General features: G+C 68.1%; 49 protein-coding genes and 1 pseudogene (2 of these 50 cut by a window edge). 26 read left to right on the forward strand and 24 right to left on the reverse strand.

Going from position 1 to position 57,268, the window contains the following annotated elements; genetic code table 11:
- From M673_RS18260 to M673_RS18270, 3 genes are all read right to left on the reverse strand, one after another.
- Positions 1-43, reverse strand: the 5' end (the start) of a protein-coding gene (locus tag M673_RS18260; RefSeq protein WP_061978136.1) for an amino acid ABC transporter permease. Its footprint begins 620 nt before the window's first position; 43 of the gene's 663 nt are visible here — the first part of the coding sequence; its start codon is at positions 41-43; its stop codon lies beyond the left edge, outside the window.
- Positions 40-681: an amino acid ABC transporter permease gene (locus M673_RS18265; protein ID WP_061978137.1), complete on the reverse strand. Its 642-nt coding sequence runs from the start codon at positions 679-681 to the stop codon at positions 40-42. Before M673_RS18265 ends, M673_RS18260 begins: the two co-directional genes overlap by 4 nt.
- Positions 682-751: 70 nt before the next feature.
- Positions 752-1,582 (reverse strand): transporter substrate-binding domain-containing protein, encoded by an 831-nt coding sequence (locus M673_RS18270; protein WP_061978138.1) that lies wholly within the window; start codon positions 1,580-1,582, stop codon positions 752-754.
- Positions 1,583-2,044: 462 nt separating this feature from the next.
- Between M673_RS18270 and hutH the strand changes: the two genes are divergently transcribed.
- The 5 genes from hutH to M673_RS18290 all read left to right on the forward strand — a co-directional run bounded on the left by hutH (position 2,045) and on the right by M673_RS18290 (position 7,306).
- Positions 2,045-3,577, forward strand: coding sequence for a histidine ammonia-lyase (gene hutH, locus M673_RS18275; protein ID WP_061978139.1), 1,533 nt, complete (start codon positions 2,045-2,047; stop codon positions 3,575-3,577).
- A 111-nt stretch (positions 3,578-3,688) separates the two neighbouring features.
- Positions 3,689-4,906, forward strand: a complete 1,218-nt coding sequence (locus M673_RS18280; RefSeq protein WP_061978297.1) for an aminotransferase — start codon at positions 3,689-3,691, stop codon at positions 4,904-4,906.
- Positions 4,903-5,955: an agmatinase gene (speB, locus tag M673_RS18285; protein ID WP_061978140.1), complete on the forward strand. Its 1,053-nt coding sequence runs from the start codon at positions 4,903-4,905 to the stop codon at positions 5,953-5,955. Before M673_RS18280 ends, speB begins: the two co-directional genes overlap by 4 nt.
- 184 nt (positions 5,956-6,139) lie before the next feature.
- Positions 6,140-6,283, forward strand: coding sequence for a DUF1127 domain-containing protein (locus M673_RS23750; RefSeq protein WP_082639818.1), 144 nt, complete (start codon positions 6,140-6,142; stop codon positions 6,281-6,283).
- Positions 6,284-6,559: 276 nt separating this feature from the next.
- Complete coding sequence (locus tag M673_RS18290; RefSeq protein WP_061978298.1) at positions 6,560-7,306, forward strand: Crp/Fnr family transcriptional regulator; 747 nt, start codon at positions 6,560-6,562, stop codon at positions 7,304-7,306.
- Here M673_RS18290 and cydC read toward each other — a convergent pair.
- Positions 7,294-8,955 (reverse strand): thiol reductant ABC exporter subunit CydC, encoded by a 1,662-nt coding sequence (gene cydC, locus M673_RS18295; RefSeq protein ID WP_061978141.1) that lies wholly within the window; start codon positions 8,953-8,955, stop codon positions 7,294-7,296. The two genes, M673_RS18290 and cydC, sit on opposite strands and share 13 nt — an antisense overlap.
- Positions 8,952-10,652: a thiol reductant ABC exporter subunit CydD gene (gene cydD, locus M673_RS18300; RefSeq protein ID WP_244510308.1), complete on the reverse strand. Its 1,701-nt coding sequence runs from the start codon at positions 10,650-10,652 to the stop codon at positions 8,952-8,954. Before cydD ends, cydC begins: the two co-directional genes overlap by 4 nt.
- A gap of 188 nt (positions 10,653-10,840) precedes the next feature.
- On the opposite strand from cydD, the gene M673_RS18305 reads away from it, so the two are divergent.
- The 4 genes from M673_RS18305 to hemN are packed head-to-tail and all read left to right on the forward strand — an operon-like array spanning position 10,841 to position 15,093.
- Positions 10,841-12,427 carry a cytochrome ubiquinol oxidase subunit I gene (locus M673_RS18305; protein WP_061978143.1) on the forward strand — a complete coding sequence of 529 codons (1,587 nt, stop codon included), beginning with the start codon at positions 10,841-10,843 and terminating at the stop codon, positions 12,425-12,427.
- 17 nt (positions 12,428-12,444) lie between these two features.
- Positions 12,445-13,593: a cytochrome d ubiquinol oxidase subunit II gene (gene cydB / locus M673_RS18310; protein WP_148640182.1), complete on the forward strand. Its 1,149-nt coding sequence runs from the start codon at positions 12,445-12,447 to the stop codon at positions 13,591-13,593.
- 25 nt (positions 13,594-13,618) lie between these two features.
- Positions 13,619-13,771 carry a cytochrome bd-I oxidase subunit CydX gene (gene cydX / locus M673_RS18315; protein ID WP_061978144.1) on the forward strand — a complete coding sequence of 51 codons (153 nt, stop codon included), beginning with the start codon at positions 13,619-13,621 and terminating at the stop codon, positions 13,769-13,771.
- On the forward strand, positions 13,768-15,093 hold the full coding sequence (hemN, locus tag M673_RS18320) for an oxygen-independent coproporphyrinogen III oxidase (protein ID WP_061978145.1): 1,326 nt from the start codon (positions 13,768-13,770) through the stop codon (positions 15,091-15,093). The genes cydX and hemN overlap by 4 nt, the downstream gene beginning before the upstream one ends.
- A gap of 27 nt (positions 15,094-15,120) precedes the next feature.
- Here hemN and M673_RS18325 read toward each other — a convergent pair whose 3' ends face one another.
- A complete protein-coding gene (locus M673_RS18325) occupies positions 15,121-16,164 on the reverse strand; it encodes a class I SAM-dependent methyltransferase (protein WP_061978146.1) in 1,044 nt (347 codons plus the stop codon).
- Positions 16,165-16,820: 656 nt separating this feature from the next.
- Here M673_RS18325 and M673_RS18330 point away from each other — a divergent pair.
- Entirely contained in the window at positions 16,821-17,816 is a 996-nt protein-coding gene (locus M673_RS18330; RefSeq protein ID WP_061978147.1) for an MBL fold metallo-hydrolase, read from the forward strand.
- Positions 17,817-17,826: 10 nt separating this feature from the next.
- On the opposite strand, the gene M673_RS18335 is transcribed toward M673_RS18330, so the two are convergent.
- The 10 genes from M673_RS18335 to M673_RS18380 all read right to left on the reverse strand — a co-directional run bounded on the left by M673_RS18335 (position 17,827) and on the right by M673_RS18380 (position 29,705).
- Positions 17,827-18,930, reverse strand: coding sequence for a L,D-transpeptidase family protein (locus tag M673_RS18335; RefSeq protein ID WP_082639819.1), 1,104 nt, complete (start codon positions 18,928-18,930; stop codon positions 17,827-17,829).
- A 118-nt stretch (positions 18,931-19,048) separates the two neighbouring features.
- Positions 19,049-19,963 (reverse strand): sugar phosphate isomerase/epimerase family protein, encoded by a 915-nt coding sequence (locus tag M673_RS18340; protein WP_061978148.1) that lies wholly within the window; start codon positions 19,961-19,963, stop codon positions 19,049-19,051.
- Between the two features lie 23 nt (positions 19,964-19,986).
- Positions 19,987-21,843: a 3D-(3,5/4)-trihydroxycyclohexane-1,2-dione acylhydrolase (decyclizing) gene (iolD, locus tag M673_RS18345; protein WP_061978149.1), complete on the reverse strand. Its 1,857-nt coding sequence runs from the start codon at positions 21,841-21,843 to the stop codon at positions 19,987-19,989.
- Positions 21,844-21,886: 43 nt separating this feature from the next.
- On the reverse strand, positions 21,887-22,897 hold the full coding sequence (locus tag M673_RS18350) for a Gfo/Idh/MocA family protein (RefSeq protein ID WP_061978150.1): 1,011 nt from the start codon (positions 22,895-22,897) through the stop codon (positions 21,887-21,889).
- A gap of 46 nt (positions 22,898-22,943) precedes the next feature.
- A complete protein-coding gene (locus tag M673_RS18355; protein ID WP_061978151.1) occupies positions 22,944-24,068 on the reverse strand; it encodes a Gfo/Idh/MocA family protein in 1,125 nt (374 codons plus the stop codon).
- Positions 24,065-25,108 (reverse strand): ABC transporter permease, encoded by a 1,044-nt coding sequence (locus M673_RS18360; RefSeq protein ID WP_061978152.1) that lies wholly within the window; start codon positions 25,106-25,108, stop codon positions 24,065-24,067. The genes M673_RS18355 and M673_RS18360 overlap by 4 nt, the downstream gene beginning before the upstream one ends.
- Before the next feature lie 89 nt (positions 25,109-25,197).
- Positions 25,198-26,748: a sugar ABC transporter ATP-binding protein gene (locus tag M673_RS18365; protein WP_148640183.1), complete on the reverse strand. Its 1,551-nt coding sequence runs from the start codon at positions 26,746-26,748 to the stop codon at positions 25,198-25,200.
- A gap of 62 nt (positions 26,749-26,810) precedes the next feature.
- Complete coding sequence (locus tag M673_RS18370) at positions 26,811-27,752, reverse strand: substrate-binding domain-containing protein (RefSeq protein WP_061978153.1); 942 nt, start codon at positions 27,750-27,752, stop codon at positions 26,811-26,813.
- Positions 27,753-27,860: 108 nt separating this feature from the next.
- Positions 27,861-28,784, reverse strand: coding sequence for a sugar ABC transporter substrate-binding protein (locus M673_RS18375; RefSeq protein ID WP_061978154.1), 924 nt, complete (start codon positions 28,782-28,784; stop codon positions 27,861-27,863).
- Positions 28,785-28,883: 99 nt separating this feature from the next.
- On the reverse strand, positions 28,884-29,705 hold the full coding sequence (locus M673_RS18380; protein ID WP_306302814.1) for a TIM barrel protein: 822 nt from the start codon (positions 29,703-29,705) through the stop codon (positions 28,884-28,886).
- 176 nt (positions 29,706-29,881) lie between these two features.
- On the opposite strand from M673_RS18380, the gene M673_RS18385 reads away from it, so the two are divergent.
- The 7 genes from M673_RS18385 to M673_RS18415 all read left to right on the forward strand — a co-directional run bounded on the left by M673_RS18385 (position 29,882) and on the right by M673_RS18415 (position 40,316).
- Positions 29,882-30,766, forward strand: coding sequence for a MurR/RpiR family transcriptional regulator (locus M673_RS18385; protein ID WP_061978155.1), 885 nt, complete (start codon positions 29,882-29,884; stop codon positions 30,764-30,766).
- A gap of 158 nt (positions 30,767-30,924) precedes the next feature.
- Complete coding sequence (locus tag M673_RS18390; protein ID WP_148640184.1) at positions 30,925-32,835, forward strand: bifunctional 5-dehydro-2-deoxygluconokinase/5-dehydro-2-deoxyphosphogluconate aldolase; 1,911 nt, start codon at positions 30,925-30,927, stop codon at positions 32,833-32,835.
- A gap of 89 nt (positions 32,836-32,924) precedes the next feature.
- Entirely contained in the window at positions 32,925-33,809 is an 885-nt protein-coding gene (gene iolE, locus M673_RS18395; RefSeq protein WP_061978156.1) for a myo-inosose-2 dehydratase, read from the forward strand.
- An 11-nt stretch (positions 33,810-33,820) separates the two neighbouring features.
- Positions 33,821-34,633 carry a 5-deoxy-glucuronate isomerase gene (iolB, locus tag M673_RS18400; RefSeq protein WP_061978157.1) on the forward strand — a complete coding sequence of 271 codons (813 nt, stop codon included), beginning with the start codon at positions 33,821-33,823 and terminating at the stop codon, positions 34,631-34,633.
- 484 nt (positions 34,634-35,117) lie between these two features.
- Positions 35,118-39,179 carry a Pls/PosA family non-ribosomal peptide synthetase gene (locus M673_RS18405; RefSeq protein ID WP_082639820.1) on the forward strand — a complete coding sequence of 1,354 codons (4,062 nt, stop codon included), beginning with the start codon at positions 35,118-35,120 and terminating at the stop codon, positions 39,177-39,179.
- The gene (locus M673_RS18410; RefSeq protein ID WP_244493114.1) at positions 39,176-39,661 is read left to right on the forward strand and encodes a GNAT family N-acetyltransferase; all 486 of its coding nucleotides are present in this window, start codon (positions 39,176-39,178) and stop codon (positions 39,659-39,661) included. Before M673_RS18405 ends, M673_RS18410 begins: the two co-directional genes overlap by 4 nt.
- A 1-nt stretch (position 39,662) precedes the next feature.
- Entirely contained in the window at positions 39,663-40,316 is a 654-nt protein-coding gene (locus M673_RS18415; RefSeq protein ID WP_061978158.1) for a 4'-phosphopantetheinyl transferase family protein, read from the forward strand.
- Between the two features lie 15 nt (positions 40,317-40,331).
- Here M673_RS18415 and M673_RS18420 read toward each other — a convergent pair whose 3' ends face one another.
- Entirely contained in the window at positions 40,332-41,816 is a 1,485-nt protein-coding gene (locus M673_RS18420) for a M81 family metallopeptidase (RefSeq protein WP_061978159.1), read from the reverse strand.
- 431 nt (positions 41,817-42,247) lie between these two features.
- Here M673_RS18420 and M673_RS18425 point away from each other — a divergent pair, with 431 nt between their 5' ends.
- The 9 genes from M673_RS18425 to M673_RS18465 all read left to right on the forward strand — a co-directional run bounded on the left by M673_RS18425 (position 42,248) and on the right by M673_RS18465 (position 50,894).
- Entirely contained in the window at positions 42,248-42,862 is a 615-nt protein-coding gene (locus M673_RS18425; protein ID WP_061978160.1) for a cupin domain-containing protein, read from the forward strand.
- Positions 42,863-43,066: 204 nt separating this feature from the next.
- On the forward strand, positions 43,067-44,008 hold the full coding sequence (locus tag M673_RS18430; RefSeq protein ID WP_061978161.1) for an ABC transporter substrate-binding protein: 942 nt from the start codon (positions 43,067-43,069) through the stop codon (positions 44,006-44,008).
- Positions 44,009-44,109: 101 nt separating this feature from the next.
- Positions 44,110-44,916 (forward strand): ATP-binding cassette domain-containing protein, encoded by an 807-nt coding sequence (locus M673_RS18435; RefSeq protein WP_061978162.1) that lies wholly within the window; start codon positions 44,110-44,112, stop codon positions 44,914-44,916.
- Positions 44,913-45,941 (forward strand): ABC transporter permease, encoded by a 1,029-nt coding sequence (locus M673_RS18440; protein WP_082639822.1) that lies wholly within the window; start codon positions 44,913-44,915, stop codon positions 45,939-45,941. Before M673_RS18435 ends, M673_RS18440 begins: the two co-directional genes overlap by 4 nt.
- Positions 45,942-45,945: 4 nt before the next feature.
- The gene (locus tag M673_RS18445) at positions 45,946-47,037 is read left to right on the forward strand and encodes a phosphotriesterase family protein (RefSeq protein ID WP_061978163.1); all 1,092 of its coding nucleotides are present in this window, start codon (positions 45,946-45,948) and stop codon (positions 47,035-47,037) included.
- Between the two features lie 27 nt (positions 47,038-47,064).
- The gene (locus M673_RS18450) at positions 47,065-47,832 is read left to right on the forward strand and encodes a glutamine amidotransferase (RefSeq protein ID WP_061978164.1); all 768 of its coding nucleotides are present in this window, start codon (positions 47,065-47,067) and stop codon (positions 47,830-47,832) included.
- Positions 47,833-47,845: 13 nt separating this feature from the next.
- Complete coding sequence (locus M673_RS18455) at positions 47,846-48,751, forward strand: PfkB family carbohydrate kinase (RefSeq protein ID WP_061978165.1); 906 nt, start codon at positions 47,846-47,848, stop codon at positions 48,749-48,751.
- Positions 48,748-49,602 (forward strand): BtpA/SgcQ family protein, encoded by an 855-nt coding sequence (locus M673_RS18460; RefSeq protein ID WP_061978166.1) that lies wholly within the window; start codon positions 48,748-48,750, stop codon positions 49,600-49,602. Before M673_RS18455 ends, M673_RS18460 begins: the two co-directional genes overlap by 4 nt.
- Positions 49,599-50,894 carry a Zn-dependent hydrolase gene (locus tag M673_RS18465; protein WP_061978167.1) on the forward strand — a complete coding sequence of 432 codons (1,296 nt, stop codon included), beginning with the start codon at positions 49,599-49,601 and terminating at the stop codon, positions 50,892-50,894. Before M673_RS18460 ends, M673_RS18465 begins: the two co-directional genes overlap by 4 nt.
- A 68-nt stretch (positions 50,895-50,962) precedes the next feature.
- Here the strand turns inward: M673_RS18465 and M673_RS18470 are convergent, their stop codons facing one another.
- The 7 genes and pseudogenes from M673_RS18470 to M673_RS18500 all read right to left on the reverse strand — a co-directional run.
- Positions 50,963-51,370, reverse strand: a complete 408-nt coding sequence (locus M673_RS18470) for a hypothetical protein (RefSeq protein ID WP_061978168.1) — start codon at positions 51,368-51,370, stop codon at positions 50,963-50,965.
- A 29-nt stretch (positions 51,371-51,399) separates the two neighbouring features.
- Positions 51,400-51,879: pseudogene (locus M673_RS24320) on the reverse strand (glycosyl hydrolase family 8).
- The gene (locus M673_RS18480; protein ID WP_061978170.1) at positions 51,876-52,133 is read right to left on the reverse strand and encodes a hypothetical protein; all 258 of its coding nucleotides are present in this window, start codon (positions 52,131-52,133) and stop codon (positions 51,876-51,878) included. Before M673_RS18480 ends, M673_RS24320 begins: the two are co-directional and overlap by 4 nt.
- 256 nt (positions 52,134-52,389) lie before the next feature.
- A complete protein-coding gene (gene poxB, locus M673_RS18485; protein WP_443111190.1) occupies positions 52,390-54,105 on the reverse strand; it encodes a ubiquinone-dependent pyruvate dehydrogenase in 1,716 nt (571 codons plus the stop codon).
- A gap of 206 nt (positions 54,106-54,311) precedes the next feature.
- Complete coding sequence (locus M673_RS18490; protein ID WP_061978172.1) at positions 54,312-55,694, reverse strand: aspartate aminotransferase family protein; 1,383 nt, start codon at positions 55,692-55,694, stop codon at positions 54,312-54,314.
- A 211-nt stretch (positions 55,695-55,905) separates the two neighbouring features.
- On the reverse strand, positions 55,906-56,685 hold the full coding sequence (locus M673_RS18495) for an ABC transporter permease (protein ID WP_061978173.1): 780 nt from the start codon (positions 56,683-56,685) through the stop codon (positions 55,906-55,908).
- A 3-nt stretch (positions 56,686-56,688) separates the two neighbouring features.
- Positions 56,689-57,268, reverse strand: the 3' portion of a protein-coding gene (locus M673_RS18500; RefSeq protein WP_061978174.1) for an ABC transporter permease. It continues 599 nt past the right edge of the window; only the last 580 of its 1,179 coding nucleotides appear in the window; the start codon falls outside the window, past its right edge; it ends in the stop codon at positions 56,689-56,691.

Genomic DNA, 57,268 nt, shown 5'->3' on the forward strand with positions numbered 1-57,268 from the left:
TCGCCGGCAGCTGGGCGAGGATGAGGGCGAAATCGAAGTTCATGCCCGCCCCGTCCGCACCAGCCGCTCGGTGAGCGAGCCCGCGCCCGCCAGGGTCCAGTTCATCGCGAGATAGAGACCGCCCGCCACCGCATAGAAGAGAAGCGGCTTGTAGGTGCTGGCCGAAAGATTCTGCGCCATGCGCGTCAGCTCGATGACGCCGACGACCGAGACGAGCGAGGAAGCCTTCAGAATGAGGATCGCCTCGTTGACGAGGGCCGGAAGCGTGAGCCGAAGCGCGATCGGCGCGCGGATGCGGCGAAACTGCTGCCAGGCGTTGAGGCCCACCATGTCGGCCGCCTCCATAAGACCCCGGGGAACGGATGCGAAGCCGCCGCGCAGGTTCTCCGCCTGATAGGCGGCGGTGCAGAGCGACAGGCCGATCAGCGCCGCGACGGTGCTCGGCACCATGAGGCCGAGAACCGGCAGGAGATTGTAGATCAGAAGCAGCTGGACGAGGAGCGGAACGCCCCGGAAGAAGCTGATGAAGGCGACCGCCGGCCAGCGCAGAGCTGCGCTCGGCGACAGGCGCGCGGCGCAGATCACAAGCCCGATGGCGAGCCCGATCGCGATCGACACGATGCTGAGGAACAGCGTGTTGCCCGCCGCCCAGAGCATGAGCTCGAAAAGCCTCATCGACATGGGATGTCCTCGAAGGCGAAGCGGGCCGCGCCGGGAGCCGAAAAGGCCAAAGGCGCGGCCCGGTCCGAGATCAGAAGGCGGGCTCGGGCGCGACGTCGGGCGTCTCGAAGGTCACGCCGAACCACTTCTTCTGGAGTTCGCCGAGGCGACCGTCGCCCTTCATCTTGACGAGAGCGGCCTGCATGGCGTCGAGCAGCGGCTGGTCGTCCGCCTTCTTGGTGCCGATGAAGCCGAAATAGCTCTTCTGGCCGAAGGCGGGCGTGACCACGGCGAAGATGTCCGGCTGCTTTTCCGCGACATAGGCGATGTTGGGCAGCGAGTTGGCGACGGCCGCGATGCGCCCGGCCGCGAGATCGGCATAGGCTTCGTTGAAGCCGACATATTCGCGCGTCTCGACGGGCTTGGGCAGCGTCTTGCCATAGGCCTGGACCTGCGCCAGCTGCGAGGTCGCCTTGCCGGCGCCCACCAGCTTGCCGGCGATGTCCTCGGGCTTCTGGATGCTGTCGTCGCCCTTGGCCTTCAGGAGCGCCACCGTCGCCTCGGCGATCGGCGACAGGAAGCGATAGCGCTCGAGCCGGGCCTTGGTGATGGTGGCGGGACCGGCGACGACGTCGAACTGGCCGGCTTCGAGGCCGGGAAGCACGCCGTCCCACGGCAGCTCGACCCATTGAACCTTGACGCCCAGCTCCTTGCCGATTTCCTCGAACGCGTCGACATTGAGCCCGGCGTGCTCGCCCGCCTCGTCGATGAAGTCGAAGGGCGCGAAGGCGGTCTCGGTGCCGACCTTCAGGACGCCCGCCGCTTTGACGCGGGCCAGCGCGTCCTCGGCATGCGCCGCGAAGGGCAGAGAGAGCGAGAAGCCGAGCGCGAAGGCGGCCTTCAGAAGCGAGCGTTTGTTCATGCCGGTCTCCCGCGGGAATGGGAAGGAAGGGACGGGCGACGCGAAGAGCCGCCGCCAATAAGCCTAGACATAACAGCGGCTGCGATAGGGTGTGTCAATTGCTGTGCAGAATTTTTTTCGCCCAATGAGTGGGCACTGCAGGGAGCTGAATTGCAGCGAATCGGAGCGGCGAACGTTCGTATCGCCGCCAGCGCGAGGGTGCAGAGGCGTTTCGAACGAGAACTATTCTAGACCGGATCGAGAGCGCTGTCGTCCCCGGCAGATGCGACCTCCGTCAGGGTCCGCTTTCGGCAAGATGGCGGAAAATATGTCTATACATGTCGAGAATCCTGACATAGCTTTTTGCTTCCATCCGAGCGGCCGCCGATCACGCGGGAGGACGGGGTGCCCTGGCGCGGCCCGCACCCCACGCCAAGCGATCCGGCCGCCTTGTCCGCCCGTCCCGCTTCGTCGGAGAGATCCATGACCACGCTTCTCCTCACCCCCGGCCGCGCGACGCTGGCCGACTGGCGCGCCATCCATCGCGGCGCCGTGCCCCGGCTCGACCCCGCCTGCTTGCCGGCGGTCGAGGCCTCGGCGCAGGCGGTCTTGCGCATCCTGGCGCGGGGCGAGCCGGTCTATGGCATCAACACGGGCTTCGGAAAGCTCGCCAGCGTGCGGATCGGCGGCGAGGATCTGGCGACGCTCCAGCGCAACATCGTGCTCAGCCACGCGGCCGGCGTCGGCGAGCCCATGCCGCTCGCGGTCTGCCGCCTCATGATGGCGCTGAAGCTCGCCAGCCTCGGCCAGGGCGCGTCGGGCGTTTCGCGCGCCACGATCGATCTTCTCGGCGCGCTTCTGGAAAAGGACCTCGTGCCCGTCGTTCCAAGCCAAGGCTCGGTCGGCGCCTCGGGCGATTTGGCGCCGCTCGCGCACATGACCGCAGCCATGATCGGCGTTGGCCATTTCTTCGTGGAGGGCCGGCGCGTTCCGGCCGAAGCGGCGCTGGCCGGCGCGGGCCTTGCCCCCATCACGCTCTCGGCCAAGGAAGGGCTGGCGCTGCTCAACGGCACGCAGTTCTCCACCGCCAACGCGCTGGCCGGCCTGTTCGAGGCCGAACGCCTGTTTCATTCCGCCCTCGTCACCGGCGCGCTTTCGACCGACGCGGCGCGCGGCTCCGACACGCCCTTCGACCCGCGCATCCACGCCCTGCGCCGCCATCGCGGGCAGATCGAGACGGCCGCCGCCCTGCGCGCGCTGATGGCGGGCTCGGCCATTCGCGAGTCGCACCGGGTTGACGATCCGCGCGTGCAGGACCCCTATTGCCTGCGCTGCCAGCCGCAGGTCATGGGCGCGGCGCTCGACATCCTGCGCCAGGCCGCCGCGACCCTGGAAACCGAGGCGAACGGCGTGTCGGACAATCCGCTGATCTTCGCCGACACCGACGAGGCGCTGTCGGGCGGCAATTTCCACGCCGAGCCCGTAGCCTTCGCCGCCGATATGATCGCCATGGCGGTCTGCGAGATCGGCTCCATCGCCGAGCGGCGCGTCGCCATGCTGGTGGACCCCGCGCTGTCGGGCCTGCCGGCCTTCCTGACGCCGCGCCCTGGGCTCAATTCCGGCTTCATGATCCCGCAGGTGACGGCGGCCGCGCTGGTGTCGGAGAACAAGCAGCGCGCCATGCCGGCGAGCGTCGATTCGATTCCGACCTCCGCCAACCAGGAAGATCATGTCTCCATGGCCGCGCACGGCGCGCGCCGGCTCCTGCCCATGGTGGAGAACGCCTTCGGCGTCATCGCGATCGAGCTTCTGGCCGCGGCGCAAGGCTGCGATCTCGGCCCGGCGCTTGCCTCCAGCCCGGCGCTGGAAGCGGTGCGCCGCTTGCTGCGCTCGCATGTGCCGACCCTGACCGACGACCGGCATTTCCATCCCGATCTGGAGGCCGCGATCGAACTCGTGCGCTCCGGCGCCGTGGTGGAGGCGGCCTCCGCCATTGCCCTTCCCGCGTTGGGCTGAGACCCGCTCCGAGCGGTTTCGCGGGGCCGGTGGTTGATTCCGGCCCCGGCCCTCGCGCAGGATGCGCGTCTCCGGTTCGGTCCGCCGATCCTCGCAGCGGAGCTCATGCCCATGGCCGTCCGGCCGCCCTCCTCCCCGCCTCCGAAGCCCAACCCTCTCGTCCGCTCGGTCCTGCCGCCGCCCATTCCCGTGGCGAAGGGCTGGCTTGCCGACTACGACGGGGCGCGGGGGGCGGCGGTCGATCTTAGCCAGGCCGTGCCGGGCGATCCGCCGCCCGAAGCGCTGTCGCGGCGCCTCGCCGGCGAGGGCGCGGGGGCGGAGGCCGCGCGCTACGGGCCGATCCTCGGCGACGACGCCCTTCGCGCTGCCTATGCCGAGGAGAGTTCGCGCTTCTACGGCGCCTGCGTCGAGGCGGCGGATGTCGCCATCACCGCCGGCTGCAATCAGGCTTTCTTCGTCGCCGCCATGGCGGTGGCCAAGGCCGGCGACTCGATCCTCCTGCCGACGCCCTGGTACTTCAACCACCAGATGACGCTGGATCTCCTCGGCATCGAGGCGCGCCCGCTTGAAACCACCGCCGAGAACGGCTTCGTGCCGGACGCGGCGAGCGCCGAGGCGCTGATCGACGAGACGACGCGCGCGCTCGTTCTCGTCTCTCCCAACAATCCGACCGGGGCGATCTATCCACCCGAGACGATCCGCGCGCTGTTCGACCTCTGCCGCCGGCGCGGGCTCTATCTGATCCTCGACGAGACCTATCGCGACTTCGTCGGACGCGCCGCGCCGCATGGGCTGTTCGCCGAGCCGGACTGGCGCGAGCATCTGATCGGCCTTTATTCCTTCTCCAAGTCCTTCGCCATTCCGGGCTATCGGCTGGGCGCGATGACGGCGGGGCCGGCGCTTCTCTCAGCGGCTGAGACCATCCTCGACTGCATGCAGATCTGCGCCCCGCGCCCGCCGCAGGTGGCCTTGGCGCCCAGCATCGCGGAGTGCGCGGACTGGCGGGCGGAAAAGACGCGCGCGGTGCTGGACAAGGCGGACCGCTTTCGAGCGGCGATGGCCGCGCGGCCGGACTGGCGCATCCGTCAGATGGGCGCCTATTTCGCCTTTCTGGAACACCCCTTCCCCGGCCGGTCCGATGTCGAGGTGGCCAAGGCGCTGGCCGCGCGGCTGGGGCTCCTCGTCCTGCCCGGCTCCTTCTTCGGCCCCGGGCAATCGCGTTTCCTGCGCGTCGCCTTCGCCAATGTCGACGCGGCGGGGCTGGAGCGCTTCGCGGATCGGCTGAGCGAGGCCGACACGCTCTTTTCCGACGAAAGGATGATGGCATGACCGACGAGACGCTGGACGAGCTGCGCACGCGCTTTGGCGGCGACAACGAAAGCCGGATCTACGATTCGCATTTCGCCGAGGTCGCCTCGCGCCTGTTCGATGCCAAGGGAACGCGCGTCGCGCCCTATGCCGGCCTGCCGACGCTGCTTGACGCGCCCTATCGGCAGGTGGATTGGGCGGCGCCCGACCTTTCAGGACTCGACGTGGCGCTGATCGGCATGCCGATGGATCTTGGCGTCACCAATCGCAACGGCTCCCGCTTCGGCCCGCGCGCGCTGCGCGCCATCGAGCGTATCGGGCCCTACAATCATGTGCTGCGCACCATGCCGGGGCGCGAGCTCAGCGTGGCCGATTGCGGCGACGTGCCCTTCCGCAGCCGCTTCCATCTCGACCTGTCGCATCAGGACATCGAGGCCACGATCGCGGCCGTGGTCGCGGCGGGCGTGATGCCGCTCAGCGTCGGCGGCGATCATTCCATCTCGCTGCCGATCCTGCGCGCCGTCGGGCGCGATCGCCCCGTCGGAATGATCCATATCGACGCCCATTGCGATACGTCCGGCCCGTTCGACCATTGCCGCTTCCACCATGGCGGCCCGTTCCGCCATGCGGTTCTGGAAGGCGTGCTCGACCCAAAGCGCACGATCCAGATCGGCATTCGCGGCTCGTCGGACTATCTCTGGGAGTTCTCCGCCGCCTCCGGCATGACCGTGATCCATGCCGAGGAGGTCGAGGAACTGGGCCTTGCCACCGTGATCGAGCGGGCGCTCGCCGTCGTCGGCGACGGGCCGACCTATCTCTCCTTCGACATCGACAGTCTCGACCCCGCCTTCGCGCCGGGCACCGGCACGCCGGAGATCGGCGGGCTTTCGACGCGCGAGGCGCAGGCCCTGCTGCGTGGGCTGAAGGGTGTCGATTTCGTCGGCGGCGACGTGGTGGAGGTGGCCCCGCAATATGACACGACCACCAACACGGCCCAGGCCGGCGCTCAGATGCTGTTCGAGATCCTCAGCCTCCTGCCCTTCTCGCCTTCGCTCAACCGAGGTGGCTAAAACGGGTTAGCTATGCGTCTCTTGCATGTCCGTGCTGCGAGTCACCGATAGCGAACGAGCGCAGAGCTCCCCTTCGAGCTTTGCGCTCCTCATCTTCGCCGCCGGAGCCTATGGTCCGGTCATCGAAAGAAAACGACCACGCCGGCCACCACCGACGAGAGGCCGGACCCAAAAGGAGACTCCTATGAACATCGCTCGCTCCTTCAACGCCTGGCGCCAGTATCGCAACACGGCCACGGAGCTGAACCGCCTGTCGCAGCGCGAACTCTCCGACCTCGGCATCTCGCGCTCCGAGATCCCGGCTCTCGCCCGTCAGTCGGTGCGATAAGTTTCTGCTTCTGTCGCATTGTCCGACGGCAAAGCGTATCCGCTTTGCCTGGAAATGCTTTGACCCATTCCCCATCCGTCCCGGCCGGTCCTCCCCCGGTCACGACGTGAGAGCCGAACGGTTCCTCCCAACCCTCGGCTTACCCATGACGCCCTTGCCGGTCCTCCCCCGGCAGGGGCGTTTTTGTTTTGACATCGGCCCGCCGCCTGGCTTGCCCGCGATCGTTCGCGCGCCTTGCCTTCGCGGGGGGACGAAACGCATAGTGCGGCCGTGATGATGGAACGGGTCGAGATTCGAAGCGCGTCAGCCGCGCATCGCGCACCCTGCGGGGTCTGCGCCGAGTGCGAGGTGCGCACCATGGCGGTCTGCGCGGCCTTGAACGACGACGAGGTCGGGGCGCTGGAGCGTATCATGACCGCGCGCCGGCTCGAGGCCAACGAGATGCTGGTGGAGGAAGGCGCGGCGAAGACGAGCGTCTTCACGCTGACCTCCGGCATGTTGCGCCTGTCCGTCGCCCTGCCGGACGGACGACGCCAGATCACCGGCTTCCTCATGCCCGGCGACTATCTCGGCCTTGCCGACGACGACATCTATTCCGCCAGCGCCGAGGCGGTGGAGCCTTCCGCGCTGTGCGCCTTTCCCGTGCGCCAGATGGAAGCGCTGACCGAGCGCTTTCCTAAGCTTCAGGATCGGCTGCACCGTTTCACCCGCGCCGCGCTGCGCCAGGCGCGGGAGAACCAGCTCATTCTCGGGCGGCTGGCGCCGGTGGAAAAGCTCGCGAGCTTCCTCGTGCTCCTGTCCGCCCGCGCGGTGGAGCACCGCCTGCCGGCAAGCCCGATCGCCCTGCCCATGACGCGCGGCGACATCGCCGACTATCTCGGCCTGACGATCGAGACCGTGAGCCGCTCCTTCACCAAGCTGCGCAATCGCGGCCTGATCGCCATGCCCAGCCCGCAGTCGATCGAAATCCCCGACAGCAAGGCGCTTGCCGCTGTGGCCGGCCTGCCCGGCTACGGGTCCTGAACCAGCCGACCCTCCGTCAGCCGCAGCGTCCGCGAAGCCGCGCCGGCGGGAAGCTCGGCATGGGTGGAGAGGATCACCGTGCGCCCCGCGCAGGCCGCGGGAAGATCGGCGAGGAAGGCGAGTTCCGTGTCGCGGTCGAGCCCGCTGGTCGGCTCGTCGAGAACGAGGATCGCGGCGGGCGACAGAAGCGTGCGGGCAAGGCAGAGGCGTCGCGCCTCCCCGGCCGACAGCGTGCGCCCGGCCTCGCCAAGCGGCGTGTTGAGGCCGAGGGGAAGGGCGGCAAGCAGCGCCCCCAGCCGCACCCGCTCCAACACCTCCCGCAGTTCGGCGTCCGACGCATCGGCGCGCGCGAGAAGGAGATTGCCGCGTAGCGTGTCGAGAAAGACCGGTGCGTTCTGCTCCAGAAACGCGACGCGGCGGTGCAGCTCGGCGCGCGCGACATGGTGGATATCCTCGCCCGCGATCAGGACGCGGCCGCTCTGCGGATCGGCCAGCCGGAGCGTTAGCTGCAGAAGGGCGCTCTTGCCCGATCCGCTGGGGCCGCGGATCGCCACGATCTCGCCGCTCGCCATGTCGAGATCGAGAGCCCGCAGGATGGGGCGTTCGGGGTCGAAACCAAAGCTCACACCCTCGAAGCGGAGCGTCGCCCCTGCCGGCAGCGGGCGGGGCTCGGCTGCGTCGGGGAGTGCGACCGGCAGCGCGGCGAGGTCGCGCAGGCGCCGAGCCGCCCCGGCGGCATGGCCGAGTCGGGCGACGCCGCGCATGGTGAGCGCGCTCGCCTCGAAACTGCCGAGAACGGCGAGCAGCAGGCCGACGAGGAGCGGACCCGAAATCGTGCCCTCCTCCAGGGCGGCGAGGCCCGCGACGAGGACGCCAATGAGCGTCAGCGCGGCGCAGCCCTGCACGGCGGCCGAACCCAAAGTGGCGCGAAGCGCCTGCCGGCGCCGGAGGCGGCCGAGCGCCTCGGCATGGGCAAAAAAGCGCGCCTCGGCGTCTTCGCGGCGGCCGAAGGCCAGGAGATCGGCATGGCCGTCCACCCCGTCGAGGGCTGCGATCCGCAGCTCGGCCGTGCCCTGCGCGATCGCCGCCCCGCCCTGCTTGCCCGCCAGGGCGAAGAGAAGCGGCGCGAGAAGCGAGGCGGCGGCCCAACCGGCGAGATAGATCGGTGCGGCCGGTGGCAGAATGAAATGGAGGGCGAGCGTTCCGAGCGCGCCGATCGCCAATTGCGCCAGAAGCGGGCCGACCGCGAGCAGGAAGGCGGTGTCGAGCGCATCGACATCGGCCGTGAGGCGCGAGACGAGATCGCCGCGCCGCAGCGCCCGGTCAAGCACGGACACGCGCGGGATCATCTGGCGGAAGGTCCAGGCCCGGATCGTGCCCAGCACCCGCAGCGTCGCGTCATGCCCGATCAGCTTCTCGCCATAGCGCGCGCCGATGCGCATCATCGACAGGCCGCGCACCGCCGCCGACGGGCCGAAGAGGTTGAACGCGGCCCCCAGTGTCGTGAGCGAGGCGGCGCTGAGGAACCAGCCGGAGGTGCCGAGCAGCAGGACGCCCGCCAGAAGCGCCAGGAGCGACAGGCCGAGCGCCAGGGCGAAGCGCCCGGCATAGGGCGAAAAGAGCGGGCGGAAGAAAAGAAGCGCGCTCATGCGGCGTCCTCCAGCGGGGCGAGCGGATGGGGAACCGGAAGGAGGCGCCCGCCCTCCAGCCGCAGGGCTCGGCCAAGCGCGGCGGCGACCCTGGCCGAATGGGTGGCGACGAGAAGCGTGCGCCCTTCCGTGAAGCGCAGGAGCTCCTGCAAAACTTCCGCCTCCGTCACGGCGTCGAGATGGGCGGTCGGCTCGTCCAGAAGGACGATCGAGGGATCGCGGAGATAAAGCCGGGCCAGGGCGACGCGGTGCCGCTCGCCGCCGGACAGGCCGAGCCCGTTTTCGCCGATCGGCGTTTCCAGCCCGAGCGGCAGTGTCCCGGCGAAGGCCAGAACCCGCGCGCGTTCGGCGGCGCGCCGGACCTGCGCGTCCGATGCGTCCGGGTCGGCGAAGCGGATATTGTCGCGGATCGTGCCGGTGAAGAGATGCGGGCGCTGCGGCAGAAAGGCGACTCGGTGGCAAAGCTCTTCGCGTGAAACGGCCCCGATCGGCACGGGGCCGAGCCGCAGCGTGCCCTCCGTCTCTCGCAGGCCCACTAAGGCCTCTAGAAGGGTCGACTTGCCGATGCCGCTCGGCCCCAACAAGGCGGCTTGGGCGCCGGGCGCGAGCGTGAGATCGGCGCCGGCGAGGATCTTGCGGCTGCCAACGGGCGCGCGGATCCGAAGTGCGCTCGCCTCGATCCCGAGCGCGCCGCCGGGCAGGAGGCGGGTTTGCGTCGGCAGTTCCTGCGCTTCGCGAAGGTTGGGCAGGTGTTCGAACACAGCCGCGATTTCGTGGACGGCGGCCTTGGCCCCTGCCCGGTCGTGATAATGCGCGGCGAGCGTGCGCAGCGGCTGGTAGACCTCCGGCGCCATCAGGAGACAGAAGAGCCCGGCTTCCAGCGTCAGCGGCGAGGCGCGCAGGCTCACGAGGTCGAGATAGGTGAGGCCGACATAGAGCGCGACGCCCGCGACGCCGAGCGCGGCGAAGAATTCCAGCACCGCCGAGGACAGGAAGGCAAGGCGCAGGACGCGCAAGGTGCGGCGGCGAAGCTCGTCGGTGGAGCGTTCCGCCGCTTCGGCTTCCGCCTCGCCGCGCCCGAGCAGCGCGAGGGTCACGAGGCCGCGCAGCCGGTCCGCGAAGCGGCCGGACAGGCGGGCCAGCGCCTCGGCCTGGGCCGCGCTCGCGGCCTCCGCGCCCCAGCCTGCCAGCGCCATGAAAAGCGGGATCAAGGGCGCGGTCAGGAGAAACAGGAGACCGACCACCCAGTCCGCCGGTATCACCACCGCCGCGAAGGCGATCGGCAGAACCGCGGCGGCGAGCGTCGCCGGCAGGAAGCGGGCGAAGAACCCGTCCAGCGCCTCCACCTGCTCGACCAACGCGCCCGCCAGCGCGCCGGAGGCCCGGTTCGCACTCCAGTCCGGCCGCTCACTGAGGAGCCGGCGAAACAGCGCCCGCCGCAGCGCCAGCTTGATGCGCTCGCTGCCCGCCCCCGCCGCCGCCTCGCCCAGAAGGCCGAGCAGCACCCGGGCGAGAAGCAGCGCGCATAGAAGCGCGATGTCGGGCGTCAGCGCGGTGAGCGGCGCACCCTCGCCCACCGCACGGCCGAGAACGCGCGCAAGTGTCAGCGCCTGCCAGACCAGAAGCGCGCCCGACACGAGCGGCACCGCCATGCCGAGCGCGAGCGGCCAGCCGCCCGCCGGACGAAGGCTCCGCATCCAGCGCCCTTCAGCCCGTTTTTCCGTCTCCTGCGCCATCGCCGCCTGTTCCCTCTTCGTCGGGGAACGGCGTAGGGCCGGGGCGCGAAGGGCGCATTGATTCAAATCAAGGCGCTCCGCGAGGGCGGGCGCTAGAGCGATTTCGAGCACCGGCACGGGGCCGGTCGCCAACCTTCGGGTGAAGCATCATGATCGACATGACGGTCGTCGAGCTGTCGCGGCTCCAGTTCGCGGCCACGGCGATGTACCATTTCCTCTTCGTTCCGCTGACGCTCGGCCTGTCCTTCATGATGGCCATCATGGAAAGCGTCTACGTGATGACCGGCCGCGAGATCTGGCGGCGCATGACGCTGTTCTGGGGCACGCTGTTCGGCATCAACTTCGCCATGGGCGTCGCCACCGGCATCGTCATGGAATTCCAGTTCGGCATGAACTGGAGCTACTACTCGCACTATGTCGGCGACGTGTTCGGCGCGCCGCTGGCGATCGAGGGCCTGATGGCCTTCTTCCTGGAGGCGACCTTCATCGGCCTCTTCTTCTTCGGCTGGGACCGCCTGTCGCGGATCGGCCATCTCTGCGTCACCTGGCTGGTGGCGCTCGGCGCCAATTTCTCCGCGCTCTGGATCCTGATCGCCAACGGCTGGATGCAGAATCCGGTCGGCGCGACCTTCAATCCCGACACGATGCGCATGGAGATCACCGACTTTATGGCCGTGATCTTCAACCCCGTGGCGCAGGCGAAGTTCGTTCACACGGTTTCGGCCGGCTATGTCACGGGCGCCATGTTCGTCCTCTCGGTCAGCGCCTGGTTCCTCCTGCGCGGCCGGCATGTGGAGCTCGCCAAGCGCTCGATCGCGGTGGCGGCCTCCTTCGGCCTCGCCTCGGCCCTGTCGGTGGTCGTGCTCGGCGACGAGAGCGGCTATGCCGCGACCGAGCATCAAAAGATGAAGATCGCTGCGATGGAGGCCATGTGGCACACCGAGCCCGCGCCCGCCGGGTTCAACCTCTTCGCCGTGCCGGGCGACAAGGAAAACTCCTTCGAGGTTCAGGTGCCCTACGCGCTCGGCCTCATCGCCACGCGCTCGCTCTCGGGCGAAATCCCCGGCATTCTCGATCTCGTGGAAACCGCCGGGGGCCGCATCCGCAACGGCATCGTCGCCTACGAGGCGCTCCAGCGGGTGCGCGCCGACGCGAGCGACGGGCAAGCGCGCGCGACCTTCACCGCCAACTGGCGCGATCTCGGCTATGCGCTCCTCCTTAAGCGCTACCGCGACGACATCGCCAATGCGACCCCGCAGGAGATCACACAGGCCGCCTTCGACACGGTGCCGGGCGTCGCGCCGCTCTTCTGGAGCTTCCGCCTCATGGTGGTCTGCGGCTTCTATCTCATCGCCTTCTTCGCCGTAGCCTTCGTCCTCGCCTCGCGCCACCGCATCGGCGAAAGCCGCGCGCTGCTCTGGATCGCGCTCGTTTCGCTGCCGACGCCCTGGATCGCCATCGAGGCGGGTTGGTTCATCGCCGAATACGGGCGCCAGCCCTGGGCGGTGGAAGGCGTGCTGCCGACCTTTTACGCCGCCTCCGGCCTGACGATGACCGATCTCGCCATCAGCCTGGGCTTCTTCCTCACCCTCTACACCACGCTCGCCGTCGTCATGGTGGTGCTGATGCTGAAAACCATCAAGGCGGGGCCCTCGGCGGCCAATGCCCTGATCGACGGCCTTGGTGGCTCGCGGGCCATCCCGGCCGGCGCCGCCGCCGCCCCCGAACAGCGCTGATCCCAAGGAGACGACCCGTGACCAACATTCCCCTCGACTACGAGACCATGCGGCTCGTCTGGTGGGCGCTGCTCGGCATCCTCCTGATCGGCTTCGCGATCATGGACGGCCTCGACCTCGGCGTCGGCGCGCTTCTGCCCTTCGCGGCGCGCACCGACGAGGAACGGCGCATCCTCATCAACCTCGTCGGCCCGACCTGGGAAGGCAACCAGGTCTGGCTGATCCTGGGCGGGGGCGCGATCTTCGCCGCCTGGCCGGCGCTCTACGCCGCGAGCTTCTCCGGCTTCTACCTCGCGATGATCGTGATCCTGCTGGCGCTGATCCTGCGGCCCGTCGGCTTCAAGTTTCGCGGCAAGATCAAGGACAAGCGCTGGCGCGAGACCTGGGACTGGGTGCTCTTCGTCGGCGGCTTCGTTCCCGCGCTGATCTCGGGCGTGGCTGTCGGCAACGTTCTTCTCGGCGTGCCCTTCGGGCTCGACGCGACGCTGCGCCCCTCCTATGCCGGCTCCTTCTTCGGCCTTCTCACGCCCTTCGCGCTGCTCGCCGGTCTCGTCAGCGTCGGCATGTGCCTGGCACAGGGCGCGGCGGTGATCGCGGCGCGATGCGAGGGGCCGGTTGCCGAGCGCGCGCGCCTTTATGGCGGCTGGGCAGCGCTCGCCACCGCCGCGCTCTTCGCGCTCGGCGGGCTCTGGGTCGCCTTCGGGATCGAGGGCTATGTCGTGACCTCGGCGCAGGACGCGCTCGCCCCCTCCAATCCGCTCGCCAAGACGGTGTCGCGCGAGGCCGGCGCCTGGATCGCGAACTACGGCCGCCACCCCTGGATGCTGATCGCCCCGGCGCTCGGCCTTCTCGGCTCGCTCGCCGCCTTCGTTGGCTTGCGGACGCGGCTGAAGGTGGCAACGATCCTCGCCTCCAGCGCTGCGATCTTCGGCATCATCTCGACGGCGGGCCTGTCGCTCTTTCCCTTCCTCCTGCCGTCCTCGCTCGCGCCGGACAGCAGCCTCACGGTCTGGGATGCTTCGTCGAGCCATCTCACGCTCTTCGTGATGCTGATCGCGACGCTCGTCTTCCTGCCGATCATCCTCCTCTACACGACCTGGGTCTACCGGGTGATGAGCGGGCCGGTGAACGCGCAGTCGATCGGCCGCAACCCCAACGCCTACTGACTCCCGACCCCGAAGGACACTTGAGATGTGGTACTTTTCCTGGATTCTCGGCGTCGGTCTCGCCTGCGCCTTCGCCATCCTCAACGCCATGTGGTTCGAGATGCGCGAGGACCGGCGCCTGTCGGCCCTCGCCGGCGATCCCGCCAGCCGGCCCGGCTCCGGGGACCCGGCCCGGTGAGCCCGGCCCGGCGCCTCGCGGCCGCGCGCGTGCCGCGCTACACGTCCTATCCCACCGCGGCGGACTTCACCGCCGCGGTGGGCCCCGTCGATGCGGCGCGCTGGCTCAATGCCATCCCGGCGGGCGAGACAGTCTCGGCCTATCTCCACGTGCCCTACTGCCGCGAGATCTGCCATTATTGCGGTTGCCACGCCAAGGCGGTGCGGCGCGACGAGGTGGTGGACGCCTTTCGCCTGTCGCTCCAGGCCGAGATCGCGCTGGTCGCCCGGCATCTCGGCGGCCCCGCGCGCCTCGGCCGCATCAGCTGGGGCGGCGGCACGCCGTCCGTCCTCGGCCTCGACGGTCTTGCCGCCGTGCTGGGCGAACTCGCCCGGCATTTCGAGATCGAGCCGGACGGCGAACATGCGATCGAACTCGACCCGCGCGCCGTGGACCCCGGCTTCGCCGTGGGTCTGGCGGGCCTCGGCGTCACCCGCGCCAGCCTCGGCGTGCAGGACCTCGACCCGCGCGTGCAAAAGGCGATCGGCCGCATCCAGCCGCCGGCCCAGGTGGAACGGGCCGCCGAGGCGCTGCGCGCGGCCGGCATTTCGCGCCTCAATTTCGATCTGGTCTACGGCCTGCCGCACCAGAGCGAGGTGAGCCTCGGCGAGACGCTGGCCATGGTTCTCGCCATGGCGCCCAGCCGCGTCGCCTTCTATGGCTACGCCCATCTGCCGGCTCGCCGCGCCAACCAGCGCCTGATCGACGGGGCGGCGTTGCCAGGGGGCGAGGAGCGGCTGCGCCAAGCCGAGTTCATCGCCCGGTCGCTGGAGGCCGCCGGGTTCGAGCGCGTCGGCATCGATCATTTCGCGCGCGCCGACGACCCGCTGGCTGAGGCCGCACGCGAGAACCGGCTTCACCGCAACTTCCAGGGCTATACCGACGACCCGCATCCGCTGCTTCTCGGCTTCGGTCCCTCGTCCATCTCCCGCCTGCCCGGCGGCTTCGCGCAGAACGAGAGCGATGTCGGGCGCTGGCGCACAAGCATCGCCGCCGGCGCGCTGGCGACGCGGCGCGGCCATGCCGAGGGCGGCGACGACCGCGAGCGCGCCGGCATCATCGAGCGCCTCATGTGCGCCTTCACCGTCGATCTCGGCGAAACGGCAGGGCGCTTCGGGGACGAACTCGCCCTTCTGCGCCCGCTCGCCGCCGAGGGGCTGGTGGTGCTGGAGCGCGGCCGCGTCACCATGACCCCCGCCGGCAGGCCCTTCGTGCGCCTCGTCGCTGCCGTGTTCGATCGTTTTCGCACGGAGGGCGAAACGGCGTTCAGCGGGTCGGTCTGAACGCCGTCCTGTCGGCACATGCTCTAGTCAGCAGAGCTTGCGGATCAGTCCATAGGCGATCTCGCCATTCTCGCCCGGCACGACGCTGGCCTCCACCGTATTTCGGTCGATGCTGGCATTGATGATGTCCCACATTTCCTCGTCGGAGCGCAGGAGGAGTTCCCAATTCATGAAGACTTCCATGAACCCGTCGTCCTTGGTGCGGTCCGAAAAATTGGCGAAGAGGAAGCGGCCGCCGGGCTTCAGCATGGCCATGCACCGGCGCGTCAGCTTCACCGCCACCGCGCGGGGCAGGTAGTCATAGAGGCCGGCGGCATAGACGAAGTCGAACGTGCCGAGCCCATAGGCCCCGCGCAGGAGGCCCGCCACCGACCCCTCGACAGGCTCGACAGAGGTGCCGGCATAGTCGGCGGCGATGCCGGCGAGGCTTTCCGGGTCCTGGTCCAGCGCCACCCAACGCCCGATCCGGCCCGACTGGAAGGCGGTCGAAAGCGCGGCCTCGCGCAGATGGCCGGCGGCGATGGTCAGGATCTCCGTCTCCCCGGCCTGCTCGGCCGCGAGCGTGTCGACATGGGCGGCCAGAAGGTCCCGGCGCTCGCGAACGGCGGCGGAAGACGCCGAACGGCGCGTGCATTCGAAGATGGCCGCGCCGGTCGTGCTGGCTTTGGCGATGGCCGCGTCCTGGCTGGCATGGCCGTAGATGAAGTCCAGAAGCTGCGCGTCGCCGGAATAGCCGCGCGGCTTTCGGAAGGACCAGTCCGTGAAGGGATCGAGCCGGAGAAGGTCGGTCAGCGGATGCGCCTGGGCGATCGGCACGATCTTCCGCCAGACGGCGTCGGGATAGGCGCGGCGCAGCGAGTGCAGCTCCAGCGAGAGCCAGTTCAGCACCTGCGACCAAGGCTGCTCCTCGCCGATCTTTCCCAGCGCGATCGAGAAGGTGAGGCGAAGCTGGTCGCGCGCCCGCAGGACCCACCGCTCATCGGTGGGCATGTCGAACCCGCCGTGATGGTCGCGCAGCTGCGCCGGTGTCACGAGGCTTTGATTGTCGAGGATAACGGAGGACGAACTCACGGGAGGCTCCAGCGGTTAACACTTCGCTAACCTTAGCGTGCCCCCTTGTCAGATTTTACCTGACATTCACCCGTTTGGGTGATTTTTTAAGGAATGGTTAACTACTCGGCACGAACGTGCGGAGTGGATGCTTGCGGACGCCTTGCGGCTGCTTGCCGAGAGACGCGCCTTGCTTCGATCGTTCTTACGTTACGGCAAGTGTTGTTTGGCGCACGACTAGTCGCTGGGCGATTGCAACTCTTCGAAGCGATCCGAGGTGGGAGCGAACACATCGAGCCGATGGATTTTGAGCGCCTGGTTCCAGGTCGTGCCGTCCGACCTTTGAGCGGAAGTTGTCGGCGGCCTTCCGAGGGCGCTGCGGCAACAGCGCCATCACAGCATCCTCGAAGCTTGGCCTCCACCATGCGTGGTGCAGGGAAACCTGGCTCGTCATCGCAGGAGAGAGCCCCCGCTTACGAAGCGCGCGAGCGCCCCGTCGTCTGCTTCGGGCCCAGCCGGCTGCAGTCCGGCGAAAAAACCGCGGTTCGCACTCGTCAGCCCGACTTGCGTTCTCGCGCCCGCCGTCTAGGCTCGCCGGCATGGATCGAAGACGGGCACTGCAAGTCCTGGGCCTCGGAGCCCTCGCCGCCTTTGTCGGGTTGGGCACGAGGAGCGCCATGGCTGGAAATCGCTATTACACGGGTCCCGTCAGCGATCATTTCGACGGGACGCGCTTCTTCAACCCCGGCGGCATTGCGCCCCGGCCGTTCGCCGACGTCTTGCGCTGGCAGTTCGGCCGGGATCGCGCCCGCTGGCCGAAGGCGGTCCAGAGCCCGTTTCCACAGGCTGTGCCGAAGGCGCGGGTGGAGGATCTGCGGGTCACCATGGTCGGTCACGCGACGCTGCTCGTACAGGTCGCCGGGCTCAACATCCTGACCGATCCCGTCTGGTCCGAGCGCGTTTCGCCCATTTCCTTCATCGGCCCCAAGCGTGTGCTCCCGCCCGGCATCGCCTTCGAGGCCCTGCCGAAGATCGATCTCGTTCTTCTCAGCCACAATCATTACGACCATCTCGACACCGCGACGCTCAAGCGCTTGAAAGCCGCGCATGATCCGCTGGTCGTCACGCCGCTCGGCAACGACCGCATCGTGCTGGACGCCGTGCCGGGCATGCGCATCCGCACCGGCGATTGGGGCGACCGGATCGAGACTCCCGGCGCCGTGGTACATGTCGAGCCCGCGCATCACTGGTCAGCGCGCGGCACGCGCGACCGGCGCATGGCCCTTTGGGCGAGTTTCGTGGTGGAGACCGAGGTGGGCCGGATCTACCATGTCGGCGACACCGGCTTTCATCGCGGCATCAACTACCGCGCCGCCGCCGAGAAGCATGGCGGCTTCCGCCTCGCCATCCTGCCGATCGGCGCCTACAAGCCGCGCTGGTTCATGGAGGGCCAGCACCAGGACCCGAACGAGGCCGTCGAGGGCATGACGCTTGCAAAGGCCGAGTTCGCCGCCGGCCATCACTGGTCGACCTTCCAACTTACCGACGAGCCGATCGACGAGCCGGGCCAAGTTCTGGCCACGGCCCTGAAGGCGAAGGGGATCGGGGCCGGTCGTTTCCGCCCCATGGTGGCGGGCGAGGTGTGGGACGTTCCCACCCGCCGCCCGACCTAAGCAAAGCCGCCTAGTTCTTGAACTCGACCACCGTTTGCAGCGGCAGGACGAGGCGCGAAAGGGCCTGTGCGTCCCAGTTGGTCAGGCGCACGCAGCCGTGGCTGGCGGTCTTGTCGATCTGCGAGGGCTCGGGCGTGCCGTGAATGCCGTAGGTCGGCTTCGACAGGTCGATCCAGACGATGCCGACCGGGCCGTTGGGGCCGGCGGGAAGCGTCAGCTTCTTGCGGTTCTTGCCCTGCTGGAAGTTCTTGGCGGGATTGTATTCGTAGGTCGGCTCGCGCGCGCTGCCCTTCACCTTCATCGTGCCGCTCGGCGAGGGCGTGTCCTCGGAGCCGATCGTGGCGGGGTCCACCAGCACGATGCCGCCCTCCTTGTCGTACGCGATGAGTTCTCCCTTCGACTTGTCCACGACGATGCGCGCGACCTTGGTCTCCGGGTCGGCGCCGGGGTCGGTGACGAGGAGCTTGGCGCCGACGCTTGTGAAGTCCGCGCCGGGATTGAGATCGCGGAGCAGCTTCTCGTCCATGTGGAAGCGTTCTGCCAGCATCTCGGCCGCGTCGCGATAGCCCAGCCAGTCGAGCTTGGCCATTTCGGCATAGTCGCTCGGCATGTCCTTGACGTAGCGCCCGTCCACGTCCTCCCGCGTCAACTCGTAGGTCTTGACGGCGGGTGCCCCGTCCTTCGACAGCGCTTTCCAAAGCGCCTCGTCCACCTGCCCGTTCCCCTTCAGGTCGTTCATGTCCTCATAGGCGCGGATGGCCTTGTCGGTGTTGCCGCCGGCCCGGCCGTCGATCACGCCGGGCGAGGCATGGGCGCGGTCGAGCAGAACCTGGAGGCGGATCAAGAACGGGTCGGGCCGGTCCTTCGGATCGGTGCTCTCCGTTTTTGCGTTTCCGGCAGGCTGCGCGCTCGCGTCCGGCTTGGCCTCCGTTTTTTCAGGTTCGGCGGGCTGAGCTTCCGCCTGTTTCATCGCCTCTTGCCGCCCCTGCCAGTCGGACAGGACGGCCGCGTTCACGGCGCCTTCCGAGAGGTCGGGTGGAGCCAGAGGAGCGGCGAAGGCCGCTGCGCTGGACGCCAGGAAAAAAGCCGTCAAGACCGACAAGGACGTCCGCATCGCATTCCCTCCGCAACTGATCGCAGAGGCAACGTGCGAGCGCCCCGCCGGGTCCCTTAAGAACCGACGGGGCGCAGAGAAATTCCGGGTTATCCCCTGTTGCGGAAAGCCGGCCCGCTCAGGCGGCACTCTTGGCGAAATGCTTGTCGACATAGGACTGGATGCGCTCGCGCATGAAGCGCCCCGAGGCGTCGGCACGCTCCTCCCAGCCGAAGACGCAAGCCGTCACGATTCCGTCGAAACCGACGCCGGCGAGCGAGCCGAAGAACAGGTCCCAGTCGATCTCGCCCTGGCCGATGTCCATGTGCTGGTGGATCGTCACCTTGGCGCCCGGCGGGTTGACGATGTAGCGCAGGCCCGACGATGCCTTGTGGTTGTAGGTGTCGGCGACGTGGACATGGGCGATGAGATCGCCGGCCTCGCGGATCATCCGCGCCATGTCGTCGCCGAAGTAGAACGTGTGCGGCGCGCAGTAGAGGAACTTGACGTTCTTCGAGCCGATCGTCTTCAGCATGTCGATGGCGGGGTGCAGCGTCTCGCACCAGTCCTCGGGGTGCGGCTCCATGTTGAGCTGCACGCCCTCCCGCTCGAAGACCGGGACCAGTTCTTCCATCGAGCGCCACCATGCGGCCTCGGAATGCTCGTGGCTGAAATGGCCGCCGCAGCAATTGGAGCGGTGCGAGCGATCCGGCGATGGGCCGCGCCCGAACTCCGAATTCATGGTGTCGCAGCCCATCTCCACCGTGGCGCGGATGGCCTCCTTCCAATAGCCCACCGCCGCCTGCCGCTCGTCCTCGTGCGGGCTCGCCCAGCGATACATGGGCAAGACCGAGGCGAGCTTCACGCCGTGGTCCGACAGTGCCTTTTTGAACTCCGCCACCCGCTCCTGGTGGGCGCGCGGGCGCACCCACCAGGGCAGGAAGTCTTCGCGGGGGCTGAGTTCGATATGGTCGTAGCCGAGCTCGGCCGTCTTGCGGCAGAGCTCGGGCAGCGACAGGTGCCGATGCATGTAAGGGTCGAGCGCGATCTTCATCGGTTCTGCCTCTCAGCTTGCGGTCAATTGATCGCGCGCTGGAAGGCGCGGTTCGTCTCGTATTTCGCGCGTGCGGGGCCGATCTCGGCGCGCGTCGAGACCTCCGGCACCGCCACGTCCCACCAATGCCCGCCGGCCTCGGTCGTGATCAGCGGATGCGTGTCGATGAGGATGACCGTGGAGCGATCGTTGCCGCGCGTGCGCTCCAGGGCCGCTTCCAGCTCGGCGATCGAGCCCGCCTTCTCGGCCACGGCGCCCATGGCCCGCGCATGGGCGACGAAGTCGATCTCGGGCACCACCTCCTGCCGGCAGTCCTCCAGCAGATTGTTGAAGTTGGCGCCGCCGCATTCCATCTGCAGCCGGTTGATGCAGCCATAGCCCCGGTTGTCGAGAAGGACGACCGTGATCTTCTGGCCGAGCATGACCGAGGTCGCGAGCTCGGAATTCAGCATCATGTAGGACCCGTCGCCGACCATGACGATCACGTCCTTGTCGGGCCGCGCCATCTTGGTGCCGAGCCCGCCGGCGATCTCGTAGCCCATGCAAGAGAAGCCGTATTCCATGTGGTAGCCGCCCGGAGCGGTCGGCGCCCAGAGCTTTTCCAACTCGCCCGGCAGGCCGCCGGCGGCGCAGACCACGATCGTGTCCGCCGTGCCGCGCGCCCGCGCCACGGCGCCGATTACCTGCGCGTCGGAGGGAAGCTCGGCATTGGTCGCGGCCAGCGCCTTGCCCGCCCCCTCGAACCAGCGCACGCGCTCGTCATGGGCGCGTTGCGCTTGGGTCCCGTCGGCCTTCCAGTCGCCCAAGGCCTCGGAGAGAAGCTCGAGGCCGACCTTGGCGTCCGCCACCAGCGGCACGCCGCCGTGCTTCACCGCATCGTAGGGCGCGACGTTGAGCCCGACGATGGCGAGCTCTTCGGCGCGGAACAGCGCCCAGGAGCCGGTGGTGAAGTCCTGTAGCCGCGTGCCGACCGCCAGCACCAGATCGGCGTCCGCCGCCAGCGCGTTGGCCGCCGAGGTGCCGGTGACGCCGACCGCGCCGAGCGCCAGATCATGCGTCTCGTCGATCGCCGACTTGCCGGCCTGCGTCACCGCGACGGGCACGCCATGCGTCTCGGCAAAGCTCAGAAGCTCGCGCGTCGCCTCGGAATAAAGGACGCCGCCGCCAGCGATGATCATCGGCTTCTTCGCCGCGCGGATCAGCGACACGGCGTGCGTCAGCTCGTCCACGTCCGGCCGAGGCCGGCGGGTGTTCCAGACCTTCTCGGCAAACAGCGCGGCGGGAAAGTCGTAGGCCTCGGCCTGCACGTCCTGGCAGAGCGAGAGCGTGACGGGCCCGCAATCCACGGGATCGGTCAGCACCTGCATGGCGCGGCCGAGTGCGGGGATCAGCTGTTCGGGCCGCTGGATGCGGTCGAAATATTTCGACACGGGCCGGAAGCAGTCGGAGGCCGAGACCGTGCCGTCGCCGAAATCCTCGACCTGCTGCAGAACCGGGTCGGGCAGGCGGTTGGCGAAGACATCGCCGGGCAGGAACAGAACCGGCAGGCGGTTCACATGCGCGACGCCCGCCGCCGTGACGAGATTGAGCGCGCCGGGCCCGATCGAGGTCGTGCAGGCCATGAAGCGGCGGCGGAAGCTCGCCTTGGCAAAGGCGATGGCGGCATGCGCCATGCCCTGCTCGTTGTGCGCGCGATAGGTCGGGAACTCGTCCTTCACGCCATGCAGCGCCTCGCCCATGCCCGCCACGTTGCCATGGCCGAAGATCGCCCAGCAGCCGGCGAAGATAGGAAGCACCTCCCCGTCGATCACCGTCTTCTGCGCCATCATGAAGCGCACCAGCGCCTGCGCCACCGTCAGCCGGATCGTCTTTGACGTCATCGATATGTCTCCTCGGCCATGCCTGCTCTTCACCCCCGCTGCCTCAGCGGTAGAAGTCCGGCTTGGCGTCCGTGTTGATGGCAACGATCTGGCCCGTGCGCTTGGCCTCGACGCAGGCGTCCGAAGTGACGGCGGCGAAATAGCCGTCCCACGCGGTCGGTCCGGTCACCTCGCCCTGGAGCGTCGCCTGCACCCATTCCTGCAGCTCGACATCGTAGGAGTCGATGAAGCGCAACTTCCAGTCCATCATGATGGACTGGCCGGCCATCTGGTTCTTGCGCATCGGCACGGTCGCGGGCTCGGGCAGGTTGGCCGTGCCGTCCTCGCCGACGATCTGGCACTGGATGTCGTAGCCGAACTGGCAGTTCACGAAGATCTCGGTGTCGATCACGACGCCGCACTTGGTCTTGAGAACGACGATGTAAGGATCGTCCAGCCCGTTCAGCGCATGGCGCGAGCGCTTGCCCTGGATGACCTGGGCCGAGACGTAGTCGTCGTCCACCAGCCAGCGCAACACGTCGATCTCGTGGATGAACGTGTCGGTGATGCCCATGTCGCCGACATAATGGGCGGGAACGGACGGGTTGCGATGGGCGCAGTGGAGCATCAGCGGATCGCCGATCTGGCCCGAGGTGACGACCTCCTTCAGGAGGCGATAGCCCGCGTCGTAGCGGCGCATGAAGCCGACCTGCACGAGGTGGCGGCCGCTGGCGATCTCCGCCTCGACGATGCGAAGACACGCCTCGGCCGTGGTCGCCAGCGGCTTCTCGCAGAAGACCGGCTTGCCGGCCTCGATCGCGGCCAGCACGAATTCCTCGTGGCTCGGCCCCCAAGAGGTGACGAGAACGGCGTCGACATCGGGCGAGTTGACGAGGTCCTGACCCGTGGCATGGACCTTGGCCGAGGGGCAGAGCCGTGCGGCGACCGCCTGGGCGTTCTCGGAATTGATGTCGTTGACCGCGACGACGCTGGAGCCCGCGAGCTTGCCGTTGAGGCGCGCGATATGCTCCTGCCCGATCGCGCCCGTGCCGATCACACCGATCTTCAAACTCATGGAAGGTCTTTCGTCTGTCTGGAAACTGTTGTGGATGGGTCGAGAACTAGTGACCGGCCGGGGCAGCGACGTCCACCCAGGCGCGCGTCTCGTGCGAGCGCGCCATGGCATGGACGGTCTCCTCGATGGCGAAGCCCGTCTCGAAGGACACGAGGCGCGCCGGTTGCCCGGCAATGGCGGCCAGCAGCTCGTGCGCTTCGATCACCTTCAGGTCGTTGAAGCCGAGCCCGTGGCCCGGGGCCGGCACGAAGGCGCCGTAGGGCGCATGAACGGGGCCGGTGAGGATCGTGCGGAAGCCCAGGGTCCGCTCGTCGCCCTCGCGGGTGAAGAGCTGGAACTCGTTCATGCGCTCCTGGTCGTAAGCGATCGTGCCCTGCGAGCCGAAAACCTGCACCGCGATCCGCCCCTTGCGGCCCCAGGCGGCGCGGTTGGCCACCAGCAGGCCTGAGGCGCCGTTGGCGAGGCGCAGGAGCGAGGTGGCGATCTCGTGCGTCTCCACCGGCCGCCCCTCGCGGGCGGCATACGGCTTGGCCTGATCGGTCATGACGCTCGCCACCGGCCCGGCGAGGCGCCAGAGCAGCGAGAGCGGATGCACGGCGAAATCGTCCAGCGCGCCATAGCCGGAGGCCGCCCCGTTCTTGAAGGCGAACGGCGCGTCCGGGTCGGCCATGAAGTCCTCGTCCATCTCGAGGCGCACATGGTTGACCGTGCCGATCACGCCGTCTTGGATCAAGGCTTCCATCTGCCGGATGGCGGGGTTCTGGATGTAGTTGTAGCCGAGCGCCGCGACGCGGCCGGACCGGCGCTGCGCCTCCAGCATGGCGCGTGCGTCCTCGCGGCTCGTCGCCATCGGCTTCTCGCACCAGACATGCTTGCCGGCCTCGAAGGCCGCACACGCCATCTCGGCATGGAACGGGTTGGGCGCGGCGATGGAGACGACGTCCACCTCCGGGTCCGCCACCAGAGCACGCCAGTCGCCGCTGGCCTTGGTGAAGCCGAACTCGGCGGCCTTGGCTTCGGCCAGCTCCGCGTTGGCGTCGGCGAGATGAACGAGGCGCGGGCGAAGCGCCTCGCCGAAGGTCGCGGCCACCGCGTTCCAGGCGAGCGCGTGGCATTTGCCCATGAAGCCGGTGCCGATGAGGCCGACGCCGATCGTTGTCTTCAAGCTCATGCCCGGCCCCGCTTGCGTTGGCGATACTGGTCCACCACCACGGCGGCGACGATGATGACGCCCTTCACGATCTCTTGGTAGTAGGCGTCGATGCGAAGGAAGGTGAAGCCCGAGGTCATGACGCCGAGGATGATGACGCCGATCACCGTGCCGGTGATGCGCCCGACGCCGCCGGCGAGCGACGTGCCGCCGATCACCGCTGCGGCGATGGCGTCGAGTTCGTAGGATACGCCCATTCCGGCCTGCCCGGAGACGGCGCGCGCCGAGGTGACGATGCCGGCCAGACCCGCCAGCGTGCCGGCGATGGCATAGACGGTGAGGAGGTGGCGGTTGACGTTGATGCCCGAGACGATGGCCGCCTGCCGGTTGGCGCCGATCGCATAGGTGAACTTGCCGTAGCGGGTGTAGCGCAGCGCGATGTGGAAGATCAGCGCGACCACGAGGAAGATCACTACCGGCATGGCGCCGGCGCCGATCGCGGAATAGCTGTCCGACAGCATGGAGACGGGCTGGCCACCGGTGTACCACTTGGCCGCGCCGCGCGCCGCCACCATCATGCCGAGCGTGGCGATGAAGGGCGGAATGCCGGTATAGGCGATCAGCGCGCCGTTCACGAGCCCGGCGCCGAGCCCGACGAGAAGACCGGCCACGATCGGAACGATCACCGGCAGGCCGGTCAGCGCAGGGTAGACGGCGCGGGCATAGTCGGGGTTCTGGGCAAGGCTTGCCGCGACCATGGCGGTGAAGGCCACGACCGAGCCGGAGGAGAGATCGACGCCCGAGGTGATGATGACCTGCGTCACGCCTACGGCGATGATGCCGATCACCGAGACCTGCAGGATCATGACCACGAGGCGCTGCGTGTTGCCGAGGAAGCTCTGGCCGATCAGCACCCAGCCCAAAGCCTCGAAGATCAGCGCGATGCCGATCAGCACGAGAAGGATCGAGACTTCGGTCGGCAGCTTGCGGCGTCGCCGCGTTGGCTTGTCCACCGCGGGAGCGGGCGGCACGCCGCCCTGCGTCGCTTCGTTGAGGGTCATCGGTTCTCTCCCGGTTGTCTTGGCGATGCGCGGGTTCCTCGGCTCTCCCGGCCGGGCGTCGCGCCGCCGCTGTTCCTGTGTCGCCCCCGTCAGGAGGAGGCGAGGTCCATGACGCGCTCCTGCGTCGCCTCGGCGCGGTCGAGAATGCCGGTCACGCGCCCGGCATGGACCACCATCACCCGGTCGCTCATGCCCAGCACCTCGGGCAGTTCCGACGAGATCATGAGAACGGCCAGCCCCTCGCCCGCGAGCTTGGAGACGAGGCGGTGGATCTCGGCCTTGGCGCCGACGTCGATGCCGCGCGTCGGCTCGTCCAGAATGAGGATCTTCGGCTTGGTCAGGAGCCAACGGCCGATCAGCACCTTCTGCTGGTTGCCGCCCGACAGGTTGCCGATCCGCTCGTCGAGATCGGGCGTCTTGACGCGCAGCGCCTTCGACATCTCCTCGCAGGTGCGATCCACCTCGCCCTGGCGCACGAAGCCACTGGCGGTGAAGCGATCCTGGATCACCGCCATCTGCATGTTCTCGGTGATCGAGAGCGGCAGGAAGCAGCCGGTGTCCTTGCGGTCCTCGGTCAGGAAGGCCATGCCATGGCGCATGGCGACGCCGGGATTGGCGACTTCCACCTTCTGGCCGAAGAGCTCGATCGTGCCCGAGGTCGCGGGCGTCACGCCGAACAGCGTCTCGGCGATGTTGGAGCGGCCCGAGCCGACGAGGCCGGCAAGCCCCAGGATCTCGCCCGCACGCAGGTCGAAGGACACGTCCTGAAAGACCCGCCCCAGCGAGAGATTGCGCACCGACAGAACAGTCTCGCCGATCTTGGCCTCTTCCTTCGGGAACATCTGCGTCAGCTCGCGGCCCACCATCATGCGGATGATGTCGTCGCGGGTGACGGTCTTGGCGTCCTCGGTGCCGATATATTTGCCGTCGCGGAAGATCGAGACCTCGTCGGCGATCTCGGCCAGCTCGTCCATCTTATGGGTGATGTAGACGATGCCCTTGCCCTGTTCGCGAAGCTGCCGGACGATGCGGAACAGGTGCTCCACCTCGCGATCGGTCAGCGCCGAGGTCGGCTCGTCCATGATGAGGACGTCCGACTGGTAGGACACGGCTTTCGCGATCTCCACCATCTGCCGGCTGGCGATCGAGAGCGTCTGCGTCTCGGCCTCGGGGTCGAGGTCGATCGAAAGGTCGGCGAACAGCTTCTCGGTGCGCCGGCGCAACTCGCCATGGTCCACGAAGCCGAAGCGGTTCAGCGGCTCGCGGCGAATCCAGATGTTCTCCGCCACCGTCATGAAGGGCATCAGGTTCAGTTCCTGATGGATCATGGCAATGCCGTTTTCCAGCGCGTCGAGCGGGCCCTTCAGCCGGATTTCCTGGCCACGCAGGCGCACCCCGCCGCCGTCCGGCGTGTAGATGCCGGCGATGATCTTCATGAGCGTCGACTTGCCCGCGCCGTTCTCGCCCATCAAGGCATGGACGGTGCCGCGCCGGACGCGAAACTGAACGTTGTCGAGCGCGACGACGCCGGGAAAGACCTTGCGGACCCCGTCCACCTCCAGAAGGTAGTCCGAGCCGGGAACCGCGCCGCTTTCGCGCACCGCGCGCATGGTCGTCGGACTGATCGTGTGAGCCGCCATCTCTCGGTGCCTCCCGCAAGGATCGTGGAAGCGACGGGCTTGGCCCCCCGCCGCATGCGTCGTCATTGGGCCTTGGCGTATTTTTCCATGGTCTGCGGCGTCACCAGTTCGAACGGCACCCAGATCTTGCGGTCGGTGGCCTCGCCCTTGGCGAGCGCTGCGGCCGCATCCACCGAGGCCGCGCCCTGCGCGGTGGCGTTCTGGAAGACGGTGACGTCGAGATCGCCCGCCTTCATCGCGGCGAGCCCGTCGGGCGTCGCGTCGATGCCGGCGACGACCACGGTTTTGGGATCGCGCCCAACCGCCTTTATCGCCTGGATCGCGCCGATCGCCATCTCGTCATTGTTGGCGATCACGGCATCGAACTCGGCCGAGGACGACAGCCAATTGGTCATGACGTTCTGGGCCTCGATCCGGTCCCAGCCGGCGGCCTGCCGATCGACGATCGAAATGCCCTTACAGTCTGGCGTCGCCAGCACATCCTCGATGTCCTGCGTGCGCACGATCGAGGAATGGTTGTTGAGCGGCCCCATCAGCACATAGGCCGCGCCCTTGCCGCCGAGCAGCCGGCAGACTTCCTGCGTCTGCATCGTGCCGGACTGCTTCTCGTCGGAGCCGACGAAGGCGGTTTTTTCCGGCAGGGTTTCCAGATCGGCCGGCGGGTGGACGGAGTAGACGATCGGTATCTTGGCCTCGGTCGCGAGCTTGGTCATGGCCGGCGTGCCGTCGCCGTCCACCGCCGTCACCACGATGGCGTCGACGCCGGCGGCGATGAAGTTGCGAACCTGATCGAGCTGGCGCTGCGGGTCGTTCTGCGCGTCCTCGACCTGGAGCGTGAGGCCGGACATCGCCTTGGCGCGGCCCTCCATGCCCTGGCGCAGGATGGTGAGAAACACCGAATCCGCCCGCGCCAGCGTGACGCCGATCGTCTCGGCCAGGGTGGGCACCGTTGTGGAGGCAAGAAGCGCCGCGACCAGTGCGGCACCGAGAAGCTTCGTCTTCATGGAACGTGTCCTGTCGCGGGTGGAGCAGAGGCCGGGGCGCCGCGTCGTGGCGGCACCCCGGCCGTTCGGGTCTGAACCCTTAAGGCCTCGGCCGTCAGGGGCGGGCCGTCAGTTCTTGGCGGCGTAGGTCGCCATGTTGGCGGGGGTGACGAGCTCGAAGGGCACGTCCACCACCTTCTCCACCTTCTCGCCCTTGATGAGCTTTTCCACCGTGTCGATCGCGCCGGCGCCCTGGCCGGCGGCGTTCTGGAAGACAGTGACCTTGAGGTCGCCCGCCTTCATGGCGGCGAGACCGTCCTGCGTGGCGTCGACGCCCGCGACGATCACGTCCTTCATGCCGGCAGCCTTCAGCGCCTGGATCGCGCCGATGGCCATCTCGTCGTTGTTGGACACGACGGCGGCAGGCTTCAGCCCGGCCGAGATCCAGTTGGTCATCAGGTCGGTCGCCTGGGTGCGCTGCCAGTTGGCGGTCTGCTTGTCGAGGATCTTGATGCCGGTGCAGGGCTCCTTGGCGATCACGTCCTCGACGTCCTGCGTGCGCTGGCGGGCGGCCTGGTTGGAGAGCTCGCCCATCATCACCACGATGTCGCCCTTGCCGCCCATGAGCTTGCAGACTTCCTGCATCTCCAGCGTGCCGGACTTCTTCTCGTCCGAACCGACGAAGGCGGTCTTGGCGGGAAGTTTCTCGACATCGGCCGGCTGGCGGTTGACGTAGACGAGCGGAATGCCGGCATCGTTGGCGAGCTTCGTCATCTGCGCCGTCGCGTCGGTGTCGACCGGGTTGACGATGATCCCGTCCACCTTCTGGGCAATGAAGTTCTGGATCTGGTTGAGCTGCTTGCCGATGTCGTTGGTGGCGTCCTCGACCTGGAGGGTCATGCCCTCCTTCTTCTTGGCCGCGTCCTGCATGCCGTTGCGCAGGACGGTCAGGAAGTTGTCGTCGAACAGGGCCATGGACACGCCGATATTGGCGGCCTGGGCCGAGGCCATCATGGCGACCGACGCGGCAAGCGTAAGCAGAATGCGGTTCATCAGGCACTTCCTCCCATGTTCGGGCCGTCCGTCTTTTGCGGCGCCCGATGTTTCCTTAACCCCCGCCGCCGACCTCCCTGCCGACGGCCGATTCATGTTTCAGGCGGCCTGCGCCTTGAGCCCGTCCGCCACGAAGGCGATGCTGGCGCTGAGATCGCCCGCGATGTCCGCGCTACCTGCGACCTCGGCCGCGAAGGGCTCGAAGGACGCCGGGCCGCGATAGCCCCCCTTCGCCAGCGCGCGCAGCTGCCCCAGATTGTCGATGAGATCGCCCGGGCCGACGAGGACTCGGTGCGGATCGCGCATCGCCTCGCGCGGCACGGCCCTGTCCTCGACACCCGAAATGTGGACGAGGCCGGTGCGCTCGGGAAACAGCGCCGTCTCCCCGGCGACGAAATGGTGGAACGTGTCGTGCACGAGCTTGAAGCGCTCGCCCTGCACGACCGCGTCGATGGCGGCGACCGCCTCGCTCTTCAGGCGCAGCGAGCATTCCGCAAAGCCGAGCGGCTCGACAAGGCCGATCAGACCGGCCTCGGCCAGGATCGGCGCCAAGCCGCTCAGGGCCTCGCGCAGCGCGGCGAGCCGCGTCGCGTCGTCGCTCCAGAAGCCCTCTTCGTTCACCGGGCAGAGAACCAGCGCCTCCGCCCCGGCGGCTGACGCCTCTGCGGCAAGAGACTTGGCTTCCTCGGCGCGGACCGGGGTCCATTCGTTGAAACGCTGAAGGGCGTTGACCGACAGGATGCGTAGTCCCTTGGCGGATGCGAGGGCGCCGACCTCGTGGCCCGGCGTGCCATCAGCCAGCGCGACGCCGGCCAGGTCGTTGCGGATCTCCACCGCCGTCAGGCCGAGACGCTGCGCCAGTTCGAAGAAGGCTTCGACGCCCAAACCGGGCGCGACCATATGATTGACAGCGAATTCCAAGACCCGAAACCTCCCCGCCTCGCCCTTCACCCCGACCCCATCCCGGTCAAAAGCGAATTTGGAATGTGTATGCCCTTTTATACCAATATGGAAATTTGTATTCTGCGTGCGGGAAGCGTGTCAAGCGGCAGGGAGCGCGCTTTCTGTGCAATCAGCAAAATGGGGAGCGGACGGCAATGACGGTGAGCGACGAACAGGTTCGAGCCGATTCGGCCAGCGCGCCGGAGACCTTCGCCGCCTTGCGCGAGCGGCTGGCGAGCGGCGCGGTGAAACTGCCCAAGCGGCTGAAGCAGGTCGCTTCCTTCGCCCTCGCCCAGCCCGACGAGATCGCGCTGGGCACGGTGACGAGCATCGCCGACAAGGCGGGCGTGCAGCCCTCGACCCTCATCCGCTTCAGCCAGGCGCTGGGTTTTGCCGGCTTTTCCGATCTTCAGGCGCTGTTTCGCGAGCGGCTGCGCAACCAGGTCTCGAACTACGACGAGCGGCTTCTGTCGCTGCGCCAGCGCAATGGCGACGCCTCCCGTTCGGCCGCCCTGTTCGACGGGTTCTGCGAGGCCTCGACGCGCTCGATCTCCGGCATGCACGATCGGCTCGACGTCGCCGCCATGGATGAGGCGATTCGCATCCTGGCCGAGGCCGAGACGATCTATCTCATCGCGCAGCGCCGCTCCTTTCCCGTCACCGCCTATGTCAGCTACGCGCTGGGCAAGCTCGGCATCCGCAATGTCCTGATCGGCTCGGCGGTCGGCACCGATGCCGAGACGGCGTCCTTCGCGACGGCTCGCGACGCGGCGGTCGCCATCTCCTTCACGCCCTATGCCTCGTCCACCGTCGCCTATGCCCGGCAGGTGGCCGAACAGGGCGCGCCGCTGGTGGTCATCACCGACAGCCCGTTCAGCCCGCTCGTTTCCGAAGGGCATCTCTGGTTCGAGGTGGTGGAGGCGGATTTCCAGGGGTTTCGCTCTCTCGCCGCCAGTCTGGCGCTCGCCATGACGCTGGTCGTCGGCGTGGCCGAGCGCCGCCGCGCCGGCGGCCCGCGCCCGGCGATGGAGGGCATGTGAGCTATCTCGCAAAATTTGGAATTGAAATTCCATATTGACGATATTGTTGCCTCATGCTTCATCTTGACGCGATGGGAACGCGGCCCGCCGCCCCTCGCCCCGGCCTCGCCGGGCGGGGCATGGCGGGTTCGACGGCACGAGGCATAAGGGAGAGGCTCATGGCCAAGGCGCTCGATGTGGTCACGATCGGCCGCTGTTCGGTGGATCTCTACGGCCAGCAGATCGGCTCGCGCCTGGAGGACGTCGCCTCCTTCGCCAAGTCGGTCGGCGGCTGCCCCGCCAATATCGCCGTCGGCACGGCGCGGCTCGGCCTGAAGTCGGCGCTGCTCACGCGCGTCGGCGCCGAGCAGATGGGCGGCTTCGTGCGCGAGCAGCTGGCGCGCGAGGGCGTCGAGACGGCGGGTGTCGCGGTGGACCCCGAGCGCCTGACGGCGCTTGTGCTGCTCGCCGTCGAGGACGAAGGCGTCTCCCCCATGATCTTCTACCGCTCCGACTGCGCCGACATGGCTTTGTGCGAGGACGATGTTTCCGAGCCGCTGATCGCCTCGGCCGCCTCGATCGTCGTCACCGGCACCCATTTCTCCAAGCCCAACACGGAAGCCGCGCAGCTGAAGGCCATCCGCATCGCCAAGGCGAACGGCGGCAAGGTCGTGTTCGACGTGGACTACCGGCCCAATCTCTGGGGACTTGCCGGCCATGCCGCCGGCTTCGAACGCTATGTCGCCTCCGATTTCGTCTCGGCCAAGATGCAGGCCATCCTGCCCGATTGCGACCTCGTGGTCGGCACCGAGGAGGAGATGATGATCGCCGGCGGCGTCGGCGATCCCTTGGCCGCCCTTCAGACGATCCGCGCCGTGTCCTCGGCGACGCTGGTTCTGAAGCGCGGCGCCATGGGCTGCATCGTCTTCGAGGGGCCGATCGCCTCGCTGGAGGACGGTGTCGCCGGGCGCGGCTTCCCGATCGAGGTGTTCAACGTCCTGGGTGCGGGCGACGCTTTCATGTCCGGCCTGCTCGCCGGCTGGCTGCGGGGCAAGCCGGCGGCGGAATGCGCCACCATGGCCAACGCCTGCGGCGCGTTCGCCGTGTCGCGCCTTCTCTGCTCGCCGGAATATCCGACTTCGGACGAGCTCGACGCCTTTCTCGCCAAGAGCCGCATCGAGCGCCGCCTGCGCAAGGACGAGGGGTTGAACCACATCCACTGGGCGACGACGCGGCGTCCAGGGCCGGAGCGTCTCATGGCGCTCGCCTGCGACCACCGCATGCAGCTGGAGGACATGGCGGACGCCGCTGGCGCCCCGCGCGAGCGGATCGAGGATTTCAAGGTGCTGACCGTCGAGGCCGCCTCGCGCGTGGCCGGCGACGAGCCGGGCTTCGGCATGCTGCTGGACGGGATCTACGGCCAGAAGGCGCTCTACCGCGCGGCGGCCAAGGGCTTCTGGATCGGGCGTCCGGTGGAAAAGCCGGGCTCGCGACCGCTCGAATTCGACCATATGGCCGATCTCGGCAGCCACCTGACGGAATGGCCGGTCGACCAGGTCATCAAGTGCCTCTGCTTCTACCACCCGGATGACCCGGCCGAGTTGAAGAGCCGGCAGGACCGCGAGCTCCTGCGCCTATGGGACGCCGCGCGCACCGTGGGCCGCGAGCTTCTGGTCGAGATCATCTCCGGCAAGAACGGCGCGCTCGGTGAGGCGACGGTGGCCGAAGTGGTTCAGCATGTCTACGATCTCGGCATCAAGCCGGACTGGTGGAAGCTAGAGCCGCAGACCTCGACGGCGGCTTGGCGCCGGATCGAATCCACGATCTCTGCCAACGACCGCTATTGCCGGGGCATCGTCCTGCTCGGGCTCGACGCGCCGGAGGCCGAGTTGCGGGACGCCTTCGCCGCCGTGGCCGATGTCGGCATGGTGAAGGGCTTCGCGGTCGGGCGCACGATCTTCGCCGACGCTGCCCGGCGCTGGCTGCGCGGCGAGATCGACGACGAGGCCGCCATCGCCGATATGGCCAAGCGCTTCGGCGCCTTGGTCGCCGCCTGGCGCGGCGCCGCGCGGCGCACCCAAGCCGCCTGAGACGTCTGTCTCGTCAGGCCGCCCGGGCGGCCGGAACTGGAATGAAACGATCGGGCCGCGACAGGGCGCCCGACGCTCAAGGAGGAAGCATGATCCGTATCGGCGCGAACCCGATCTGCTGGAGCAATGACGATCGGCAGGACATCGGCGGCCATATCAGCCTGGAGCAGTGCCTCGGCGAGGCGAGCGCGATCGGCATCGAGGGCATGGAACTCGGCCACAAGTTTCCGCGCGAGCCCGCCGCGCTGAAAGCCAAGCTCGCCGAATACGGCATGGATTTCGTGGGCGGCTGGTACTCGACCTTCCTACTCGACCGCGACGCCGAGGCCGAGTTCGCGGCGGCGCGCGCGCATATCGATCTCGTGAAGGGCGCGGGCACCGACATCTTCATCGTCTGCGAATGCACCCGCACCGTGCATGGCGACGAGACCACGCCCCTTCACGCTCGCCCGGTCCTCACCGAAGAGGAATGGCAGCGCTTCCTGCCGCGCCTCACGCGATTTGCCGAGCTTCTGAAGGGCGAAGGGCTGCGCATCGCCTATCACCACCACATGGGAACGGTGATCCAGACGGGCGAGGAGATCGACCGGATGATGGCCGGCACCGGCCCGGCCTTCACGCTGCTGCTCGACACCGGCCACGCCACCTGGGGCGGCGCCGATCCCGCCGATCTCGCGCGTCGCTACAAGGACCGCATCGTCCATGTCCATGTGAAGGACGTGCGCCTCGACGTCGCCCGTCAGGCTGCGCAGGAAGACTGGAGCTTCCTGACCTCGGTTCTGGCCGGCGTCTACACCGTGCCGGGCGACGGGTCGGTGGACTATGTCTCGGTCTTCACAGCGCTTCCCGACTATTCCGGCTGGGTGGTGATCGAGGCCGAGCAGGACCCCGACAAGGCCCATCCCGCCACCTATGTGAAGATGGGTTACGACAACCTGACCCGCTTCCTGGCCGAATCCGGTCTGAAGCGCTGAAGGAGCGAGCCATGTCCAAGCTTCTGGTCAAACCCTCCGGCACGGCGGGCCGGGTCGTCGACGTCACGCCCGAAAGCGCCGGCTGGACCTATGTCGGCTTCACGCTCCACAAGCTGAAGCCCGGCGAGAGCGTTTCGGGCGGCGAGGCCGGGCGCGAGAGCTGCCTCGTGCTCGTCTCTGGCAAGGCCACGATCTCGGCGGGCGAAACCGATTTTGGCAGCGTCGGTCGTCGCATGTCGCCCTTCGACGGCAAGCCCTCCTCGGTCTATGTGCCCGCCGGTATGGAGTGGCGCGTCACGGCCGAGACCGATCTGGAACTCGCCGTCTGCACCGCCCCCGGCACGGCCGGCGCCCGCCCGCCGCGGCTGATCGGCGAGGACGACAACACGCAGGAGGTGCGCGGGCGCGGCAACAATGTGCGCCACGTCACCAACATCCTGCCCGAAACGGCCGAGGCCGACGGGCTCTTGGTGGTGGAGGTCGTCACGCCTGCCGGCAACACGTCGAGCTATCCCCCGCACAAGCACGATGCCGACGACCTGCCGCGCGAATCCTCGCTGGAGGAGACCTATTACCACCGCCTCAACCCGCCCCAGGGCTTCGCCTTCCAGCGCGTCTACACCGACGCCGATGCGTCCGGCCGGCGCGAGCTGGACGAGGCCATGGCGGTGGAGGATGGCGACGTGACGCTGGTGCCCAAGGGCTATCACCCCTGCGCAACCATCCACGGCTACGACCTCTACTATCTCAACGTCATGGCCGGACCCAAGCGCACCTGGCGCTTCCACAACGCGCCCGAACACGAGTGGCTGTTGAAGCCCTGAGCCTGCGGCGGAGGGGCGCGATGCGCCTCTCCGCTTTCCCGTCGCCAGCGGTCTTGCGGCCTTCGGCTCCCAAGCGGCCCGGTTGCCGGTAAAACTTCTGCCCTTCCTCGGCGCTCTCTCGCTCCGTGAAGTGTCCGTATTGGAATGTGATGATCCGCCAACCGGGCTCGCCCCGAACGGCGTCTGCCCCTAAGCCCTTGTGGCGCCGCCCGCCCCGCGATGTCCGCCGGATGCATGGGCTTGCCCCGCCCGCCCGGCTCCCCGTGCAGGCGTTCAAAATCGCTTGACCTCGCCCCGCCGAAGAGAGATGGGTCCTCCGCCCAGCCGTCCATTCTCGACCGGCGCGCCGACGGAAATCGGGAGAGCTTCGTAAGATTGCCTTGGTTGCCATGGAATGTCGCTCCCGGCGAGCGCTCCAGCCAAAAGCACCGCGATGCCACCCCCCTCTCCGTCCTGATCAGTGACGAGACCTGCGAAATATTCGATGCAAAGATTCGAGACCGACTTGGCGAATTTCGCCGGCGAACGCTATGCCGAAACGCCCGCCGCTCCGGCGGGCTCGATCCTGATCGGCGCCCCGTTCCCAACCGGCGCCGAGGTGGACGGGCGCCTCGACACGTTCTTCGCGCGACAGGCCGCGCGCTTCGGCTCGGCGCCCGCCGTCGTGTCGGAGGGCCGCACCTGGTCCTATGCCGAGATCGACGCGCGCGCCAACCAGATGGCCCGCGTCCTGGCCGCCCGGGGCGTGGCGCCGGGCGGCCGGGTCGGACTTCTGCTCGACCGTTCGGCCATGACCTATGTCGCGATCCTGGCGGTGATGAAGGCCGGCGCCGTGTTCGTGCCGCTCGCCACCGCCTTCCCGCCCGAACGCATGGCGCTGATCGTTGAGGACGCGGCGATCCGGCTGATCGTCACGGTGTCTGACTACGCGGCCATCGTGCGCCAGCTGCCCGTCACGCCCTTCCTGCTGGGCGAGAGCGAAGGGGAGATCGCCGCGCAAGACCCCGCGCCCCTGGCGCTTGGGTCCTTGAGCGACGACAGCTGCTATATTCTCTACACGTCCGGCACCACGGGCAAGCCCAAGGGCGTGGTGATCCGGCACCCCAGCATTCGCAATTTCGTCGAGGTCGCTGCCTCCGCCTATGGCTACCGGCCGGGCGACCGCGTCTATCAGGGCATGACCATCGCCTTCGACTTCTCGACCGAGGAGATCTGGGTGCCGCTCAGCGCCGGGGCGACGATCTATCCCGCGCCGGGCAAGCTGACCTTGGTCGGCGAGGAACTGTCCGAGTTCCTGCGCGCCCATGACATCACCTGCATGGCCTGCAGCCCGACGCTGCTCTCCTCCATCGAGAGCGAAGTGCCGAGCCTGCGCCTGCTTCTGGTGGGCGGCGAGGCCTGCCCGCAGAACCTCGTGCAGCGCTGGGAGAAGCCCGGCCGCGAGATCCTCAACACCTACGGGCCGACCGAGGCGACCGTCACCGCGACCATGGCGCGGCTGCGCTCCGACCGGCCGGTGACGATCGGCGCGCCGCTGCCGACCTACACGATCGTGCTTCTGGACCCGGAGGCGCCCAAGCTCGCGGCGCCCGGCGAGATGGGCGAGATCGGCATCGCCGGCATCGGCTTGGCCGCCGGCTATCTCAACCGGGCGGACCTCACGGACGAGAAGTTCATCCCCGATTTCCTGGGGCTGGCCGACAATCCCTCGCGGCGGATCTACCGCACGGGCGATCTCGGTCGCATCAGCCCGGAGGGCGAGATCGAGTATCACGGACGGATCGACACGCAGGTGAAGATCCGGGGCTATCGCATCGAGCTCGGCGAGATCGAGGCCGTGCTGCTCGACCAGCCCGATATCGCCCAGGCCGCCGTTACCGCGATCGAACTGCAGCCCGGCCGAACAGAGCTCGTCGCCTATTACGCGCCGAAAGCCGGCTCCTGCTCGCTGGCCAAGGGGGAGCTTTCGGCCGAGCTGAAGCGCCGCCTGCCCGACTATATGGTGCCGACCTATCTGGAGGAGCTGGCGGCGCTGCCGATGACGGTCGCCAACAAGGTGGACCTTCGCCAGCTGCCCAAGCCCCGGGCCGGCGCGCTCGCTTCCGACCGGCCGGTGACGCCGCCGCGCAACGACGACGAGCGCTTCCTGGTGGACACCGCCAAGACCATTCTCGGCCTGGAGGAAATCTCGGTCGAGGATCATTTCTTCGACGATCTCGGCGCCAATTCGTTGCTTATGGCGCGCTTCTGCGCCCGCGTGCGCGCCAAGCCCGCCTGGGCCACCACCTCGATGCGCGACATATATCTCTACCCAACGGTCGCCCGTCTGGCGGAGCATCTGCGCACACCCGAGGACATGGTCGAGGCGACGCGCGAGCCCGTGCTCACCCACCGCGCCTCGGACTTCGCCTATTGGACCTGCGGCGGCGCGCAGCTTCTGTTCTACGCGATCTACGGCTATTTCGGCCTGTGGGTCTTCGATCGCGGGCTGGACTGGGTCTATGTCGCGCTTGACCAGCCGGTTCAGCTGTATCTGCGATGCGTCGCGCTTTCGGCCGGCCTGTTCTTCGGCATGTCGGGCCTTGCGGTCGCCACCAAATGGCTGCTGATCGGGCGCTGGAAGCCGGAGGCCTTCCCGATCTGGAGCCTTCGCTACTACCGCTTCTGGGTGGTTCAGACGCTGATCCGCACCGCGCCGGTCGTCCTGTTCCGGGGCAGCCCGCTCTACAGCCTCTATCTCAAGCTGCTCGGCGCGCGCATCGGCCACAATACGATCGTGGAATGCCGCACGATCCCGGTCTGCACGGACCTCATCGTCATCGGTGACAATGCGATCCTGCGCAAGGAATCGGTGATCTTGGGCTACCACGCCCGCGCCGGCTACATCCACACCGGCCCGGTCGAGGTGGGCGACGGCGCCTTCGTCGGCGTCGGCTGCGTGCTCGACATCGACACGCGGATCGGCAAGGGCTCGCAGCTCGGCCATTCCTCCTCGCTCCAGCGCGGCCAGACCATCCCCAATGGCGAGCACTGGCACGGCTCGCCCGCCGTGCCGACGACGGCCGACTATTGCAAGGTGCGCGGCCGGTCCCTTTCGGAGATCAGGCGCATCCTGTTCGAGGTGGTGCAGCTCGTCGGGCTGTTCGCCATCGTCACGCCCTTCCCGCTTCTGTTCCACTCCTATTGGCAGAATGTCAGCGACGACTATCAGGAGACGATCGGCATCGTCGCCATCGGCACGACGGTGACGCTGCTCGGCACGCTCGCCGTCTCGCTGGCCGCCGCCCTCCTGCTGCCGCGCATCGCCAAGCTAGTGCTGAAGCCGGGGCGGACCTACACGCTCTACGGCTTCCACTATCTCGTGCAGAACGCCGTGGAGTTCTGCACCAACTCGCGCCTGCTCAACCTTCTGTTCGGCGACAGTTCGGCCGCCGTCCACTACATCCGGGCCCTCGGCTGGAAGCTCAATTCCGTCACCCAGACCGGCTCGAACTTCGGCAGCAATCAGAGCCAGGAGAACCCGCTTCTCTGCGAGATCGGCAGCCAGACCATGGTGTCGGACGGCTTGTTCATGATCAACATGCACAAGTCCGCCTCCTCGTTCCGGCTGCACCACACCAAGGTCGGAGAGCGCAACTACTTCGGCAACAACATCTATTTCCCACCCGATAGCCGAACCGGGGCGAACTGCCTGCTCGGCACCAAGGTCATGGTGCCGATCGACGGTCCGGTGCGCGAGAATGTCGGCCTGCTCGGCTCGCCGCCCTTCGAGATCCCGCGCATGGTAAGCCGCGACAAGGAGCTGATCGCCGGCGTCAGCGAAAGCGACCGCCGCCTGCGGGTGCGGGAAAAGAACCGCCACAACGCGCTGACGGCCCTGTTCTTCCTGGCCACCCAATGGCTGGAGCTGTTCATCGCGCTGGTGATCGCCGACCGGGCCTTGAACTATTACGACGAATGGGGTGCGACGGCGCTCTTCCTGGGTGCCCTGCTCGTCATGGTGATCGAGGTGCCTCTGCATGTCTTCATCGAGCGGGCGAGCCTGGGCTTCGGTCTCCTCAAGCCGCGCATGACGACGATCTACGACCGATCCTTCTGGCGCCACGAGCGGCACTGGAAGCTGTCGGACTCGCCGATCATCAACCTCTTCCCCGGCACGCCCTTCCGGCCGCTGATGCTGAAGCTTCTGGGTTGCGAGGTCGGCCGGCGGGTCTATGACGCCGGCGCCAACCTCACCGAGCGTTCGCTGGTGTCGATCGGCGACGACGCGACGCTGAACGAGCGCTGCGTCATCCAGGCCCACTCGCTGGAGGAAGGCGCCTTCAAGTCCGACGCCATCCGCATCGGCAACGGCTGCACGCTCGGCCCGGCCGCCTTCGTCCATTACGGCGTGGTGATGGGCGACGAGTCGATGGTGGACACCGACTCCTTCGTCATGAAGGGCGAGGTGCTCGAACCCGGCTCGATCTGGCGCGGCAACCCGGCCAAGCTCCACCGCTTCGCCGCCCCGGTGCGCAGCCGCGGCACGAGGCAGGCGGCGCTTTGAGCACGGCCTCCCCTATCGCCGCGATCCGCCTCGCGCCCGTTGCGCCGGCGGATCGCGATCGGCTGGCAGCGCTCGCCGTGGCGCCGGATCAGGCCGGTTTCGTCGCCAGCAACGCCGCCTCGCTGGAGGAGGCCGACGAGGACCCGGACGCCCGCCCGCGCGCGCTCTGGTTGAGCGACGGGCCGGGCTCGGCCGAGCGGCTGGTCGGTTTTCTCATGTACGAAGCGCCCTCCGGCGATACCGAAGCGCGCATCTATCGGCTGATGATCGACCGCGCCGAGCAGGGACGAGGCCTCGGCAAGGCCGCCCTCCAGGCCGTGCTCGGCGAAATCCGCGCCCTGGCGCACATCCAGGAAATCTCGATCTGCTACGACCCCGGCAATGCGGCAGCGCGGCACATGTATGGGCAGGCCGGCTTCGTCGAGGAAGGCTTGGACGAGGACGGCGAGATGATCGCCCGGCTCCTCTGGCCCAAAATCTGACGTGAGCGCCGGGCCGGGCGCGTTCCCCACTCCCGACGAGGCAGCGCTCCAGGCGGCGCTCGACCATCTCGCCCCGCCCGGCATTCGCATTGCCTGCCGCGCGCTGCGCGCGGGAGACGCGGCGCATCTCCTGCCCGAAGAGGCCGGCTCGATCACCGCCAGACATCCCGCTCGTCGGGATGCGAGCGTCGCGGCGCGCTGGGCGGCGCGGCAGTTGCTGAAGGCGCATGGGCTGGGCGAAGCCGCCATTCCCCGCGCGCCCTCCGGCGCGCCGATCTGGCCCGCCGGGCTGACGGGCTCGCTCGCCCATGACGAGACGATGGCCGTGGCGGCGCTCGGCCGGATCGATGTCATGGGCTCGCTCGGTGTCGATGTCGAGCCGCCCGAGCCCTTATCGCCCGATCTGCTTCCGCTCGTCGTGACGGCAGCAGATCGGCTTCCCGAACCCTCCGACCTCTTGGCGGCGCGCCTCGTGTTCTGCGCCAAGGAAGCCGTCTACAAAGCCGTCTATCCTCTGGACGGGCAGATCCTCGACTATGGCGACATCGCCGTCGATCTCCCGCTCCGGCGCGCCACGACCCGCTCCGGCCGCCAGCTCCGGCTGTTTATCTGCACGGTGCCGCGCCTCGTAGTGCTGGCCGTGATGGAGGTCTGACCCGCGCGTCCCCTGTCAGCCGTCGAGGCCAAGTGGGTCCTTCGCGCGGGGCCAGAGCTGAAGGCTGGCCTTGCGGTAGGGCGTCGTGGCGGGGTCGGTCGGGTAGGAGGTTGGCGAGGCGACATAGACGATCTCGCTCGCCACCGGCTGGAAACCGGCGTGGAAATGGTTTGTGGACTTCACCAGAAGCAGGTCCTTGGCGGCGAAGTCGACGCCCATATTGCTGAAGATGTCGGGCTCGTAGGTCTGCGTCCGGCTGGTGATGAGGATCACGTCGATCTCGGTTCCGATCAGGCGGATCGTGGCGGCGCGGCCGAGCGTGACGCGGCTGTTGCGAAAGCTCTGCCAGCCGCTTTCCTCGACGCGGAGGACACGCACCCGCGCGTCGAGCGGCTGGCCGCCATGCGGGCCGGACTTGCCGCCGAAGCGCAGGTCGATCTCCGCCCCCTCGCCCGCCGCGTGGCAGAAGGACACGGCGATCGGGTCCCAGATCGTGGCCAGCGCCACCTTGCCCGCATCGCCCCGCTCCAAAATGCGGCGCAGGACATGCGTCGCGTCGCCCGCGACGCCGCCGCCGGGATTGTCCCAGATATCGGCGACCACCACGGGCTTCTCGGGATGCGCGACGCGGATCGCCCCCGCATGGTCGAGGCCGGCTTCGGTGTCGAGGATCGGCATCGCCGTGGTGCCGCGAAGCGCATAGAGCTCGCGCCCCAGCCGCTCCGCTAGCGCCTCGCCTTTGGCCTTGTCGCCGTCGGTGACAACCACGATCCTTGTGCCCATCTCCGGCACGTCGCCCGCCATGAAACCGTGGATCACCGAGACGGCGAGAATGCCGTCCCGCCCTTCCATCGCCTTCAACCGGTCCACGAAGCCGCGCATTGGTTCGCGGCTCGTCGGATAGATTGAGATCATGCGGCAGTCGAAGGTGGAGATCACGGGTTTGATCTCGCCCCGGATCGTGCGCAGGGCGAGATCCACCACCAGCTCGCCACGCTCCTCGAAATCGGTGTGGGGGAATTCGAGGAAGGCGGCGAGGAGATCGAGCTGCCGGACCCGAAGTGGCGTCAGGTGCGAATGCGGATCGAACTCGGCGGCGACGGTGACGTCCGGCCCGACCAGGGCGCGCACGCGTTCGAGAAAATCCCCCTCCGGGTCGTCATAGCCCTGCGCCACCATGGCGCCGTGCAGTCCAAGGACGACGCCGTCCACCGGCAACGCGGCCTGGAGCTCGGCCAGGATCGTGTCGCGCAGGTGCTCGTAGGTCTGGCGCTGGATCAGCCCGGCGGGCTCGGCCCAGCAGGACGTGCCCTCGATCACGGTGAAGCCCTCCGCCCGGCCGCGCCGACGCAGGATCGGCACGGGCGAGGAGCACAGCGTCGGCGTGTCGGGATGCTCGCCCGGCCCGGCATAGAAGGCCGCCTTGAACGCATGGAGATCGGTCGGGACCGGCGAGAACGTGTTGGTTTCCGTGGCGAGCGAGGCGGTGAAGATGCGCATGGGGCGGCCCGGTCGATCCTGGTCGATGAAGGAGAAGAGCGCGGCGGCGCCGCGCCGCCCGTCGAGGACACGATGCCCGTTGCCCGGCAGAGGGGCAAGCGCGGCAAAGGTAAAGGCTCGTTCGGTCGGTGGTCCCTGCGGCCGCAGGAAAGGCAGCGTTCCGATCTCGTCGCGTCAATCGTGCGACACGCCTCGGCCATCCGTTTCCTTCGCTTCGGTAGGCATGAGGTCCGGCTCGGACGAGGTCTGTACCGATATCTGGGGACGGGCTTTCAACGCTCGCGCACCATCCGAGAGCGCCGCAGAATGCTGTTTCTGCGCTTCAAGTTGCTTGCACTTACTTCTAGTCACTTGTCGTACCAGGCATTTCGCGCGATGTTGGGCCTAGCCGGGTTGACCACTCGGCCAGATTGCAGGGGCGGAGCAAGCGTGTGAGTTCGACCAAACTATCCAAGGGCGGGGCCGGAGAATCGGCAGGCGAGGCCAATGCCGCCAAGCTCGGCGTGCGGTTGAAGCATGCGCGCCAGACGCGCGGCCTGACGTTGAAGGAACTGGCGGTCGGCGCGGGCTGCTCGGAAAGTCTCCTGTCGAAAATCGAGAACGGCAAGGCCTCCCCCTCGCTGCCCATGCTGCACAAGCTGGTCGGCGTGCTCGACACGAATATCGGGCGCATGTTCGAGGACGTGGACGGTGACGAGGGAATCATCTTCCGCGCTGGCGAGCGTCCCTTTATCGCGCTCGATCCGACGCGCCAGGGCGAAGGCGTTTCGCTGGAGCGCGTCATCCCCTATTCACCCGGCCATCTCCTCCAGTGCAACATCCACCATATCGAGCGCGGCGGCGGCAGCGATGGGCCCATCAGCCATGCCGGCGAGGAGGTCGGCTATATCGTGGCCGGCGAGGTGGAACTCATGGTCGAGGACCGGACCTTCCATCTCAAGGTCGGCGACGCCTTCGCCTTCCGGTCCGACCTGCCGCATCACTATCGCAACATGGGAGCGGAGCGGGCCAGCATCTTCTGGGTGAACACGCCGCCGACCTTCTGAGGCATCGCGGGCGGGAAGCTGCCCATTATCTCGGCGCGCCTGCCCGGTCGCTGACCTTGCACTGCAAGGTTATTGTGCAGATGCAAAATATGCGCGAAGTCTCAGCAATTCGGTTGACATGAATTCAAGTCTCTTGAATTCTACAGCGGCGCCGATCGGGGCGCGGGCGCCCGCAGCGGCCCCATCCCATGAAGGAGACCTGGAATGCGCCTCTCCCAGTTCCTCGCCGGCGGCGCCGCCGCCCTGACGCTTCTCGCCGGGCTCGGTGCGACGGCCGCCGAGGCCGAGACCTTCGCCCTGGTGACCATCAACCAGCAGGCCTTGTTCTTCAATCAGATCAACGACGGCGCCAAGGCAGCGGCCAAGGCGGCGGGCGCCGAACTCGTGATCTTCGACGCCAACAACGTGCCCGCCGCGCAAAACACGGCGATCGAGAATTACGTCACTCAGAAGGTCGACGGCATCATCCTCATCGCCATCGACGTGAACGGCGTGAAGCCGGCGATCACCGAGGCCAAGAAGGCCGGCATTCCGGTGATCGCGATCGACGCGCAGATCCCGAACGGCGACAACGTCTCCTTCGTCGGCGTCGACAACATGAAGGCGGGCGAGGCGATCGGCAAACACTATGCCGACTACGTCAAGGCCGAGATGAAGGGCGAGGCCAGCGTCGGCGTCGTCGGCGCGCTGAACTCCTTCATCCAGAACCAGCGGCTCGACGGCTTCAAGAAGGCGGTCGGCGAAAGCGGCGCCAAGGTCACCTTCCTCGACACGGTGGACGGGCAGAACGTGCAGGACGTGGCGCTCGGCGCCGCCGAGAACCTGATGACCGCCAACCCGACCATGACCACGCTCTACGCCACCGGCGAGCCGGCGCTGATCGGCTCGGTCTCGGCCGTGGAAAGCCAGGGACGGCAGAGCGACGTGAAGGTGTTCGGCTGGGACCTTACCGCTCAGGCGGTGAAGGGCATCGACGAGGGCTGGGTCGCCGCCGTGGTGCAGCAGGACCCCGCCGGCGAAGGCAAGGCGGCGGTGGAAGCGCTGGCCAAGCTGAAGAAGGGCGAGACGGTCGAGCCGATCATCAACGTGCCGGTGACGATCGTCACCAAGAGCAATGTCGACCAGTTCCGGGGCATGTTCAAGTAAGCCGCCAGGGCCGGCGGGGCGCCCTGCTCCGCCTGTCCGCCCGGGCGCTCCGTGCCCCCCGCGAACGCATCCTTCGCTTTTCCTCCAGCCGGAACGAGGCCATGACAGCCATCCCCGACCGGGTCCGCATGACCGGCATTTCCAAACGCTACGGGCCGATCCAGACCCTGCACGACGTGTCGCTGCGCTTGGCGCCCGGCGAGGTCCTCGGCCTCGTGGGCGACAATGGGGCCGGCAAGTCGACGCTTTCCAAGGTCCTGTCCGGCGCGGTGGTGCCGGATGGCGGCACGATCGAGATCGACGGGCGGACGGTGAGCTTCTCCTCTCCCGCCGACGCGCGCGCTGCCCATGTCGAGATGGTCTACCAGGACCTTTCGCTGTGCGACACGGTGGATGTGGCGGGCAATCTCTTCCTCGGCCGCGAGCCGCGCCGACGCATCGCCGGTCTCCAGCTTCTCGACAAGCGCCGCATGCACGCCGACGCCAAGGCCATGCTGGAGCGGCTCGGCATCGTCATCGCCGACACGAAGCTGATGGTGGAGAACCTGTCGGGCGGCCAGCGCCAATCCATCGCCATCGGCCGCGCCGCGTCCTTCGAGCCCAAGGTGCTCATCATGGACGAGCCGACGGCGGCGCTCGCGGTGGCCGAGGTCGAGGCCGTCTTGGAACTGATCCGCACCGTGTCGGCGCGGGGCGTCAGCGTCATCCTCATCACCCACCGGCTGCAGGATCTCTTTCTCGTCTGCGACCGCATCCAGGTCATGTACGAGGGGCGCAACGTCGCCGAGCGGCGCATCGCGGACACCAATATCGAAGAGGTCGTCAACCTCATCGTCGGCCGCAAGTTCCAGGCCCGTTCGGCCCGCGCACAGGATCAGGCCCAAGATCAGCAGGGAGCCCAGCCATGAATTCGAGCGGCACGATCGGCGAAGGCTCGCCGCTTCACGCGCCGGCAGCTCCGCGTGTGCGAAAAGCGACGCTGCGCGATCGCTTCATCGCCAATGGCGCGGTCGGCTCCATCGCGATCTTCTTCATTCTCGTCTGCCTGCTCTTCACCTTCACGACGGGCGCCTTCCTGTCGGCGCCGAACCTTCTGAACGTCGTGCGCCAGTCGGCTCCGCTGCTGATCGTCGCGGCGTCCATGACCTTCGTCATCACCACGGGCGGCATCGACCTGTCGGTCGGCTCCGTGCTGGCGCTGGTCTGCGCCCTGTCGGCGGCGCTCCTGCAGCTTGGCGTGCCCTGGCCGCTGGTGATCCTCGCCATGCTGGCGCTCGGCTGCGCCATCGGCGCGCTGCAGGGTTTCTTCATCGCCTATGAGGGCATTCCCGCCTTCATCGTGACGCTGGCCGGCCTTTCGGTCATTCGCGGCGTCGCCCTCCTCATCACCGGCGGCTATTCGATCCCGATCGAGCCGACGAGCCCCTTCGTGGAGATGGGACGCGGCTGGTTCCTCGGCGTGCCGATCCCGGCCTGGATCGCGCTGGCCGCGCTCCTCGTCGCCTATCTCGTGTTCAACGGCACGCGCTTCGGGCGCTATGTCACGGGCATCGGCGCCAACAAGGAAGCGGTGCGCCGCGCCGGCGTCGACACGAGGCGAACGCTGCTCAGCGTCTACATGCTCTCCTCGACGGCCGCGGCGCTCGCCGGCATCGTGCTCGCCGCGCGCCTCGGCTCCGGCTCGTCCAATTCCGGCCAGGGCTTCGAGCTCGACGTGATCGCGGCGGTGGTGCTCGGCGGCACCTCGCTCTTCGGCGGGCGCGGCACCATGGTCGGCACGGTGCTCGGCGCGCTCACCGTCGCGGTGATCGGCAACGGGCTGATCCTCTCGCACATGTCGCCCTTCCTCACGCCGATCATCACCGGCTGCATCATCCTCGTCGCGATCTGGCTGAACTTCCGCCTGTTCCGCGGCGCGGCACGCGGGCGCTGATCCGATGGGGCTCGACTTTCAGGATCGCGCCGCGCGCTCCCCCGATGTCGGAATCGGCGTGCGCTCCGGCCATGTGATGACGGTGGACGGGCCGATCCCCGTCGCCGAGATGGGCGTCACGCTCATGCACGAGCACATCCTGCTCGACGGCGCCAAGAGCTGGCGCTGTCCCTGCCACCCGCCCGATCCCGTGCTGAATGAAGGCCCCGTTCGCATCGAGATCATCGGCGAGCTGCGCATGAACCCGTACATGAACCGGGACAATGTCTCGCTCGACGACAGCGACCTCGCCCTGTCGGAGCTGAAGATGTTCCAGGCGCTGGGCGGGCACACGGTGGTGGACCCCACCAATTTCGGCATCGGCCGCGAGCCCGAGAAGCTGCGCCGCATCGCTCGGATGAGCGGGCTGAAGATCGTCATGGGCTCGGGCTTCTATCTCGAGTTCAGCCATCCCGACTGGCTGAAAAGCATGGACGTGGACGAGGTGGCCGAGCTCATCATGCGCGATGTCGGCGGCACGGCGGATCGGCCCGACATCATGGCCGGGATCATCGGCGAGATCGGCGTGTCCAAGGACTTCACGCCCGAGGAGCGCAAGTCGCTGCGCGCCTCGGCGAGAGCCTCGGCCCGCACCGGCGTTCCGCTGTCGATCCACCTGCCGGGCTGGGAGCGTTTGGCCCACGAGGTGCTGGACGTGGTGGAGGCCGAAGGCGCCGATCTCCGGCACACGGTTCTCTGCCACATGAACCCCAGCCACGACGACCTGCCCTACCAGACGAGCCTCGCCCGGCGCGGCGCGTTCCTGGAATACGACATGATTGGCATGGACTATTACTATGCCGACCAGGACGCCCAGTCCCCCTCCGACGAGGAGAACGCGCGGGCGATCCGAAAGCTGGTAGACGAGGGCTTTTCCGACCGCATCCTGCTCAGCCAGGACGTGTTCATGAAGATGATGCTGACCCGCTACGGCGGCTTCGGCTACGCCCACGTGCTCCGGCATTTCGTGCCGCGCCTCAAGCGCCATGGCGTCGACGAAGCCGTGATCGACGCGATCCTCACCGACAATCCGCGCGCCGTCTTCTCGGCCGCCTGATCTTCCATCCCCCTTAAGGAAATTCCCATGTCCCGCAAGAAGGTGCTCCTGGCCGGCGAAAGCTGGGTCTCCACCGCGACCCATATCAAGGGCTTCGACCAGTTCCCCACCGTGACCTACCACCAGGGCGCGGACGAGCTGCTGGAGGCGCTGAAGACCAGCCCCTACGACATCACCTTCATGCCCGCCCATCAGGCGCAGAAGGACTTTCCGCAGACCATGGAGGCCTTGCAGGCCTATGACGCGGTGATCCTGTCGGACATCGGCGCCAACACGCTGCTGCTCCATCCCGACACGTGGATTCATTCCAAGACCACGCCGAACCGGCTGAAGCTCCTGCGCGACTATGTCGATCAGGGCGGCGCGCTCTTGATGTTCGGTGGCTACTACTCCTTCCAGGGCATCAATGGCGGCGCGCGCTATGCCCGCACGCCGGTCGAGGACGTGCTGCCCGTCACCTGTCTTCGCTTCGACGACCGCGTCGAGGTGCCGGAGGGCTTCGCGCCGGTGGTCACGGGCGAGGCCTCGCACCCGATCCTCGCGGGGCTCGGCACGGACTGGCCGGTTCTCCTCGGCTACAACGAAGTCGAGCTGAAGCCCGGTGCCGAGGTCCTGGCGACCGTGTCCGACGAATACGGCTCGCAGCCGCTGCTGGTCACCGGCACCTACGGCAAGGGGCGCTCGGTGGTCTGGACTTCGGATGTCGGCCCGCACTGGCTGCCGGGCGAGTTCATCCGCTGGGACGGCTACGCCAAGCTCTTCGCTGCCATGCTGGACTGGGCGACGGCGAAGTAAGGCGAAAATAGCCATGGCGGTCCATGTCGTCGGCAATGTCGGGCTCGACACCACCTTTCGCCTCGCCCGTTTCCCAAGGGCGGGCGAGACGGTGAACGCCGACGAGGCCGAGGTCGCGCTTGGCGGCAAGGGCGCCAATCAGGCGCTCGCCGCTCTGCGCGCCGGGGCGCGGACCACGCTTTGGGCCGGTGTCGGAGACGATGCCGAGGCCGGCGTGGTGCGCCGCCGCCTGATCGAGGACGGGCTCTGCGACCGGGGGCTCGCGGTGCTGCCGCTGCCGACCGACCGTTCCACCATTCTGGTGGAGAGCGGGGGCGAGAACCAGATCGTCAGCGCGGTGGCCTGCGCCCGGCGCTTCGAGGCCGCCGAAAACGGCTGGCGCACGGAGGCGCGCGCCGGCGACGTCCTGGTTCTTCAGGGCAACTTCCTCGCTCCCACGACGCGGGCCGTGCTGGAGGGCGCCCGCGCGCTGGGCCTCGCCTCCGTCCTCAATGCCAGCCCGCTGGTCGAGGGCGAGGCGGTGCCGTTCGACCTTGCCGATGTCCTCGTCGTGAACCGGGTCGAGGGCGAGATGCTGACCAGCGAGACGGAGCCCGAGCGCATGATCGCGCGGCTCCTTTCTGAGGGCGCGGGAACCGTGATCGTGACGCTGGGCGCCGACGGCGTGCTGGCTCAGGCGCGAGGGGAGCCCATGCCACGGCACTGGCCGGCGCCAAGCGTCTGCGCGCTCGACACGAGCGGCGCGGGCGACGTCTTCTGCGGCACGCTGGCCGCCCGCCTGTCGCTGGGCGAGGGGCTTGGGCGGGCCGTGAGCCTTGCCGTCGCCGCATCGGCGCTTGCCGTCACCCGGCCCGGCACGTTCGGCTGCGGCCCGAGCCCGGCGGAATTTCAAACATTGCTTGAAAGAGAACACGCATGAGCACCCCATCTCACCCCATTGGCCAACCCATCGGCCAAGCCGCCGGGGACACGCTTCAGGCGATCTTCGGCCGGCCCCAGGCGATCATCGGCGTGGTGCATCTCGCGCCCCTTCCCGGCAGCCCACGCTTCGACGGAGAGGCGGTGGAGACGATCTACCAGCGCGGCCTCGACGACGCGCGCGCCTATCTCCATGGCGGCTGCGACGGGGTGATCGTCGAGAACCACGGCGACGTGCCCTTTTCCAAGCCCGACGCGATCGGGCCGGAGACGGCGGCGCACATGTCGGTCGTCTCCGACCGCATCCGCCGCGAGCTGGGGCGCCCGATCGGCATCAACGTGCTGGCCAATGCCGCCATTCCCGCCATCGCCATCGCCAGCGCCGCCAGCGCCTCCTTCGTGCGTGTCAACCAATGGGCCAACGCCTATGTCGCCAACGAGGGGTTCGTGGAAGGCGAGGCGGCGCGCGCCATGCGCTACCGCGCCCAGCTGCGCGCCAAGGGCATCCGCATTTTCGCCGACGCCCATGTGAAGCACGGCGCCCATGCCATCGTCGCCGACCGGCCGGTTGAGGAGCAGGTCAAGGATCTCGTCTTCTTCGATGCCGACGTGGTGATCGCCACCGGCCAGCGCACCGGCCATGTGGCGGAGCTTTCCTACATCCGCATGATCAAGGAAGCGGCCAACCTGCCGACGCTGGTCGGCAGCGGCGTCACCAAGGACAATCTCGGCGACATTCTCTCGGTCGCGGACGGAGTGATCGTCGCCAGCTCTCTCAAGCACGAGGGCGTCTGGTGGAACGCGGTCGATCCCGAGCGGGTGAAGCGCTTCACGGCCGGTCTCAAGCGATGAGCCGGCGGCCCGCGATCCGCCCCGAGCGGCTCGCCGCGCGCCTCGCGCGCTTCGCGGAGATCGGCGCCACGCCGCGCGGCGGGGTGAACCGGCAGGCGCTCACCGAGGGCGACCGGCAGGCGCGCGCATTGCTGGCGGACCTCGCCCTCGCGCGCGGCTTCGCGCTGCGCCAGGACGATGCGGCCAATCTCTTTCTGCGCCGCGAGGGGGGCGACCCCGCGCTGCCGCCGTTGCTTCTGGGCAGCCATCTCGACACGCAGCCGACCGGCGGGCGCTTCGATGGCGCGCTGGGCGTGCTCGCCGGCTTCGAGGTGCTGGAAGCGCTGGAGGACGCCGGGGCGCGAACGGGTCGCGCGGTCGAGCTGGTCAGCTGGACCAACGAGGAAGGATGCCGCTTCGCGCCGGGCGCCATGGGCTCGCAGGCCTTTGCACAGGGGCAGATTGCGCCCGAATGGCGAGAGGCCCGCGCGCCCGACGGCGCGCGGCTGGATGACGAGCTGGCGCTGACGCTGGCGGTGTTGCCCGGCGTTCTGCTCGCGCCGCTTGGCAGTCCGATCGCCGCCTATCTCGAACTCCACATCGAGCAGGGGCCGATCCTGGAGCGCGAGGACGTGCCGGTCGGCGTGGTGACGGGCATCCAAGGCACGATCTGGCTGGAGGTCACGCTCACCGGGCAGGCCGCCCATGCCGGCACGACGCCGCTCGACTTCCGCCGCGATCCGCTGGCGGCGGCAACCCGGCTTCTCGCCGCGCTGCATGGCGAGGTCATGCCGAGCGATCCGCAGGCGCGCTTCACGGTGGGGCGGATCGAGGCCTCGCCCGGCTCCGTCAACGCCGTGCCGGAAAGCGTGACCTTCACGGTGGATCTGCGCCATCCCGACGCCGCGCGTCTGGCGGCGCTGGAGCAGCGGGTGCGGGAGGCCGCTATGCGCGAGGCCGAGCGGGCGCGATGCACGGCCTCCTTCCGCCCCCTCGCCCACATGCCGCCGCTCGCCTTCCCCGAGGCCATGCTTGAGGTCATCGAGACGGGCGCTGGCCGCGCCGGTCTTCCCACGTTGCGCCTCATCTCCGGCGCCTTCCACGACGCGCTTCATGTCGCGCGCTGCGCGCCGACGGCGATGATCTTCTGCCCCTGCCGCGACGGGATCAGCCACAACGAGGCGGAGGATGTGGAGCCGCGCTTCGTCGCTGCGGGCGCGACCGCGCTTCTGGAAGCCAGCCTCGCCTTTCTGGAGCGCGCGGAAATGGGCACGTCCATCGAGACTCGAGGGGCCGCGATGCGGGCCGGCTGAGGGCGGGCGACGCCCGGCCCCTTCCCGGAAGAGAGAGGCCAGGCGTCTCGGGCTTTTGTCAGCGCCAGCTATCGTACTGCGAGTTGAAGGTCGCGCCGGCTCTTGCCGATGTGGTCGGCGAAGGCCTTCAGATTGGCCGGGTCGGGAAGCGAGGCGCTTTCGTGCGAGGCGACGCGGCCCATCTGCCCGCGTAGATTGTCGAAGCGCAGCGTGTCGAACTCGCCCCGCCCGTCGGGCATGCGCCGGCCCAGCGCGGCCAGCGCCTCGGCCCCTTGCGGCGGTAGCACGACGCTCGCCTTCTGGACGGTGGCGAGGCGCTCGGCCTCGCCTTCGCAATTGCCGAGGATGTAGGAATACGCCTCGTAGGAATGGGCGGGGTCGCCGCTGCGCGCCAGGGCCTCACCCAGCGTCCAGAGAATGTCGATATGGGCGCAGGTGAGAAGCCCGGGGCGCTGGCGCGCCTGATCCACCACCACCTGCCATTGTCCGCTATCGGCAGCTGCGGTTATCGCCGCGCGTGCCTCTGCTCGCCCAGTGTCTCGGTGAGGTCGGCCGAGGGTTCCCAGCCGGCATTCTCAGCCTGCAGCAAGGCCCAGGCGACCGGTATGTCGCCGTCGCTGGCATTGTTCCGGTCGGTGATGTTAGGCGAGGCGGCGGTGTCCCACCGCCAGGCGGCGAGCCCGTCCTCGCGGATGAAGAATTCCTGCTGGGTCCAGGATCAGAGCTTGTCGAAATTCGCTCGGTCGCGGGCCGCGACCGTCAGAGGCATGCCGTAGCCCTGGCCCTCGCTGTGGCTGATCGAGCCGTTGTCGTTGTCCACTACGCGCCCTTCGGCGGAGACGAAGCGGCTGCGATAAAGCTCCCAGGCGTCGATCGGATAGGCCTGCGGCTCGACCGCCAGCGCCGCTTGCGGCGCGGCGGCAAGAGCGGGCGAGGGCGCGCCCGCCATGGCGGCGAGCAGGTGTCCGCTCACCCGGCGTCTCATTTGCTCTTCTCCCCGACGCGGCGCAGCAGGAGGAAGGTCGAGAGTGCCAGCAGGAGCGAAGCCCCTATCACCGAGCCCGCATAGCGCTCGCTATGGCGCGAGAACCATCCGGCCAGAACCAGACGGGCGTTGCCAACCGTCCAGCCCCGCGTCTCGAACAGACGCTCGTACGGCGCTTGCGCCATGCGCAGCGCGCCATCCGTCGCGGACCATTTCTGCGCGGCGCTGGCGATCGGCGCGAGCAGGGGCTGCACGATCTCTCCCGCGCGCTCGAGAACGTCGCTCGGCTGCGAGAAGGCGACAGGAACCCGTCACGTAAGTCCGATCCGCCATGTCCCTCTCGCCTTTCTCGCGCCGATGGCCTCGCACCGCCCGAATCGGGATCACGACGGATCAGCCGGGGCTGGGCGGAAGGTCACGGGCCTGCGCTCTCGCACCCGGCGAGCCAAGGCAGACCCGGGAAGGAAGTCAGACGAAATCATAGGTCGTGGTTGCAATTGACGGGCTGATCTATCGACGGAACAGGTTGGCGTCGGCCAGTTCCACCACCTCGTCGCCCCGCCCGCTCATGATGGCGCGCAGTGAGTAGAGGCTGAAGCCTGCGGCCTGCGCGAGCTGGATCTTGGGCGGCAGCGCGAGTTCCAGCGTTTCCGTCACCACGTCCACCAGCGCCGGTCCGTCATGGGCGAAGGCGGCCTTAAGTGCGCCTTCCAGCGCGTCGGAGCGGGTGACGCGCAGGCCGAGGAAACCCATCTCGCGGCTGATGGCGGCGAAGTCGGCCGAGCGCAGCGCGACATTGGTGTCGACATAGCCCGCCGCCTTCTGCTCCATCTCCACGAAACCGAGGGTCGCATTGTTGAAGACGACCAGTTTGATTGGCAGTCCCATCTGGCTTGCCGTCAGAAGATCGCCCATCAGCATGGTGAGCCCGCCGTCGCCCGAAAGCGACACGACCTGCCGGCCGGGACAGGCCGCCTGGAGGCCCAGCGCCTGCGGCATGGCATTGGCCATGGAGCCATGGTTGAACGAGCCGACGAGCCGGCGCTTGCCGTTCATGGTGAGATAGCGCGCGGCCCAGACGGCGGGCGTGCCGACATCGGCGGTGAAGATCGCGTCGTCGCTCGCCAACTCGTCGATCAGCTTGGCGACATATTGGGGATGGAGCGGCTGATCGCCCTCGCGCGGCGTCGCCAGGGCGTCGAGCCCTTCGCGCGCCGAGCGGTAGTGTTCTCTGGCCGCCTGGAGAAAGGAGCCGTCGCGCTCCGGCGCGATGCGCGGCAGCAGCGCTGACACCGCCTCGCGCACGTCCGAGACGACGCCGAGCGTGATCGGCGTGCGCCGACCCAGCGCGCCGGGATCGCGATCGACCTGCGCCACCACCGCCTTCTCGGGATAGAAGTTGCGATAGGGAAAGTCGGTGCCGAGCATCAGGAGCGTGTCGCACTCCATCATCGCGTGGTAGCCGGAGGAGAAGCCGATGAGTCCGGTCATGCCGACATCGTAGGGATTATCCCACTCGATCCATTCCTTGCCGCGATAGGCATGGACGATCGGCGCCTGCAACGCCTCGGCCAGCGCCACGACCTCGTCATGCGCGCCGGCGACGCCGGCGCCGCAGAGAAGCGTGACGGCGCCCGACGCGTTGAGAAGGGCGGCGAGCCGGTCGATCTCTCCCGCATCGGGCACCAGACGAGCGGCTTTGAGCTTGGGAAAGCCGGTGCGCGCAACCTTGGGCGCAGGCTTCAAGGCGACGTCGCCCGGCACCACGATGACGGCGACGCCGCCTTGCGCGATCGCCGTGCGCATGGCGCGGTGCAGAAGCTCGGGCATCTGCTCGGGCGTCTGCAGCATTTCGCAGAAATGGCTGCATTCGCGAAACAGCTCGGTCGGATGCGTTTCCTGAAAGTAGTTCAGGCCGATCTCGCTGGAGGGGATATGGGCGGCGATCGCCAGGACTGGTGTGCGGTTGCGCTGGCAGTCGAACAGGCCGTTGATGAGATGAAGATTGCCCGGCCCGCAGCTTCCCGCGCAGACCGCGAGCTGCCCCGTCGCGGCAGCCTCGGCCCCGGCCGCGAAGGCCGCGACCTCTTCGTGGCGCACATGCATCCACTGAATTCCGCCGTCGCGCCGCAGGCTGTCGTTCAGCGCGTTGAGACTGTCGCCCGTTACGCCCCAGATGCGCTCCACTCCCGCGTCTTTCAGCGTGGCGACGAACAGATCGGCAATGGACTGGCTCATGGGGGCTCTCGTGGCTGGCAGCGATGAACGCTAAATGTTTTCCGACGCCTCCCCCGGACCTTCGCGGGTGCGAAGCGCATGCCCTTTTCAATTAGCTGCGCCTCGATCCGTTCCCATTCACGGCTTGCATGGCTGCCTCCCGGCGCCGCGATCGGCGCCGGGGACGCTCGCTCGCCCTTGGCCTGTAGCCGAGGTCAGGCCAGCCCCTCCGCCGCGACGGCTCCGGTGAGGCGCTCCAGCGTGCGGCCCATGCGGGTCATGATCTCGCCGACATCCTCCTCCGTGACGATCATCGGCGGGCAGAGCGCCAGCTGGTCGACGATGGAGCGGAAGATCAGCCCTTCCTCGTGGCCGATCGCGGCGGCGATCTGCCCGGCTCGGCCGGCCTTCTCGAAGGGGCGCTTGGTCGCCTTGTCGGCCACCAGCTCTAGCGCCCCGATCAGCCCCGCGCCCCGCACCTCGCCCACCAGCGGGTGATCGGCGAAGCTCCGGAGCCCCGCTTGGAACGGCTGTTCCAGCCGCGCCGCGTTGCCCATCAGATCACGCTCCTCGATGATCGCGATGTTCTCCAGCGCGACGGCGGTGGCGACCGGATGGCCGGACGCGGTGAAGCCGTGGCCGAACACGCCGAGCCGGGCCGAGTTGTCCGCGATCGGCGCATAGACCGCCTCCGACAGCATGACGGCGGCGAGCGGCATGTAGGAGGAGGTGATCTGCTTCGACAGCGTCATGATGTCGGGCGTGAACCCGTATTTCTGGCAGCCGAAGGGCGTGCCGAGCCGGCCGAAGCCGCAGATCACCTCGTCCGAGACGAGGAGGATGTCGTTGGCCCGGCAGATGCGCTCGACGCCCTCCCAATAGCCGGCCGGCGGCGGCATGACGCCGCCCGCCGCCATCAGCGGCTCGCCGATGAAGGCGGCGATCGTCTCGGCGCCTTCCTGCGCGATGACGTCCTCGAGCTCGCGCAGAAGCCGGGCGGTGAACTCGGCCTCGCTCTCGCCCTCCATTCCGAAGCGGTAGAAATGCGGGCAGGTGAGATGGCGCACCGGGATCGCCGGCAGGTCGAAGTCGCGATGGTTGGTGGGCAGGCCCGTGAGCGAGCCGGAGGCGATGGTGATGCCGTGATAGGCCTTGGTGCGGGCGAGGAACTTCTTCTTCTCGGGCTTGCCCATCGCGTTCGAGCGATACCAGACCATCTTGACGATCGTGTCGTTGGCCTCCGAGCCGGAGGAGGTGAAGAAGGCGCGGGTCAGGGGCTCGGGCGTCATCTCGGCGAGTTTCTCGGCGAGGCGGATCGAGGGCTCGTTCGATTTGGAGGTGAACGTGTGGTAGTAGGGCAGCTTCAGCATCTGCTGATAGGCCGCGTCCGCCAGGCGCTTTTCGGAAAAGCCGACGCCGACCGACCAGAGCCCGGCCAGCCCCTCGATATACTCCTTGCCGCGATCGTCATAAACGCGGATGCCCTCGCCCCGCGCCATGACCAGCGGGCCGTTGGTCTCGTGCGCGCGTAGGTTGGTGACGGGATGCACGACATGCGCGATGTCGGCTGCGGCGAGGGAGTTCGAGAGTGCGTCCATGATTGCCGTCCTTGGGCCAAGTGCCGATGCTTGAGCGTCGTGGTGCCGGGATCGCGGGCGATCCCGAGCGGGAAATGGTCGCGGCCGGGCCACTGAGAGAGGCCGGGCGGCATCGAAGCGGAAGCCTAAGCTGGCGGACAGCATCGCCCTTTTGTGAGCCGCCGCAAGCCGAAACCTCGAGGCGAACGCCTCGTGCCTCCTGAACGTCCGGTCACGCCGCGACGCGGCGGCGGCGGTTCATGAAGGCGACGAGCGCGGCCAGAACCAGCGTGCCGACGATCAAGATGAAGGCGGCTGCGGCGATGGCCGGGCTGATATTCTCGCGGATCGAGGAGAACATCTGGCGCGCCAGCGTGCGCTGGTTCGGCCCCGCCACGAAGAGCGTCAGCACCACTTCGTCCAGCGAGGTGGCGAAGGCGAAGACCGCGCCGGTGACGATGCCGGGCATCGCGAGCGGAAAGGTGATGCGCCGGAACACCGTGACCGGCGAGGCGCCGAGACTTGCCGCCGCGCGCTCCACCCGCCGGTCGATGCCTTGCAGCGCGGTCGAGACGCTGACCACGACGAAGGGCACGCAGAGCACGGCATGGGCGAGAATGACGCCGGTGTAGCTGCTGGTGAGGCCGAGCCGCCCGAGGGCGGTCTGGAGACCGACGCCCAGCACCACGGCGGGCACCACCATCGGCAGAAGGAAGACGGTGCGCAAGGCGTTGCCGAAGGGCACGAGACCGCTGCGCAGCCCGAGCGCGGCGAGCGTGCCGAGCACCACGGCCAGCACCGTCGCACCCAGCCCGATCACCAGACTGTTGACGATTGCCAGCCGCCAAACATCCGAATTGGCGAGTTCAGCGAACCAGCGCAGCGACAGCGACGGGATGGGATAGTTGAGGAAAATGCCGGAGGTGAAGGCGAGCGGCAGGATGGCGATCAGCGGCGCCAGAAGAAAGAAGACCGCGAGCGTTCCGAACAGCCCTTGAGCGACACGCATCATGGCTCAGGCCCCCAGCGGCGAGCCGGCGCGCGACAGCCGGCCATAGACGAGATAAAGCGCCGTCGTCACCACGAGCAGGATCAGCCCCAGCGCCCCGGCCATACCCCAATTCGCCGTCTGCAGCGCGTAGAAGGCGATGATGGAGGAGATCATCTGGTCGTTCGGGCCGCCGACCAGCGCCGGCGTGATGTAGTAGCCGATGGCCACCATGAAGACGAGCAGCGAGCCCGACAGGATGCCCGGCATGGCGAGCGGCAGGAGGATGCGGCGGAAGGCGGCGAACGGCGGCGCGCCCATGGAGGCGGCGGCGGGCATCAGCGTCTTCGGGATGGCGTTCACGACGCTGTAGATCGGCAGCACCATGAAGGGCAGCAGCACATGCGTCATGGCGAGCACGACGCCGGTGCGGTTGAAGATCAGCGGCAGTGGCGCGTCGGACAGGCCGAGGCGCACCAGCGCGCCGTTGATGAGACCCTGATCCTGCAGGAGGATGAACCAGGCCGCGGTGCGCACGAGAAGCGAGGTCCAGAGTGGCAAGAGAACTGCCAACATCAGAACGTTTCGCTTCCAGCCCGAGGTCGCC

It is taken from the genome of Aureimonas sp. AU20 (assembly GCF_001442755.1).
Taxonomy (GTDB): Bacteria; Pseudomonadota; Alphaproteobacteria; order Rhizobiales; family Rhizobiaceae; genus Aureimonas.

What these genes read in the sequence shown, in the direction of transcription:
- M673_RS18370 (WP_061978153.1), bottom strand. Translation starts at nt 27,752, where the DNA reads ATGAAGACGAAGCTTCTCGGTGCCGCACTGGTCGCGGCGCTTCTTGCC.
- M673_RS18455 (WP_061978165.1), top strand. Translation starts at nt 47,846, where the DNA reads ATGGCGGTCCATGTCGTCGGCAATGTCGGGCTCGACACCACCTTTCGC.
- M673_RS18375 (WP_061978154.1), bottom strand. Translation starts at nt 28,784, where the DNA reads ATGAACCGCATTCTGCTTACGCTTGCCGCGTCGGTCGCCATGATGGCC.
- M673_RS18490 (WP_061978172.1), bottom strand. Translation starts at nt 55,694, where the DNA reads ATGGACGCACTCTCGAACTCCCTCGCCGCAGCCGACATCGCGCATGTC.
- M673_RS18355 (WP_061978151.1), bottom strand. Translation starts at nt 24,068, where the DNA reads ATGAGCTTGAAGACAACGATCGGCGTCGGCCTCATCGGCACCGGCTTC.
- M673_RS18330 (WP_061978147.1), top strand. Translation starts at nt 16,821, where the DNA reads ATGGCTGGAAATCGCTATTACACGGGTCCCGTCAGCGATCATTTCGAC.
- M673_RS18450 (WP_061978164.1), top strand. Translation starts at nt 47,065, where the DNA reads ATGTCCCGCAAGAAGGTGCTCCTGGCCGGCGAAAGCTGGGTCTCCACC.
- M673_RS18440 (WP_082639822.1), top strand. Translation starts at nt 44,913, where the DNA reads ATGAATTCGAGCGGCACGATCGGCGAAGGCTCGCCGCTTCACGCGCCG.
- hutH (WP_061978139.1), top strand. Translation starts at nt 2,045, where the DNA reads ATGACCACGCTTCTCCTCACCCCCGGCCGCGCGACGCTGGCCGACTGG.
- M673_RS18430 (WP_061978161.1), top strand. Translation starts at nt 43,067, where the DNA reads ATGCGCCTCTCCCAGTTCCTCGCCGGCGGCGCCGCCGCCCTGACGCTT.
- speB (WP_061978140.1), top strand. Translation starts at nt 4,903, where the DNA reads ATGACCGACGAGACGCTGGACGAGCTGCGCACGCGCTTTGGCGGCGAC.
- M673_RS23750 (WP_082639818.1), top strand. Translation starts at nt 6,140, where the DNA reads ATGAACATCGCTCGCTCCTTCAACGCCTGGCGCCAGTATCGCAACACG.
- M673_RS18360 (WP_061978152.1), bottom strand. Translation starts at nt 25,108, where the DNA reads ATGACCCTCAACGAAGCGACGCAGGGCGGCGTGCCGCCCGCTCCCGCG.
- M673_RS18390 (WP_148640184.1), top strand. Translation starts at nt 30,925, where the DNA reads ATGGCCAAGGCGCTCGATGTGGTCACGATCGGCCGCTGTTCGGTGGAT.
- M673_RS18350 (WP_061978150.1), bottom strand. Translation starts at nt 22,897, where the DNA reads ATGAGTTTGAAGATCGGTGTGATCGGCACGGGCGCGATCGGGCAGGAG.
- M673_RS18335 (WP_082639819.1), bottom strand. Translation starts at nt 18,930, where the DNA reads ATGCGGACGTCCTTGTCGGTCTTGACGGCTTTTTTCCTGGCGTCCAGC.
- M673_RS18270 (WP_061978138.1), bottom strand. Translation starts at nt 1,582, where the DNA reads ATGAACAAACGCTCGCTTCTGAAGGCCGCCTTCGCGCTCGGCTTCTCG.
- M673_RS18290 (WP_061978298.1), top strand. Translation starts at nt 6,560, where the DNA reads ATGGAACGGGTCGAGATTCGAAGCGCGTCAGCCGCGCATCGCGCACCC.
- cydX (WP_061978144.1), top strand. Translation starts at nt 13,619, where the DNA reads ATGTGGTACTTTTCCTGGATTCTCGGCGTCGGTCTCGCCTGCGCCTTC.
- M673_RS18420 (WP_061978159.1), bottom strand. Translation starts at nt 41,816, where the DNA reads ATGCGCATCTTCACCGCCTCGCTCGCCACGGAAACCAACACGTTCTCG.
- M673_RS18365 (WP_148640183.1), bottom strand. Translation starts at nt 26,748, where the DNA reads ATGGCGGCTCACACGATCAGTCCGACGACCATGCGCGCGGTGCGCGAA.
- M673_RS18265 (WP_061978137.1), bottom strand. Translation starts at nt 681, where the DNA reads ATGTCGATGAGGCTTTTCGAGCTCATGCTCTGGGCGGCGGGCAACACG.
- M673_RS18280 (WP_061978297.1), top strand. Translation starts at nt 3,689, where the DNA reads ATGGCCGTCCGGCCGCCCTCCTCCCCGCCTCCGAAGCCCAACCCTCTC.
- M673_RS18340 (WP_061978148.1), bottom strand. Translation starts at nt 19,963, where the DNA reads ATGAAGATCGCGCTCGACCCTTACATGCATCGGCACCTGTCGCTGCCC.
- iolB (WP_061978157.1), top strand. Translation starts at nt 33,821, where the DNA reads ATGTCCAAGCTTCTGGTCAAACCCTCCGGCACGGCGGGCCGGGTCGTC.
- M673_RS18305 (WP_061978143.1), top strand. Translation starts at nt 10,841, where the DNA reads ATGATCGACATGACGGTCGTCGAGCTGTCGCGGCTCCAGTTCGCGGCC.
- M673_RS18385 (WP_061978155.1), top strand. Translation starts at nt 29,882, where the DNA reads ATGACGGTGAGCGACGAACAGGTTCGAGCCGATTCGGCCAGCGCGCCG.
- M673_RS18445 (WP_061978163.1), top strand. Translation starts at nt 45,946, where the DNA reads ATGGGGCTCGACTTTCAGGATCGCGCCGCGCGCTCCCCCGATGTCGGA.
- cydD (WP_244510308.1), bottom strand. Translation starts at nt 10,652, where the DNA reads ATGCGGAGCCTTCGTCCGGCGGGCGGCTGGCCGCTCGCGCTCGGCATG.
- M673_RS18405 (WP_082639820.1), top strand. Translation starts at nt 35,118, where the DNA reads ATGCAAAGATTCGAGACCGACTTGGCGAATTTCGCCGGCGAACGCTAT.
- cydC (WP_061978141.1), bottom strand. Translation starts at nt 8,955, where the DNA reads ATGAGCGCGCTTCTTTTCTTCCGCCCGCTCTTTTCGCCCTATGCCGGG.
- iolD (WP_061978149.1), bottom strand. Translation starts at nt 21,843, where the DNA reads ATGACGTCAAAGACGATCCGGCTGACGGTGGCGCAGGCGCTGGTGCGC.
- iolE (WP_061978156.1), top strand. Translation starts at nt 32,925, where the DNA reads ATGATCCGTATCGGCGCGAACCCGATCTGCTGGAGCAATGACGATCGG.
- M673_RS18460 (WP_061978166.1), top strand. Translation starts at nt 48,748, where the DNA reads ATGAGCACCCCATCTCACCCCATTGGCCAACCCATCGGCCAAGCCGCC.
- M673_RS18435 (WP_061978162.1), top strand. Translation starts at nt 44,110, where the DNA reads ATGACAGCCATCCCCGACCGGGTCCGCATGACCGGCATTTCCAAACGC.
- M673_RS18465 (WP_061978167.1), top strand. Translation starts at nt 49,599, where the DNA reads ATGAGCCGGCGGCCCGCGATCCGCCCCGAGCGGCTCGCCGCGCGCCTC.
- M673_RS18495 (WP_061978173.1), bottom strand. Translation starts at nt 56,685, where the DNA reads ATGATGCGTGTCGCTCAAGGGCTGTTCGGAACGCTCGCGGTCTTCTTT.